General features: G+C 63.0%; 61 protein-coding genes and 1 tRNA gene (2 of these 62 cut by a window edge). 30 read left to right on the top strand and 32 right to left on the bottom strand.

What is annotated here, in order from left to right:
• The 3 genes in view from ACEPP2_RS09385 to ACEPP2_RS09375 are tightly spaced (at most 56 nt apart) and all read right to left on the bottom strand, a layout consistent with a single transcriptional unit that may run on beyond the window.
• Nucleotides 1–218, bottom strand: the beginning of a protein-coding gene (locus tag ACEPP2_RS09385; RefSeq protein ID WP_077548702.1) for a carbon-nitrogen hydrolase family protein. Its footprint begins 637 nt before the window's first position; 218 of the gene's 855 nt are visible here — the first part of the coding sequence; it begins with the start codon at nt 216–218; the stop codon falls past the left edge of the window.
• 12 nt (nt 219–230) lie between these two features.
• A complete protein-coding gene (gene grxC, locus ACEPP2_RS09380; RefSeq protein ID WP_077548703.1) occupies nt 231–485 on the bottom strand; it encodes a glutaredoxin 3 in 255 nt (84 codons plus the stop codon).
• A gap of 56 nt (nt 486–541) precedes the next feature.
• A complete protein-coding gene (locus ACEPP2_RS09375; protein WP_395516408.1) occupies nt 542–1,258 on the bottom strand; it encodes a ComF family protein in 717 nt (238 codons plus the stop codon).
• 118 nt (nt 1,259–1,376) lie between these two features.
• Here ACEPP2_RS09375 and ACEPP2_RS09370 point away from each other — a divergent pair, with 118 nt between their 5' ends.
• Nucleotides 1,377–2,270 (top strand): methyltransferase domain-containing protein, encoded by an 894-nt coding sequence (locus ACEPP2_RS09370; RefSeq protein ID WP_395516407.1) that lies wholly within the window; start codon nt 1,377–1,379, stop codon nt 2,268–2,270.
• Here ACEPP2_RS09370 and ACEPP2_RS09365 read toward each other — a convergent pair.
• From ACEPP2_RS09365 to ACEPP2_RS09340, 6 genes are all read right to left on the bottom strand, one after another.
• Nucleotides 2,263–2,436 (bottom strand): Flp family type IVb pilin, encoded by a 174-nt coding sequence (locus ACEPP2_RS09365; protein ID WP_395516406.1) that lies wholly within the window; start codon nt 2,434–2,436, stop codon nt 2,263–2,265. The two genes, ACEPP2_RS09370 and ACEPP2_RS09365, sit on opposite strands and share 8 nt — an antisense overlap.
• A gap of 30 nt (nt 2,437–2,466) precedes the next feature.
• Nucleotides 2,467–2,787: a hypothetical protein gene (locus ACEPP2_RS09360; RefSeq protein WP_077548706.1), complete on the bottom strand. Its 321-nt coding sequence runs from the start codon at nt 2,785–2,787 to the stop codon at nt 2,467–2,469.
• A gap of 110 nt (nt 2,788–2,897) precedes the next feature.
• Nucleotides 2,898–3,290 (bottom strand): 8-oxo-dGTP diphosphatase MutT, encoded by a 393-nt coding sequence (mutT, locus tag ACEPP2_RS09355; protein WP_077548707.1) that lies wholly within the window; start codon nt 3,288–3,290, stop codon nt 2,898–2,900.
• A gap of 23 nt (nt 3,291–3,313) precedes the next feature.
• Nucleotides 3,314–4,084, bottom strand: a complete 771-nt coding sequence (locus tag ACEPP2_RS09350; protein ID WP_077548988.1) for a GNAT family N-acetyltransferase — start codon at nt 4,082–4,084, stop codon at nt 3,314–3,316.
• 8 nt (nt 4,085–4,092) lie between these two features.
• Nucleotides 4,093–5,334 (bottom strand): bifunctional glutamate N-acetyltransferase/amino-acid acetyltransferase ArgJ, encoded by a 1,242-nt coding sequence (gene argJ, locus ACEPP2_RS09345; RefSeq protein ID WP_395516405.1) that lies wholly within the window; start codon nt 5,332–5,334, stop codon nt 4,093–4,095.
• 57 nt (nt 5,335–5,391) lie between these two features.
• Nucleotides 5,392–6,279: a peptidylprolyl isomerase gene (locus tag ACEPP2_RS09340; RefSeq protein WP_395516404.1), complete on the bottom strand. Its 888-nt coding sequence runs from the start codon at nt 6,277–6,279 to the stop codon at nt 5,392–5,394.
• A 249-nt stretch (nt 6,280–6,528) separates the two neighbouring features.
• Between ACEPP2_RS09340 and secA the strand changes: the two genes are divergently transcribed.
• From secA to ACEPP2_RS09325, 3 genes are all read left to right on the top strand, one after another.
• Nucleotides 6,529–9,249: a preprotein translocase subunit SecA gene (gene secA / locus ACEPP2_RS09335; RefSeq protein ID WP_395516403.1), complete on the top strand. Its 2,721-nt coding sequence runs from the start codon at nt 6,529–6,531 to the stop codon at nt 9,247–9,249.
• A 142-nt stretch (nt 9,250–9,391) separates the two neighbouring features.
• Nucleotides 9,392–10,801 (top strand): lipopolysaccharide biosynthesis protein, encoded by a 1,410-nt coding sequence (locus ACEPP2_RS09330; RefSeq protein WP_395516402.1) that lies wholly within the window; start codon nt 9,392–9,394, stop codon nt 10,799–10,801.
• Nucleotides 10,802–10,833: 32 nt separating this feature from the next.
• Nucleotides 10,834–12,087 (top strand): GNAT family N-acetyltransferase, encoded by a 1,254-nt coding sequence (locus ACEPP2_RS09325; RefSeq protein WP_395516443.1) that lies wholly within the window; start codon nt 10,834–10,836, stop codon nt 12,085–12,087.
• 3 nt (nt 12,088–12,090) lie between these two features.
• Here the strand turns inward: ACEPP2_RS09325 and ACEPP2_RS09320 are convergent, their stop codons facing one another.
• A complete protein-coding gene (locus ACEPP2_RS09320; RefSeq protein WP_395516401.1) occupies nt 12,091–13,728 on the bottom strand; it encodes an AMP-binding protein in 1,638 nt (545 codons plus the stop codon).
• A 108-nt stretch (nt 13,729–13,836) separates the two neighbouring features.
• Nucleotides 13,837–14,439, bottom strand: a complete 603-nt coding sequence (locus tag ACEPP2_RS09315) for a hypothetical protein (protein WP_395516400.1) — start codon at nt 14,437–14,439, stop codon at nt 13,837–13,839.
• Between the two features lie 226 nt (nt 14,440–14,665).
• On the opposite strand from ACEPP2_RS09315, the gene ACEPP2_RS09310 reads away from it, so the two are divergent.
• Nucleotides 14,666–14,750 (top strand) — tRNA-Leu (locus tag ACEPP2_RS09310).
• 139 nt (nt 14,751–14,889) lie between these two features.
• Nucleotides 14,890–15,411: a disulfide bond formation protein B gene (locus tag ACEPP2_RS09305; protein WP_395516399.1), complete on the top strand. Its 522-nt coding sequence runs from the start codon at nt 14,890–14,892 to the stop codon at nt 15,409–15,411.
• Nucleotides 15,412–15,416: 5 nt separating this feature from the next.
• On the opposite strand, the gene ACEPP2_RS09300 is transcribed toward ACEPP2_RS09305, so the two are convergent.
• Together ACEPP2_RS09300 and ACEPP2_RS09295 are read right to left on the bottom strand one after the other, a co-directional pair.
• Nucleotides 15,417–15,974: an HNH endonuclease gene (locus ACEPP2_RS09300; RefSeq protein WP_142586371.1), complete on the bottom strand. Its 558-nt coding sequence runs from the start codon at nt 15,972–15,974 to the stop codon at nt 15,417–15,419.
• A 91-nt stretch (nt 15,975–16,065) separates the two neighbouring features.
• Nucleotides 16,066–16,758, bottom strand: coding sequence for a DNA-3-methyladenine glycosylase family protein (locus tag ACEPP2_RS09295; RefSeq protein ID WP_395516398.1), 693 nt, complete (start codon nt 16,756–16,758; stop codon nt 16,066–16,068).
• Here ACEPP2_RS09295 and gluQRS point away from each other — a divergent pair.
• Complete coding sequence (gene gluQRS / locus ACEPP2_RS09290; protein WP_395516397.1) at nt 16,757–17,638, top strand: tRNA glutamyl-Q(34) synthetase GluQRS; 882 nt, start codon at nt 16,757–16,759, stop codon at nt 17,636–17,638. The genes ACEPP2_RS09295 and gluQRS overlap by 2 nt on opposite strands.
• Here the strand turns inward: gluQRS and ACEPP2_RS09285 are convergent.
• Nucleotides 17,603–18,550: a YihY/virulence factor BrkB family protein gene (locus ACEPP2_RS09285; protein WP_077548717.1), complete on the bottom strand. Its 948-nt coding sequence runs from the start codon at nt 18,548–18,550 to the stop codon at nt 17,603–17,605. The genes gluQRS and ACEPP2_RS09285 overlap by 36 nt on opposite strands.
• Nucleotides 18,551–18,615: 65 nt before the next feature.
• Here ACEPP2_RS09285 and ACEPP2_RS09280 point away from each other — a divergent pair, with 65 nt between their 5' ends.
• The 7 genes from ACEPP2_RS09280 (at nt 18,616) to ACEPP2_RS09250 (ending at nt 23,875) form a co-directional block, all read left to right on the top strand.
• On the top strand, nt 18,616–19,449 hold the full coding sequence (locus ACEPP2_RS09280) for an SDR family oxidoreductase (RefSeq protein ID WP_395516396.1): 834 nt from the start codon (nt 18,616–18,618) through the stop codon (nt 19,447–19,449).
• Nucleotides 19,450–19,472: 23 nt separating this feature from the next.
• Nucleotides 19,473–19,670 carry a twin transmembrane helix small protein gene (locus ACEPP2_RS09275; RefSeq protein ID WP_052640291.1) on the top strand — a complete coding sequence of 66 codons (198 nt, stop codon included), beginning with the start codon at nt 19,473–19,475 and terminating at the stop codon, nt 19,668–19,670.
• Nucleotides 19,671–19,672: 2 nt separating this feature from the next.
• Nucleotides 19,673–20,245: a cob(I)yrinic acid a,c-diamide adenosyltransferase gene (locus ACEPP2_RS09270; protein WP_077548718.1), complete on the top strand. Its 573-nt coding sequence runs from the start codon at nt 19,673–19,675 to the stop codon at nt 20,243–20,245.
• Nucleotides 20,246–20,264: 19 nt separating this feature from the next.
• Entirely contained in the window at nt 20,265–21,011 is a 747-nt protein-coding gene (locus ACEPP2_RS09265) for a rhomboid family intramembrane serine protease (protein WP_077548719.1), read from the top strand.
• A gap of 153 nt (nt 21,012–21,164) precedes the next feature.
• Nucleotides 21,165–21,914 (top strand): electron transfer flavoprotein subunit beta/FixA family protein, encoded by a 750-nt coding sequence (locus tag ACEPP2_RS09260; RefSeq protein ID WP_077548720.1) that lies wholly within the window; start codon nt 21,165–21,167, stop codon nt 21,912–21,914.
• A 25-nt stretch (nt 21,915–21,939) separates the two neighbouring features.
• Nucleotides 21,940–22,869, top strand: coding sequence for an electron transfer flavoprotein subunit alpha/FixB family protein (locus ACEPP2_RS09255; protein ID WP_142586376.1), 930 nt, complete (start codon nt 21,940–21,942; stop codon nt 22,867–22,869).
• Nucleotides 22,870–22,990: 121 nt separating this feature from the next.
• Nucleotides 22,991–23,875, top strand: a complete 885-nt coding sequence (locus ACEPP2_RS09250; protein WP_395516395.1) for a 3-hydroxybutyryl-CoA dehydrogenase — start codon at nt 22,991–22,993, stop codon at nt 23,873–23,875.
• 4 nt (nt 23,876–23,879) lie between these two features.
• Here the strand turns inward: ACEPP2_RS09250 and tlpA are convergent, their stop codons facing one another.
• Nucleotides 23,880–24,539: a thiol:disulfide interchange protein TlpA gene (tlpA, locus tag ACEPP2_RS09245; RefSeq protein WP_152341833.1), complete on the bottom strand. Its 660-nt coding sequence runs from the start codon at nt 24,537–24,539 to the stop codon at nt 23,880–23,882.
• A gap of 24 nt (nt 24,540–24,563) precedes the next feature.
• On the opposite strand from tlpA, the gene argH reads away from it, so the two are divergent.
• From argH to ACEPP2_RS09225, 4 genes are all read left to right on the top strand, one after another.
• Nucleotides 24,564–25,967, top strand: a complete 1,404-nt coding sequence (argH, locus tag ACEPP2_RS09240) for an argininosuccinate lyase (protein ID WP_077549412.1) — start codon at nt 24,564–24,566, stop codon at nt 25,965–25,967.
• 85 nt (nt 25,968–26,052) lie between these two features.
• The gene (gene lptM, locus ACEPP2_RS09235; protein ID WP_052640307.1) at nt 26,053–26,253 is read left to right on the top strand and encodes an LPS translocon maturation chaperone LptM; all 201 of its coding nucleotides are present in this window, start codon (nt 26,053–26,055) and stop codon (nt 26,251–26,253) included.
• A 12-nt stretch (nt 26,254–26,265) separates the two neighbouring features.
• Nucleotides 26,266–27,534 (top strand): diaminopimelate decarboxylase, encoded by a 1,269-nt coding sequence (gene lysA, locus ACEPP2_RS09230; protein ID WP_395516394.1) that lies wholly within the window; start codon nt 26,266–26,268, stop codon nt 27,532–27,534.
• A gap of 159 nt (nt 27,535–27,693) precedes the next feature.
• The gene (locus ACEPP2_RS09225) at nt 27,694–30,375 is read left to right on the top strand and encodes a TIGR02302 family protein (protein WP_395516393.1); all 2,682 of its coding nucleotides are present in this window, start codon (nt 27,694–27,696) and stop codon (nt 30,373–30,375) included.
• A 4-nt stretch (nt 30,376–30,379) separates the two neighbouring features.
• Here the strand turns inward: ACEPP2_RS09225 and ACEPP2_RS09220 are convergent, their stop codons facing one another.
• The 3 genes from ACEPP2_RS09220 to ACEPP2_RS09210 form a co-directional block, all read right to left on the bottom strand.
• Nucleotides 30,380–30,754 (bottom strand): response regulator, encoded by a 375-nt coding sequence (locus ACEPP2_RS09220; RefSeq protein ID WP_052640310.1) that lies wholly within the window; start codon nt 30,752–30,754, stop codon nt 30,380–30,382.
• A gap of 122 nt (nt 30,755–30,876) precedes the next feature.
• Entirely contained in the window at nt 30,877–31,431 is a 555-nt protein-coding gene (gene hpt / locus ACEPP2_RS09215) for a hypoxanthine phosphoribosyltransferase (protein ID WP_077549409.1), read from the bottom strand.
• A 41-nt stretch (nt 31,432–31,472) separates the two neighbouring features.
• A complete protein-coding gene (locus ACEPP2_RS09210; RefSeq protein ID WP_077549408.1) occupies nt 31,473–32,114 on the bottom strand; it encodes a hypothetical protein in 642 nt (213 codons plus the stop codon).
• 213 nt (nt 32,115–32,327) lie between these two features.
• Between ACEPP2_RS09210 and ftsE the strand changes: the two genes are divergently transcribed.
• The 4 genes from ftsE (at nt 32,328) to ACEPP2_RS09190 (ending at nt 35,682) form a co-directional block, all read left to right on the top strand.
• Nucleotides 32,328–32,987: a cell division ATP-binding protein FtsE gene (gene ftsE / locus ACEPP2_RS09205; protein WP_077549407.1), complete on the top strand. Its 660-nt coding sequence runs from the start codon at nt 32,328–32,330 to the stop codon at nt 32,985–32,987.
• Nucleotides 32,980–33,987, top strand: a complete 1,008-nt coding sequence (locus ACEPP2_RS09200; protein WP_395516392.1) for a cell division protein FtsX — start codon at nt 32,980–32,982, stop codon at nt 33,985–33,987. Before ftsE ends, ACEPP2_RS09200 begins: the two co-directional genes overlap by 8 nt.
• 65 nt (nt 33,988–34,052) lie before the next feature.
• Nucleotides 34,053–34,790, top strand: a complete 738-nt coding sequence (locus ACEPP2_RS09195; protein WP_395516391.1) for a YdcF family protein — start codon at nt 34,053–34,055, stop codon at nt 34,788–34,790.
• Nucleotides 34,791–34,878: 88 nt separating this feature from the next.
• Nucleotides 34,879–35,682 carry a lysophospholipid acyltransferase family protein gene (locus tag ACEPP2_RS09190; protein ID WP_077549404.1) on the top strand — a complete coding sequence of 268 codons (804 nt, stop codon included), beginning with the start codon at nt 34,879–34,881 and terminating at the stop codon, nt 35,680–35,682.
• Nucleotides 35,683–35,697: 15 nt separating this feature from the next.
• Here ACEPP2_RS09190 and ACEPP2_RS09185 read toward each other — a convergent pair whose 3' ends face one another.
• Nucleotides 35,698–36,231, bottom strand: coding sequence for a gamma-glutamylcyclotransferase (locus ACEPP2_RS09185; RefSeq protein ID WP_395516390.1), 534 nt, complete (start codon nt 36,229–36,231; stop codon nt 35,698–35,700).
• Between the two features lie 53 nt (nt 36,232–36,284).
• Between ACEPP2_RS09185 and ACEPP2_RS09180 the strand changes: the two genes are divergently transcribed.
• On the top strand, nt 36,285–37,295 hold the full coding sequence (locus tag ACEPP2_RS09180; RefSeq protein WP_395516389.1) for a DUF2125 domain-containing protein: 1,011 nt from the start codon (nt 36,285–36,287) through the stop codon (nt 37,293–37,295).
• Between the two features lie 2 nt (nt 37,296–37,297).
• Here ACEPP2_RS09180 and ACEPP2_RS09175 read toward each other — a convergent pair whose 3' ends face one another.
• The 3 genes from ACEPP2_RS09175 to ACEPP2_RS09165 all read right to left on the bottom strand — a co-directional run bounded on the left by ACEPP2_RS09175 (nt 37,298) and on the right by ACEPP2_RS09165 (nt 40,176).
• Nucleotides 37,298–38,227: a prephenate/arogenate dehydrogenase family protein gene (locus tag ACEPP2_RS09175; RefSeq protein WP_395516388.1), complete on the bottom strand. Its 930-nt coding sequence runs from the start codon at nt 38,225–38,227 to the stop codon at nt 37,298–37,300.
• The gene (hisC, locus tag ACEPP2_RS09170; RefSeq protein WP_395516387.1) at nt 38,224–39,333 is read right to left on the bottom strand and encodes a histidinol-phosphate transaminase; all 1,110 of its coding nucleotides are present in this window, start codon (nt 39,331–39,333) and stop codon (nt 38,224–38,226) included. Before hisC ends, ACEPP2_RS09175 begins: the two co-directional genes overlap by 4 nt.
• A 78-nt stretch (nt 39,334–39,411) precedes the next feature.
• Nucleotides 39,412–40,176 carry a class I SAM-dependent methyltransferase gene (locus ACEPP2_RS09165; protein WP_395516386.1) on the bottom strand — a complete coding sequence of 255 codons (765 nt, stop codon included), beginning with the start codon at nt 40,174–40,176 and terminating at the stop codon, nt 39,412–39,414.
• Nucleotides 40,177–40,265: 89 nt separating this feature from the next.
• On the opposite strand from ACEPP2_RS09165, the gene gloB reads away from it, so the two are divergent.
• Together gloB and ACEPP2_RS09155 are read left to right on the top strand one after the other, a co-directional pair.
• Nucleotides 40,266–41,036 (top strand): hydroxyacylglutathione hydrolase, encoded by a 771-nt coding sequence (gloB, locus tag ACEPP2_RS09160; protein WP_077549398.1) that lies wholly within the window; start codon nt 40,266–40,268, stop codon nt 41,034–41,036.
• Between the two features lie 26 nt (nt 41,037–41,062).
• On the top strand, nt 41,063–41,488 hold the full coding sequence (locus tag ACEPP2_RS09155) for a cupin domain-containing protein (RefSeq protein ID WP_395516385.1): 426 nt from the start codon (nt 41,063–41,065) through the stop codon (nt 41,486–41,488).
• Here ACEPP2_RS09155 and ACEPP2_RS09150 read toward each other — a convergent pair.
• The 3 genes from ACEPP2_RS09150 to ACEPP2_RS09140 are packed head-to-tail and all read right to left on the bottom strand — an operon-like array spanning nt 41,480 to nt 43,833.
• The gene (locus ACEPP2_RS09150) at nt 41,480–42,127 is read right to left on the bottom strand and encodes a lysoplasmalogenase (protein ID WP_077549396.1); all 648 of its coding nucleotides are present in this window, start codon (nt 42,125–42,127) and stop codon (nt 41,480–41,482) included. The genes ACEPP2_RS09155 and ACEPP2_RS09150 overlap by 9 nt on opposite strands.
• A gap of 10 nt (nt 42,128–42,137) precedes the next feature.
• On the bottom strand, nt 42,138–43,028 hold the full coding sequence (yddG, locus tag ACEPP2_RS09145; protein WP_395516442.1) for an aromatic amino acid exporter YddG: 891 nt from the start codon (nt 43,026–43,028) through the stop codon (nt 42,138–42,140).
• A 31-nt stretch (nt 43,029–43,059) separates the two neighbouring features.
• A complete protein-coding gene (locus ACEPP2_RS09140; protein ID WP_281977222.1) occupies nt 43,060–43,833 on the bottom strand; it encodes a DUF3108 domain-containing protein in 774 nt (257 codons plus the stop codon).
• A gap of 255 nt (nt 43,834–44,088) precedes the next feature.
• On the opposite strand from ACEPP2_RS09140, the gene rpmB reads away from it, so the two are divergent.
• Nucleotides 44,089–44,388: a 50S ribosomal protein L28 gene (gene rpmB / locus ACEPP2_RS09135; protein ID WP_052640325.1), complete on the top strand. Its 300-nt coding sequence runs from the start codon at nt 44,089–44,091 to the stop codon at nt 44,386–44,388.
• 107 nt (nt 44,389–44,495) lie between these two features.
• Nucleotides 44,496–45,134 carry a VUT family protein gene (locus ACEPP2_RS09130; protein ID WP_077549394.1) on the top strand — a complete coding sequence of 213 codons (639 nt, stop codon included), beginning with the start codon at nt 44,496–44,498 and terminating at the stop codon, nt 45,132–45,134.
• A 19-nt stretch (nt 45,135–45,153) separates the two neighbouring features.
• Here the strand turns inward: ACEPP2_RS09130 and ACEPP2_RS09125 are convergent, their stop codons facing one another.
• The 4 genes from ACEPP2_RS09125 to ACEPP2_RS09110 all read right to left on the bottom strand — a co-directional run bounded on the left by ACEPP2_RS09125 (nt 45,154) and on the right by ACEPP2_RS09110 (nt 49,734).
• Nucleotides 45,154–46,134 (bottom strand): esterase-like activity of phytase family protein, encoded by a 981-nt coding sequence (locus ACEPP2_RS09125; RefSeq protein WP_395516441.1) that lies wholly within the window; start codon nt 46,132–46,134, stop codon nt 45,154–45,156.
• 14 nt (nt 46,135–46,148) lie between these two features.
• Nucleotides 46,149–48,047 carry a cobaltochelatase subunit CobT gene (gene cobT / locus ACEPP2_RS09120; RefSeq protein ID WP_281977220.1) on the bottom strand — a complete coding sequence of 633 codons (1,899 nt, stop codon included), beginning with the start codon at nt 48,045–48,047 and terminating at the stop codon, nt 46,149–46,151.
• Between the two features lie 12 nt (nt 48,048–48,059).
• Nucleotides 48,060–49,052, bottom strand: coding sequence for a cobaltochelatase subunit CobS (cobS, locus tag ACEPP2_RS09115; protein ID WP_077549392.1), 993 nt, complete (start codon nt 49,050–49,052; stop codon nt 48,060–48,062).
• A 61-nt stretch (nt 49,053–49,113) separates the two neighbouring features.
• Nucleotides 49,114–49,734, bottom strand: a complete 621-nt coding sequence (locus ACEPP2_RS09110) for a J domain-containing protein (protein WP_077549391.1) — start codon at nt 49,732–49,734, stop codon at nt 49,114–49,116.
• A gap of 100 nt (nt 49,735–49,834) precedes the next feature.
• Here ACEPP2_RS09110 and ACEPP2_RS09105 point away from each other — a divergent pair, with 100 nt between their 5' ends.
• Nucleotides 49,835–50,116, top strand: coding sequence for a BolA family protein (locus ACEPP2_RS09105; protein ID WP_152341814.1), 282 nt, complete (start codon nt 49,835–49,837; stop codon nt 50,114–50,116).
• Nucleotides 50,117–50,119: 3 nt separating this feature from the next.
• Here ACEPP2_RS09105 and ACEPP2_RS09100 read toward each other — a convergent pair whose 3' ends face one another.
• From ACEPP2_RS09100 to ACEPP2_RS09090, 3 genes are read right to left on the bottom strand one after another with little or no spacing between them, the layout of a single operon-like run.
• Nucleotides 50,120–51,424 carry an HlyC/CorC family transporter gene (locus ACEPP2_RS09100; RefSeq protein ID WP_052640331.1) on the bottom strand — a complete coding sequence of 435 codons (1,305 nt, stop codon included), beginning with the start codon at nt 51,422–51,424 and terminating at the stop codon, nt 50,120–50,122.
• Nucleotides 51,424–52,557: a 3-dehydroquinate synthase gene (gene aroB / locus ACEPP2_RS09095; RefSeq protein WP_077549388.1), complete on the bottom strand. Its 1,134-nt coding sequence runs from the start codon at nt 52,555–52,557 to the stop codon at nt 51,424–51,426. The genes ACEPP2_RS09100 and aroB overlap by 1 nt, the downstream gene beginning before the upstream one ends.
• Complete coding sequence (locus ACEPP2_RS09090; protein ID WP_052640333.1) at nt 52,554–53,147, bottom strand: shikimate kinase; 594 nt, start codon at nt 53,145–53,147, stop codon at nt 52,554–52,556. The genes aroB and ACEPP2_RS09090 overlap by 4 nt, the downstream gene beginning before the upstream one ends.
• Before the next feature lie 157 nt (nt 53,148–53,304).
• Here ACEPP2_RS09090 and ACEPP2_RS09085 point away from each other — a divergent pair, with 157 nt between their 5' ends.
• Nucleotides 53,305–53,460 carry a hypothetical protein gene (locus ACEPP2_RS09085; protein WP_172973680.1) on the top strand — a complete coding sequence of 52 codons (156 nt, stop codon included), beginning with the start codon at nt 53,305–53,307 and terminating at the stop codon, nt 53,458–53,460.
• 6 nt (nt 53,461–53,466) lie between these two features.
• Nucleotides 53,467–53,815, top strand: partial view of a site-specific tyrosine recombinase XerD gene (xerD, locus tag ACEPP2_RS09080; RefSeq protein WP_395516384.1) — the 5' portion only. It continues 596 nt past the right edge of the window; the window shows 349 of its 945 coding nt (coding positions 1–349); it begins with the start codon at nt 53,467–53,469; the stop codon falls past the right edge of the window.

Genomic DNA, 53,815 nt, shown 5'->3' with positions numbered 1-53,815 from the left:
AGCTCCTGGGCGGTGGAAACGATGACGTCGTTCGCCTCGTCCTTGAGCACCGCCATCAGCCCCGCGCGATCTTTTTGCACAGCACCGGTCATTTCCGGCGTCTGAACATAGATCGCGCCCTGGGAAGCGGCCTCGCGCACGAGCTTCGTCATGTCGGCGGCGTTCTTCTCCGGATCGACGCCGGAGCACATCTGGATGGCAGCAGCCTTGAACGTCATCGTTCCTCTCCCTCAGGCGGCGAGCATCGGATCGAGCTTGCCGGCACGATCGAGCGCATGAAGATCATCACAGCCACCGACATGCTCACCATTGATGAAGATCTGCGGGAAGGTGGAACGGCCAGCCTTGCCGATCATCTCCTGGCGCACGTCCGGCGAATAAGTCGCATCGTGCTCGGTGAAGTCTACGCCCTTGGACTGGAGCAGAGACTTGGCGCGGGAGCAGTAACCGCAGCCCTGGCGGGTGTAGATCGTAACATCTGCCATCGAGATTCTCCGGGAGCGACCAGGTGGGAAGAGCCGCGCAGTTGGTGTTTGAAGCTTCATATAGGCCCGGCGATAGCCATTGCAAAGGTCAAAACGGCGACTTCCGCCGCTCCCGCCTTCTTGAGCGCTCGGGTCGCGGAGGAGACCGTCGCGCCCGTGGTAAAGACGTCGTCGACCAGCACCAGATGCTTCCCCGCGACGTCCATCTCTCGGCCCGGCACCACTTTGAAGGCCGCACGGACATTCTCCTCGCGACGTCTGGCGGTCAGCCCGACCTGCCGCGCCGTTTTCTTCACCCTGACCAGCGTCGCCGGCAGGAACGGCCGGCCCGAAAGATGCGCGAGCTGCCGGGCAAGCTCCGCTGACTGGTTGAACTTCCGCCCGGCGAACCGCCAACGATGCAGGGGGACGGGCAGGATTCCGTCGCACTCGAGGGCATGCCGCTCGGACGCACGCAGCATCCAGGCGGCCATCATGGGGGCAAGGTCGGTGCGATCGCGATATTTCAGCCCGTGGACCAGATGACGCACGGGACCTTCGTGGATCGCGACGCTGCGCAGCCGATCGAAGACCGGCGGCGTAGCGATCGCCTCCGCCGATACCATGCCCTCACCCGGATCATATCCGAACGGGATGCCGAGGACTTCGCAATAGGGTCGTTCGATGAAACGGATCTCGCGCCAGCACGTTGCACAAAAGCTCGGCTGCCCGGCGAGGATCACGTCGCAGCCGGGGCAGGCAGGCGGGTAGACAAGGTCGGCGATCCAGCGCAACCAGGCCGATCTGCGCGGTGTTGGCATACCAAAAGCCGACTTGTGTCCGTCCTCCATGGATTGACATTTGCGCCCGCGACGCGCCATTCCGCAACTGGAAATGTAAGGACCGAGCTCAATGGAGATTCTTTTCGACGAGGCGCTGGTGGCGGCACGGCGGGAACGGGCATTCAGGAATGCCGATCCGGGAGCCTCCTTTCTGCTCGACCTGGTGGCGCGCGAAATGGCCGAACGGCTTGCTGTCGTGGAGCGACGGTTCGAGACCGCGGTTGAACTCCATGGCGGCACAGGCATCGCAGCACGCCTTGCGAAAGAAACCGGCAGGATCGCCAGCATCGAGCGGGTCGAGACCAGTTCCGTCTTCGCAGCGTCCGGTGAGCCCTTGACGGTCGCTGCGCTCGACGACCTCCCGCTGGAGCCGGCTTCGGCCAGCCTCGTGCTTTCGCCGCTCTCCCTCCACCTGGTCAATGATACACCGGGCATGCTTGTCCGCATCCGGCGGGCCCTGAAGCCCGATGGCCTGTTCATGGCGGCGATACCGGGAGCCGGAACGCTTGCCGAACTGCGCGATGTGCTGCTCGCGACCGAGATAGAACGAACCGGCGGCGCCAGCCCTCGCGTCATCCCCTTCGCCGACGTTCGGGATGTAGGGGCGCTGCTGCAAAGGGCTGGCTTCACCCTGCCGGTGGTGGATGTCGAGAACTACACGGTCCGCTACGACTCCATATTCCCGCTGATGCGCGATATCCGTGCGATGGGAATGGCCAATCCGCTGGTCGGGCGCAGCCGGCAGCCCGTCAGCCGGGGCTTCTTCGTGCGGGCGGCGGAGTTGTACGCGGAACGGTACGCGGATCCGGACGGACGCATCCGCGCAACCTTCTCCGTCATCTACATCTCGGGCTGGGCACCGCATGAAAGTCAGCAGAAGCCGCTGAAGCCTGGCTCCGCCAAGATGCGGTTCGCCGACGCCCTGCGTGTACCGCGGGATGAGGAGCCCGGAAGCGCTAGTTGACGGCGTTTGTGAAATAGCCTTCGATCGTCTCGAACACGCCCACCAGAGTATCGGCGAAGCCGCCGAAGGCCGCGACGAGGACGACAGCGATGAGAGCTGCGATCAGACCATATTCGACAGCGGTTGCTCCGTCCTTGCTGCCCGAGAACGCGTTCAGAAGACGCATGCGGTATTTCCTTTCTCAGGGAGACCTGGGCTAGCAGCGCGCGTCCGTGTCGTAGGGCTGGATGATGCAGACCGAGCCTGGCGTTTCCTGAAGGACACTGCGGCGAATGGTATATTGCTTCGACCCCTTTTCCGCCGGCTTGATCGAGCCGGTGGTGATGCGGTCAAACTCTTCCTGCACATGCGCAAGGCGGCGGGCATCGCCGCTATCGGCGACCATGGGTGTCACGATGAGGGAAAGAGCTATTGCCGCCGTGCCGAACAGGAGGGCGATATTCAGGGCGCCGGTCTTGCCCGACCTGTACGACGACCGGTTCCGGACCCGCACAGTCTTCCACAATTCCTCGTCCATGTCTCAAAGCCTCGACGCAGATACTGCCTTGGTAAGCCTCGAGACTAGGCGAATTGGTTAAACGATCTGTTAACGCCGATTTACGAATAGGCGCAACTGTTGCCCGGCCTCTACAGGAGATCCTGGAGAAAGGGGATGAGCGGCTCGTCGGCCGGTGGCATCGGAAAGTTGCGGAGGTCGCGGCTGCGAACCCATTTGATCGCCTGGCCCTCCATCCCCCGTGGAATGCCCTCGTAGCGCCGGCAGATGTAGAGCGGCATCAGCAGATGGAAGGTGTCGTAGGTGTGGCTGGCGAAAGTGAGCGGGGCCAGGCAGGGGATTTTCGTCGTCACCCCGAGCTCTTCCTGCAGTTCACGGATCAGCGTCTCCTCGGGCGTCTCACCCGGCTCCACCTTTCCGCCCGGGAATTCCCAAAGGCCCGCAAGCTCCTTTCCTTCCGGCCGCTGCGCCAGAAGGATACGATTGTCGGTGTCGACGAGGGCGCAGGCCGCCACCAGCAACATTCGCCGCGGTTGAGATTGCACGGTCAGGCCTCCCGCCAGTAATGATATTGGTAGGCTTCCTGGAAACCGAACTTTCGATACAGCGCGAGCGCCGGCAAGTTGTCCGCGACGACCTGAATCCAGGCGCTCCGGGCCCCGCTGATGCGGGCCCAGCGCAGGGCGGAGGACAGGATTTCCGTTCCGCGCCCCTGACCGCGTGCGCTGGCGGTGACGGCAAGTCCCATGACGCCGGCGAGGTCGTTGTCCTGGACGCAGAGGGCAACGGCGACCGGTCCGCCCGCGGAATTCTCGATCGTGAACAGTCCCTTCGCCGGCTTGATGGCGTTGAGAACTTCCGCAAGCGCGGGCTTGAGCGCCGGATCCTCCCCGGCGACCAGCAGGCTGGCGTCGATGAAGCGACTGACATCATGCGTGGGGAGGTGATCGATCGTATCCGGCAATGCTAGGCGAGCGAGATCCGCCGTCATCACGTTCACCGTCTCAAACCGCTTCCAGCCGGCCTCGGACAGGTGCTGGATAAGTTGCGGGGGCGCTAATGGCGTCTCGCGCAGGATGAGCGGCCGGCCGTAGGCCTGGAAGCGCTTGCCTGCCTTCTCGAGGCGCAGGTCCATGTCCCGGAAGTCCGAAGGATCGAGCGGCACGACGCAATTGAGGCGTTTTGAGGGGTGCCCGCCCGCAAGCCGGATCTGCCAGCTGCCGTCATAGATCACCGAGGCGGCCGGCCAGGCCCGGAAGCCGACGGCCTCCAGACGGCGGACGAGCGGCAGATTGCTCGCGGACGGTGTTGCCTGCATCGCCCGCATCAGCTCCGGTAATCGCCGTTGATGGCCACATATTCCTTCGTCAGGTCGCAGGTCCAGACGGTCGCCCGCCCCTCACCCAGCCCGAGATCCACCCGGACAGGAATGTCCTCTTCTTTCATGACCGCGCTGGCAGCCGCTTCGGAATAATCCGGATCGCGCTCGCCGTTGACTGCCACGCGGACATCGCCGAACCAGATCGCCAGCCGGTCGCGATCGGCCATCTCGCCGGCCTTGCCGACCGCCATGACGACGCGACCCCAGTTGGCGTCTTCGCCTGCCACCGCCGTCTTGACGAGGGGCGAGTTGGCAATGGAAAGCGCAATCCGCTTTGCCGCGGCATCGGTCTCGGCGCCGGTCACGGTCACCTCCACCATCTTGCGGGCACCCTCGCCATCGCGAACCACCTGGAGCGCCAAGTCCTTGAGAAGCGCGTTCAGCGCCGCGCGAAACTCAGCCAGTGCCTGGTCCTCGACAGAGGTCACCCTCGCCTGTCCGTCGGCCGCTGCGGCTCCCGTGGCAAACAGCATCAGCGTGTCCGAGGTGGAGGTGTCGCTATCGACGGTCACGGAGTTGAAGGTGGGGCCGACGCCGGCGGACAGCAGCTGCTGCAGTACGTCCGGCGCGATGTCCGCGTCGGTCGCGACGAAGGACAGCATGGTCGCCATGTCGGGCGCGATCATGCCCGCCCCCTTGGCGATGCCGTTGATCGTCACCGTTACACCACCCAGGGAAGCCGAGCGTGTCGCGACCTTCGGATAGGTGTCGGTGGTCATGATGGCCTTGGCGGCGTCGAGCCAGAAATCCGGTTTCGCGCCAATATTCATATCGCCGAGCACGCCTGCGAACTTGCCGGCATCCAGCGGCTCGCCGATCACGCCCGTCGACGCCAGATACACCTCGTTCTCAGCGCATCCCACGGCCGAGGCCGCAGACTTCGCCGTCAGTTCCGTCGCAGCCCTGCCCTTGAGGCCGGTGAAGGCGTTCGCATTGCCCGAATTGACGACGACCGCCCTCGCCTTGCCGTGAGGCAGATTCGCCCGGCAGAAATCGACAGGCGCCGAGGGGCATTTGGAGCGCGTGAACACACCGGCCACCGCTGCCGGCTGGTCAAACACCATCAGCAGAACGTCGGTACGGTTCTTGTACTTGATCCCGGCGGCAGCGGTTGCCATGCGTAGGCCGCGGATCGGCGGCATGTGCGGATAGGATTTTGGAGCAAGCGGGGAGACGGAAGCGGACATCGGAGGCATCCAAACTGAATATGGAAAGGCCCGGAAGACCGGGCCCTTATAAAACACTTACTGCTGAGGCGCGGGCGCTTCGCCGGCGGCGGGATCGGCATCCGGCGCCTTGTTGACGTCCTCATAGCCCTTGCGCAGCGTCTCGTCCATGATCTCGACCGTCTGCTCCGCCTTGGCCTTCTCGATCAGCGCGAGATACTTGTCGCGCATGACCAGCTGGCGGACCTGCGGCTCAACCTGTTCCAGCGCCGGCGGCTGGACGTCACGACGGTCCTCGAGCTTGATGACATGGAAGCCGAACTGCGACTGCACCGGCGTCTTCGTGTAGGCACCCTTTTCCAGCGCGAATGCAGCCTCCTCGAATTCTGGGACCATGCGGCCCTTCGAGAACCAGCCGAGGTCGCCACCGTCGTCCTTGTTGGAATCTTCCGACTTCGCCTTGGCGAGCTCGGCGAAATCCTTGCCGGCGTCGAGGTCGGCGATGACCGCCTTGGCCTCTTCCTCGGTCTTCACCAGGATATGGCGGGCGTTGACCTCTTCCTGCTTCGGCAGGGCGGCGATTTCCTTCTCGTAGCGTGCCTTGACCTCTTCATCGGTGACGGCGTCGACCACGTGCTTGCGGAAGTACGAGTTATGCAGCTCGCGATCCTTGATGTACTCCATCCGCTTCTGGAAATCTTCCGTCTCGGCAAGCCCCTCCTCGGCAGCGCCTTGTGCGAGAAGCTTCACGTCGATCGCGCCCGACAGGGCCGCCACGCGCTTCTGCTCGTCCGGAAGCTGCTGGAGCTGCGGATCGAGGTTGGCCACGGCCAGGTCGAGCTCGGACTGAAGGATCTCCAGGTCGCCGACCTTGGCGACGACGGCATCTTCCTGCGCGAAGGCGGAGGCACCGAAGGAAAGCCCGACAGCAAGGGCAGCCGTGGCGAGAAGTTTATGGCGCAGCATCAAGTCACCTTTCAAGAATGATTGCCGGTCTCGATATAGCCCGAAGCCGGCCGGAACGCGTTCAGAAACATCGGAATGTGGCCTTTGTGTATCGGCCGTTACCGTTGACATCAAATCGACCCCCTCTTATCTGTCACGCAACTTTGCGTCCAGATGGGTTTCCGGGCGTAGCGGGCGATTTTGACGGTTCTGCAGAGCCGTCGGCCGGCCTGCGATCACAAGTACGTTTAACCAGAAAGGACCATTCGAATGGTCAGCTTCGGCGGATTGGCCCGCAAATTCTTCGGCTCGGCAAACGAGCGCCGCGTCCGCTCCTACAAGTCCCGCGTCGATGCTGTCAACGCCCTCGAGGAGAAGACGAAGGCTCTCTCTGATGCGGAACTGGCGGCCAAGACGGCCGAGTTCCGCGAACAGCTCGCGGCAGGCAAGAGCCTCCATGACCTCCTCACGCCGGCATTTGCGGTGGTTCGCGAAGCCTCTCGCCGGGTACTCGGCATGCGACCCTTCGACGTCCAGCTGACAGGGGCGATGATCCTTCACGACGGTGCGATCGCCGAGATGAAGACGGGTGAAGGCAAGACGCTGGTGGCGACGCTTGCCGTCTACCTGAACGCACTGGCCGGCAAGGGCGTGCATGTCGTGACCGTCAACGACTACCTCGCCCGCCGTGACGCCGCGACCATGGGCCGCCTCTACGGCTTTCTCGGTCTCACCACCGGCGTCATCGTCCACGGCCTCTCCGACGAGGAGCGCCGCGCGGCCTATGCCTGCGACATCACCTATGCGACGAACAACGAACTCGGCTTCGACTATCTGCGCGACAACATGAAGTATGACCGCGGCCAGATGGTTCAGCGCGGCCACAACTATGCCATCGTCGACGAAGTGGACTCAATCCTTGTCGACGAAGCGCGTACGCCGCTGATCATCTCCGGCCCGCTGGACGACCGCTCTGAACTCTACAACACGATCGACGCCTTCATTCCGATGCTGGACGAAAGCGACTACGAGATCGACGAGAAGCAGCGTTCGGCAAACTTCTCCGAGGCCGGGACGGAAAAGCTGGAGAACCTGCTGCGCGAAGCTGGTCTCCTGAAAGGCGAAAGCCTCTACGACGTCGAGAATGTCGCGATCGTCCACCACATCAACAACGCACTGAAGGCCCACAAGCTCTTCACGCGCGACAAGGACTACATCGTCCGCAACGGCGAGATCGTCATCATCGATGAATTCACCGGCCGCATGATGCCGGGCCGCCGCTATTCGGAAGGACAGCACCAAGCGCTCGAAGCCAAGGAAAAGGTGCAGATCCAGCCGGAGAACCAGACGCTCTCCTCGATCACCTTCCAGAACTACTTCCGCATGTACGAAAAGCTCGCCGGCATGACCGGTACGGCTGCGACGGAAGCGGAGGAGTTCAGCAACATTTACCGGCTTGAAGTCGTCGAGGTTCCCACCAACCTGCCGATCCAGCGCATCGACGAGGACGACGAGGTCTACCGGACCTTTGAGGAGAAGTTCAAGGCAATCATTGCCGAGATCAAGGCCGCCCACGAACGCGGCCAGCCGGTCTTGGTCGGCACGACCTCAATCGAGAAGTCTGAGCTTCTGGCCACGATGCTGAGCCAGTCCGGCTTCAAGGACTTCAAGGTCCTGAACGCCCGCTACCACGAGCAGGAAGCCTATATCGTTTCCCAGGCCGGCGTTCCCGGCGCCGTCACCATCGCCACCAACATGGCTGGCCGCGGTACGGACATCCAGCTTGGCGGCAACCTCGACATGCGTCTGGAGCACGAACTGGCCGAGATGGAGCCAGGTCCGGAGCGCGACGCCAAGGCCGACGCCATCAAGGCGGAAATCGCAGCGCTGAAGCAGAAGGCCCTCGAAGCCGGTGGCCTCTACGTCATCGCTACCGAGCGCCACGAAAGCCGCCGCATCGATAACCAGCTTCGTGGCCGGTCCGGGCGCCAGGGCGACCCCGGTCGCTCCAAGTTCTACCTGTCGCTACAGGACGACCTGATGCGCATCTTTGGCTCCGACCGCATGGACGGAATGCTGCAGAAGCTCGGACTGAAGGAAGGCGAGGCCATCGTCCACCCATGGATTAACAAGGCGCTGGAGCGAGCGCAGCGCAAGGTCGAGGCCCGCAACTTCGACATCCGCAAGAACCTCCTGAAGTACGACGACGTCACCAACGACCAGCGCAAGGTGATCTTCGAGCAGCGCATTGAACTGATGGATGCCAATGCCGACGACCTCAAGGAGATCGTTGCGGACATGCGCAACGAGGTGATCGAGGTGATGGTCGCCAAGCATATTCCGGAACGTGCCTATGCCGAGCAATGGGATGTCGCCGGGCTGAACAACGACGTCCAGCGTCTGCTGAACCTTGACCTCCCCATCGCCGACTGGGCGACGGAAGAAGGCATCGGCGAGGACGATATCCGTGAGAGGATCACAGAAGCTGCCGACAAGGCGGTTGCCGACCGTACCGAACGCTTCGGTGCCGACATCATGACCTATGTCGAGCGATCCATCGTGCTTCAAACCCTCGACAACTTGTGGCGCGAGCATATCGTCAACCTCGACCACCTGCGCTCCGTCGTCGGCTTCCGCGGCTATGCCCAGCGCGATCCGCTGCAGGAATACAAGTCGGAGGCGTTCGAACTCTTCCAGGCTCTGCTTGCCAACCTGCGCGAAGCCGTGACGGCGCAGATGATGCGCGTCGAGCTCGTGCGCGAGGCCCAGCCTTCGCCAGAGCCGCCCCCGGTCATGGAACCCCATCATATCGACGCTTCGACGGGCGACGACGACTTCGCAGGCGGCAACGACTCTGGCCTGCAGGTGCCACCCGACGCCCGCGATCCTGCCGACCCCGAGACCTGGGGCAAGGTGGGCCGCAACGAGGCATGCCCCTGCGGCTCCGGCAAGAAATACAAGCACTGCCACGGCGCCTTCGAGCAGGCCTGAGATTTCCTCCGCAACACATCAATATGCCGCCTCCGGGCGGCATTTTCTTGTGCGCTCCAGTCTGCTCCAAAGGATTGTTAACCGTGTCGTGGCAAGACTGGGCTACCCGGTATTGAGTTCTTGTGAGTAGTGCGTGCCGATCATGGCGGTTCTCGAGACAGCGGAGAGATATCTGCCCCGCGGCCTGCGCTCCAGGCTGAGGCCTGTGCTCGACCGGGCGATCGAGGCGAATGCCCTCGACGGCGAGACGGCCCGTGCCCAGCGGCAGGCTCTTGTCGCCTTCGCAATTCGCGTGGTCAGTGCCGCCATCGCCTTCGTTTCCCAGATCATCCTTGCCCGCCTGATGGGGGAGTTCGAATACGGCATCTTCGCCTTCGTCTGGGTGATCGTCATTCTGGCAGGAAACCTCTCCTGCCTCGGCTTCCATACATCCGTGATCCGCTTCCTGCCGCAGCACCAGGCGGACGGTGATTTCGCCTCTGCCCGCGGCCTTCATGTCACGGCGCGAATCTTTGCAATGCTTTCCGCAAGCGCGCTTGCGGCCTTGGGATTTCTCTTCCTGCGCCTCTTCGCTGGCTCTTTCGAAGCCTACTGGCTGGCACCTCTGTTCCTGGCGCTCTTCACGCTGCCGATGATCGCGCTCGGCGACGTCCTCGACGGCACCGCACGGGCAAGTGGCTGGACGGTGACCGCCCTGACGCCGACCTTCCTGATCCGTCCGACCCTGATCCTGCTCTTCATGGTCGGCGCCGTCTGGCTCGGCGCGCCCGACACGGCGGTGACTGCGATGGAAGCCGCTCTTGCCGCAACCTATGTCACGACTCTGATCCAGTACATGCGGCTGCGCCGACGGCTGCGGCGCGCCTTCGGCGATGGTCCGCTTCGTCTCAACGCCGGCGCCTGGTTCGCCTATTCCTTGCCGATCTTCCTGATTGACGGGATCGGCTTCCTCCTGACCAATGCTGATGTGGTGGTAGTCGGTCTCTACCTGCCCCCCGACCAGGTGGCGGTCTATTTTGCTGCGACGAAGACGATCGTGCTCGTCCAGTTCGTCGCCTTCGCCGTCAAGGCTGCGGCTGGCCCGAGGTTCTCCGCCATACTTGCGAGCGGCGAGACCTCGGAACTGGCGGCATTCGCCGGACAGGCCGCACGCTGGAGCTTTTGGCCCGCTCTCCTGCTGGGCTCGGCCATCCTGCTGGTCGGCGAACACCTCCTCGCCCTCTTCGGCCCGGCCTTCACGATTGGCTACTGGCTGCTCCCGATCCTCTTTGCGGGCATCCTCGCCAAGTCGCTGGTCGGCCCCGCGGAAGTGCTGCTCAGCATGGCCGGCCGTCAGAACCTCTGCGTGGTTCTATACGCGATCGTGCTGGGCGCAAACATCCTGATGAACACCATGCTCATCCCTCGTTTCGGGCTGAACGGCGCGGCGACCGCGACCGCCTGCGCGATGGCAATCGAAGCGATCCTGCTGCACGTCGCGCTTCGCCGAAGCCTCGGCATCGCCATGTTTGCCTTCGCCGACCCAATCCCAACTGCAGCAAAGGCCGAATGACCATGGCCCCCTCCCCCGACAGCCGCCGGCCAATGGATCCCGCAGCCTCTCTCTGGACACCGCCTCTGGTGCCGGAGCTGCAGGCAGAACGGCCCCGTGCAGACCAACAGACCGAAGTAGGACGCCCGGGACGGGAACTCTGCATCTACCCCGCCTCGCTAGGCTACGACCTCCAGCAGGAGCTCGAATTCCTTTCCAACCGGGTGATGGAACCCAACATCTTCTTCAGCGCCCGTCTGCTGGCGCCGGCAATGCCACGGATAGAGGACAAGCAGGTCCGGTTCGCCGTGATCCGCGACGAGAACGAGGGGCACAGCCGCATGCGGCTGCTGATGCCCTTCACGATCGAAAAACCCGGCTTCTCGATCGGCCCGGCGATCACCCGTGCATGGGCAAACCCGTTCGGGCCACTGGGAACGCCCCTTGTCGATGCGGAGGGCGCCGCCGAGACGCTCGACAACCTTTTGGACGGTCTTTCTCGACCGGACATGCAGCTTCCATCGGTACTCGTCCTGCCCCAGATCCGCGTCAACGGACGCTTCGCCCAGTTGGCGCGCGCCGTTGCGGTGGGTCGCGACCTGCCGGTGACGCTCGCCGAGCCGGGCACGCGTCCCATGCTGGAAAGCGTCGAGGCTCCGGAAACCTACCTCAAGCGGGCGGTCTCTCCTCACCACTACCGGGAAATGCAGCGCCAATGGCGACGGCTTGCCGAGCACGGGGCACTGGACTACGCAGTCGCCCGTCAACCGGAGGAGGTCCGGCTCCGCATGGAGGAATTCCTGGCGCTGGAGGCAGCGGGATGGAAGGGACGCAAGCGCTCCGCCCTCATCAACGACCGCTACCGCGCTGCCTTTGCCCGGGAAGCCATTACCAATCTCGCCGAGATTGATGCCGTCCGCATCCATACACTCAACCTCGACGGCCGCGCGATCGCCTCCCTTATCGTCTTCGTCATGGCCGGCGAAGCCTATACCTGGAAGACGACTTACGACGAGGAATTTGCCGCATGGTCCCCCGGAAAGCTGCTCATGATGAAGCTGACCGAATGGCACCTCGATGATGCCAATATCCTGCGTACCGATTCCTGCGCGACCGCCGACCACTCCATCATGAGCCGGATGTGGGAGGAGCGCGAGGAGATGGGGACGCTGGTGATCGGCCTCACGCACAATGCCGACAAGGATGTCCGGCAAGTGGCGACCCAGCTCCACATGTACCGGAGCACGCGAAACATGGCACGTCTGCTACGGCAGAAGATCCTGTCGATCGCCAGGCGACCTGAATAAGGTTCATTCCGCTGCCGCACGCAGGCGCAGCATCCGGCGGATCACCTTGCCGCTCGTCGTCAGCGGCAGATCGTCGACGAAGTCCACCTCCCGGGGATACTCATGCATCGACAGCCGGTGCTTGACCCAGTCGCGAAGCTCGGCCGCGAGGCGTTCACTACGCTCGTGCCCCTCGCGAAGGACGACATAGGCCTTGACGATCTCCGTGCGCAGCGGATCCGGTTTGCCGATCACGGCAGCGAGCCGGACGGCGGGGTGGCCGCTGAGACAATCCTCGATTTCCGCCGGGCCGATCCGGTAACCTGCCGACGTGATGACGTCGTCGTCCCGTCCGACGAACTCCACGAAGCCTTCTGCGTCCCGGCGCCCTATGTCGCCCGTCAGTAGCCAACCGTTCCTGACCTTTGCCTCCGTCGTAGCCGGATCGTCCCAGTAGCCGAGGAACATCACCGGGTCGGGCGCCCTGACGGCGATCTCGCCTTCGACACCATCGGCGACTTCCAAGCCCCGTTCATCGAGGACGGCCACGACATGCCCCGGCACGCTTCTCCCGATCGCACCGGCCTTGGTGATGCCCAGGGCAGCACAGGAACCGAGAACGAAGTTGCACTCGGTCTGGCCATAGAGCTCGTTGACGGTAACGCCGAGGACGTTACGGGCCCACTCATAGGTCTCTCGTCCGAGTGCCTCGCCCGCCGATGTGATCGTTCGCAGGCGCAGGTCGTAACGGGACCGCGGCTCGGCGACAGACTTCATCAGGCGCAGCGCGGTCGGCGGAATGAAGGCGTTGCGGACATCCATCTCGGCGATGATGCGGAAGGCCATGTCAGGGTCGAACTTCTGCGGCGGCGAGGAGACTACCGGAATGCCGAGCATCAGCGCCGGAAGGAGCACGTTCAACAGGCCGCCGGCCCAGGCCCAGTCTGCGGGCGTCCAGATCCGATCCCCCTCCTGAGGCGCAAACTCATGTCCCAGTTGGAAACCGGGAATGTGGCCGGCCAGCACCCGGTGGCCATGGAGCGCCGCCTTGGGGGGTCCGGTCGTGCCGGACGTGAAGATCATCAGTGCGGGGTCGTCAGGGCCGGTCGCCGCGGCCTCGAACCGCGATGGATGCTGATCCAGCAGATCATCGAACGCCAGCGCACCATCCCTGGCAACGGTCCCTCCCGCGACGACGAGATGCCGCAGAGCCGGCAGCTTCGCGCGGATCGCCTGCAAGCGCGGCAGGCCGAACGCGTTGGTCACGATTGCCACTGCTTTCGATGCACGCAGCCGATACTCCAGTGCCTCTTCGCCGAACAGCAGTGCCAATGGCAGTGCGATCGCGCCGAGCTTGTAGATCGCCACATGGGCAACGACCGTATCGAAGCCCTGCGGCAGCAGAAGCGCCACCCGGTCGCCGCGGCATATCCCGAGGGAATCTAATCCGTTTGCGAGCGCAGAGGACTTTTCGCGAAGCTCGCCATAGGCCATGGCGAGGTGCTGGCCATCGGGACTGAAGTGCTGCAGGCAGATGCGCGCCGGCTCCTTTTCCGCCCACGCATCGCAAACCATATGGCCAATGTTGAACCTGGTCGGGATGCGCCACTCAAAACTGCGGAGGATTTCGTCGTAGGAAGATCGAGCGTTTGGAAGCAGCATGGGGCCTGTGTCGCGTTTTCAGCGTTGCAATCTGCTAGCACCAGCAGGCCGCGGCCACAAGGAGCAGCCGTGGCTGCCCCCTTGGCCCATCATCATGCGTATCGTGGCCTAACGCTGCGCGGTCATCCGCAGCATCCGGCACAAGGCTGCCAGTTCGGCGTCGGTGCCGCTCGAGAGCAGGTCACCGCAACGGTTGAGCAGCCGGCGCTGCTCGTCTTCTGACATGGCGTTGAAGGCCTCGCGTTGCGCCGGGGTCAGATCGGCACCGGCACCTCCGGCGCCCGGCCCACCCGCACCCGGCCCGCCCGCACCCGGGCCGGCGCCACCGATCTCGATATCGAGATCGGCGCCGACGCCCGAACCTCCACCGGCCCGCACCCCGGCGCCGGCATTGACCCCGTTCGAGCCGCCGATCGAGGCGGTTGCATCCACATCGACACCATCGCTGATATCCGCATCGACACTCGCATTTACGCCATCGGCGCCGCCCACGGTAGCATCCACGTCGGCGAGGCTGCTACCTCCGACGTTCGCGCTTGCGTTCACGCCGTTGCTACCGCCGACCGAAGCCCCGACCCCGAGGCCGTTGCTGGTATCTACACCGACGCTGACGCCACCCACCGACACTCCCGTTTCCTGCGCACCCGCCGGCCCGAGAGCCGGCAAGATCAGGCAAGCGGAGACGAGAAGCATACTTCTCCTGACTTTCATGGTCATTCCTCCATACAAGACCCGCAACCATCACGGGCATGGAGGGAACCACCGTCGCGTGGAGAAGGTTTCGCCCGCGCCCTCCGCAGTGCCATGATCATTAACGCTTCGTCACTGTCGGATGGACTGCTGTGCCAGAAGCGCACTGAAGCGTCCGCGCTACCGGCTACCTCCTCACTTGCGCAGCAGCGCGAGCCCATGATAGAGGCCATTCCATACCTTCCGTGCCCCGTTGGCGGAACTGGTAGACGCGCCTGACTCAAAATCAGGTTCCGAAAGGAGTGCTGGTTCGATTCCGGCACGGGGCACCATCCTAACTGACCATCCAGAGCCCCGTCTCACGCAGATGTGTGAGGGTCACCCTCATGCGAAGCGCGGGAGAATTGCGCCGCTCGGTCCGATGTTCTAATGAGCGACGACCTTGATTGGCCCTTCGGCCTGGAGACGTGCATGACATCCGGAATCCGCTCCCCCACCTTTTCCCGCCCCTTGATCTACGCTTCCGCGGTGACCCTTGGCATGGTGGCGACCGTTGGCGGAGCGCTCGCCTTCGAGCACATCGGCGGCTACATCCCCTGCGCGCTCTGCCTGCTGCAACGCGACCCCTACTACTACGGAATCCCGGTCGGTATCGCTGCGATCATGGCCGCCAGCTTTCGTGCACCCGCATGGGTTACTCGCAGCCTGCTCGCGCTCATCGGTGTGATGATGATCGTGGGTGCTGGCATGGGTGTATATCACGCGGGCGTTGAGTGGGGGTTCTGGGAGGGTCCGGCCACCTGCGCCACCAGTTCGCCCGGCCTCACAACCAATGCCGGCAGCCTCCTGGACGATCTGAACGCCTTTCACGGCCCATCCTGCACGCAGGCATCGCTGCGGGTACTTGGTCTGTCGTTCGCCGGCTGGAACGTGATTGCGAGCGTGATGCTGGCTGCCGTCGCCTTCCTTGGCGCGTCGAAGAAGCCGGACTGACAGCTTCAAGGCTGCAACTCGGTATCCCAGTAGAGATAATCCATCCAGCTTTCGTGCAGGTAGTTCGGCGGGAAGAGCCGGCCATTGTTGTGGAGGTCCTGCACCGTCGGCGGATACGGCTTCTGGTGCGGAAACATGCCGGCCTGCTTCGGCAGCTTGCTGCCCTTGCGGAGATTGCAGGGAGAACAGGCAGCCACGACGTTCTCCCAGGTGGTCTGGCCGCCATGCGCCCGCGGGATCACGTGATCGAAGGTTAACTCGTCGCGGGAACCGCAGTACTGGCACTCGAAGCGATCGCGCAGAAAGACGTTGAAGCGGGTGAAGGCCGGGTGGCGGGTAGGCTGAACATAGGTCTTGAGGCTGACGACGCTCGGCAGGCGCATGGAAAAGCTGGGCGAAGAGACGGAATGTTCGTACTCGGCGATGATGTTCACACGGTCCAGGAATACGGCCTTGATCGCGTCCTGCCAGGACCACAGCGACAAGGGATAATAGCTCAGCGGCCGGTAGTCGGCGTTCAGGACGAGCGCCGGCAAGGCCTGGGGAGAGACTGCAATCGTCAAGGGGTACTCCTTACCGATTCGGCATCTGCAGTTTTATATTAGGTCCGTTGCCACAGAATTGTGAAGCAGAAATAACAGTGGTGGGCAGTAGTTAACCCGCAACTGGGGCCACATCTTTGCGAATGCTGGTGGAATAGTAGGCCCATAGAAGTCGGGCCGCGACCGAACGCCATGGCTGCCAAGCCTCCGCCATCTCCGCAAGCGCCCGGGAGGATGGCCTTTCCGGCAGGCCGAAAGCATGGGCGGCGGCGGCCTGCAAGGCGACATCGCCTGACGGAAATATATCCGGATGGCCGCCGCAGAACATCAGATAGACTTCGGCCGTCCATGGTCCCACCCCGTGAAGCGCCGTCAGCTTCGCCATCGCAGCGAAAGGCTCCATCCGCGCGACTTCTTCCAGGTTGACCTCACCGTTGGCCACTGCTCGGGCGACATGAGCGAGCGTGGCTGCCTTGGCGCGCGACAGGCCGAAGGAGGCAATCGTTTCGGGCTGGTGGCCAAGATAGGTTTCGGCCGTGATTGGTCCCGCCGCGCGGATGCGGTTCCAGATCGCCGCGGCGCTCGCTTTCGAGACCACCTGCGAGACGATGATGAAAGCTAGCCCGGCAAAGCCTGCCTCCGCCAACCTCAGCGGCACGGGACCGGCAGCCTCAATTACCGGCACCAGCCGCGGGTCGAGTGACGCCAGCGCCGCGAGGCCGACCTGAATGTCGATTTCGTTGCAGATGATGCGCATGTTTTGTCCCTGTGGTCCCGCCACGGATTTCATGCCAGAAGAAACCATGCTCGCACCACCCGGTCAAAGACCCGTCTTCCGTTTTGCGCCCAGTCCAAACGGCCCCCTGCATCTCGGGCATGCGCTCTCCGCCATTCTCAACCATGAGATGGCGCAGGCGGTCGGCGGGCGCTTTCTGCTACGCATCGAGAATATCGACCTCGCCCGTTGCACGCCGGATCATGAGGAAGCCATCTACAGGGATCTTACCTGGTTGGGACTTCGATGGGAGCAACCGGTCCGCCGCCAGTCGGAGCATTTTGGCGACTATGGCGCGGCGCTGGATCGGCTGAGGGAGATGGAGCTTGTCTACCCCGCCTTCATGACCCGCGGCGACGTGAAATCCGCCGTTGCCGCGCATGAGGCGGTCGGTGAGGTATGGCCTCGCGACCCGGACGGATCGCCGCTTTATCCGGACGCCGACCGTAAGAGGAGCGAGACGGAGCGTCGGCGCCTGCTGGCGGAAGGCAGCCGGCACGCATGGCGTCTCGACATGGCAGAGGCGCTGGCAAGGGTCGCCCGTCCGCTCACATGGCGGGAGACGGGAGAAGGCTGCGAAGAGGAAATGCAGGCGGGCCCTGCGGCCTGGGGTGACGTCATCCTGTCACGTTCGGATGCGCCGTCGAGCTATCATCTCTCGGTGGTGGTGGACGATGCACTGCAGGGGATCACTCACGTGGTCCGCGGCGTCGACCTCTACCATGCAACCTCGGTACATCGGCTGCTGCAGGAACTGCTGGGTCTTCCCGAGCCGGTCTATCACCACCACCGGCTGATCCTCGGGCCGGATGGCCGGAAGCTCTCGAAGAGCGAGCAGTCGACGGGGCTCGCGGCACTCAGGGCCGCCGGCGCCTCACCCGCCGACATTCGCCGACGGATCGGGCTCTGAGGCATCCTTGATCCGGCTGTCTCGGTTGTTGCGCCTGCGGCGCGCATGCACGACAACCGAGTAGACGCGATACTTCATGAGCGCCGCATTGATCTCTGCGCCCAGCATGAAGATCACGCCCACCATGTAGAGGAAGACGAGCACGATCATGACGGACGCCAGGCCCGCGTAGGTCGCCGCGTAGTTTGCGAACGTGGCCAGGTAGGACGCGAATATCAGAGCTCCGATCGTCCAAAGGACGAGCGTCACCACGACACCGGGCAGCACGTCGATGATCCGCCGGTGCCCGTCCGGCAACCATTTGTGCGACAGGATGAGCCCGCCCATCAGCACCAGAACCGTACCGTAAAGCCCCCAATCGGATGCGGCGCGAAGGAGATCCTGCAGCCAGGGAAAGAAGCGCTCCCCATAATGGAGAGCGACGGGCACCGCCACCAGCAGGGTGCTGATGACGGCGAAGATGATGACGGCCGCGATGACGTAGCCGAGACTTGCGAGACGCGTTATGTACCAGGCCCGCGTTTCGCTGACCCGGTAGGCGCGGTTCAGCGAAACCCGCAGGGCCTCCACGCCATTCGACGCGAAGTAGGCGGCCGCAAGCACCGACAGCGTGAGAAGCCCGCCACGCGGGATCGTCAGTACCTGCTCGATCTCCCGCGACAGGGGATCGGCAATGTCCTGGGGCCATGTGTCGAAAAGCAGATGCACTGCGGTTTCGGAAAACGTGTCTGCGCCGAGGAACCCCGCAAGCGCGGTACCGAAGATCAGGAAGGGAAACAGGGCAAGCAGGCCGGACAGTGCGACATGGCTCGCCATGGCCCAGCCATCGTCCTCGTTGAAGTGGCAATAGGCATCATAGGCGACCTTCCAGGCGAGCCCCAGCCCGCGGATCCTGCTCTTCTTCTCGGCCAAGATGGGCTCCGTTGTCACTGCCTCCGAAATATGGGATGCACGGGCACCTTGTACAGGACCCTTTCATGCCGCATCAGAGATCGATCATCATTACCGGCTGCTCTTCGGGCATCGGCGCCCATTGCGCCCGCGCCCTCAAGCGGGACGGCTGGCGGGTCTTTGCTACGGTCCGCAAGACAGCGGATCTTGCCTCCCTTGAGGCGGACGGCATCGAAGCCCTACTGATGGACTACACGAAGCCGGAGACAATCGCGGCGCTGGTAGAGGTCGTGCGGCAGCGCACCGGCGACCGGATCGACGCCCTCTTCAACAACGGCGCCTACGGACAGCCCGGCGCCGTAGAGGATCTCGCGACCCATGTCCTTCGCGAGCAATTCGAGACCAACCTGTTCGGCTGGCACGAGCTGACCCGCCAGGTCATTCCGCTCATGCGCCGACAGGGCCATGGGCGGATCGTCAATTGCTCCTCCATTCTCGGGCTTCTGCCCTATCGCTACCGCGGCGCCTATACCGCCTCGAAGTATGCGCTTGAGGGCCTGACAGTGACCCTGCGGATGGAACTCGAAGGCAGTGGCATCCACGTCAGCCTGATCGAACCCGGACCGATCGCATCGCGCTTCACGGCCAATGCGCTGGCGAAGATCGAGGAACATGTCGACCTGGAGAACTCGGCGCATTCGGCCGAATACAAGCGCCAGCTTGCCCGCCTGAGCGGCACAGGCCCCAAAAACCGACACAGGCTCGGTCCCGAAGCGGTCTACGACGTCTTGACGCATGCCTTGACCGCATCCCGCCCCAAACCACATTATCTGGTCACGACACCCGCCAAGCAGGGAGCCTTGCTCAAGCGGCTCCTCCCGGCCGATCTCTTCTACCGCCTGATGCGCCGGCTGGACTGACAACGAAAAGGTCAACATCTCGAATGTCCACATTCACCACCATCCTCACCGTCATCGTGATGGGCCTTGTTGTCCTCGTCCTGATCCGCGGGCTGTTCAACATGATGAAGGGAACCGATGCCAACAAGTCGAACAAGCTGATGCAGTTGCGGCTTATGCTCCAGGCGGTTGCCATCGTGCTCATCATGCTCACCCTCTGGATCACCGGCGGCGGGCGATAGATATGGTCAGGATCAACAGGATCTACACCCGCACCGGCGACAAGGGTATGACTTCGCTGGTCAGCGGCCCGCGGCGGGACAAGCACGACCTTCGCGTCGAAGCCTATGGCACGGTGGACGAAACGAATTCGGTCATCGGCATGGCGCGTCTCCATACGTCCGGCATGCAGAAGCTCGATCCTATGCTGGCGCGCATCCAAAACGACCTCTTCGACCTGGGCGCGGACCTCGCCAACCCGGAGGTCGAGGAGAACCCTGAGTACGAGCCTCTGCGCGTCGTACCAGCCCAGGTGACTCGAATCGAAAACGAAATCGATGAACTGAACGCGGTGATCGAGCCGCTACGCTCCTTTGTCCTGCCGGGCGGATCTTCGGCTGCGGCCGCCCTGCATTTGGCCCGAACCGTGTCCCGGCGTGCCGAAAGGCTGATGGTGGAGCTGTCGCGGCGAGAAACTGTCGCCGAACCGGCGCTGCAATACATCAACCGGCTCTCCGACTTCCTGTTCGTCGCCGCCCGCCACGCCAATGACGACGGCAAGGCCGATGTGCTGTGGGTACCGGGGAAGAATCGGTAACGAGAGGCAAGCGGCATCCATGTTCATCCCGATCCATGATGCCAACACGCTGAAGCACATCCGCGCCCAGTATGTGACGATCGCGCTGATCCTCGCCAATTTGGCAGTCTGGGCTTTCACGGCGATAACGCCGGAGATGACAGGTGAATTGGCGGCGCTCGGCCTCGGCTTCATCCCCGCCATCGCCTCCGACCAAGCCTACCTCGATCCCGAGCTTGTCCTGGTTCCGGCGAGCCTGACCTACGTCACCTATGCTTTCATCCACCTGGACTTCTGGCACCTGGCCTCGAACATGGTCTTCCTGTGGGTCTTCGGCGACAATGTCGAGGATGCGCTCGGACATGTCCGGTTCCTGGTCTTCTATCTCCTCTGTGCTGCGGCAGGCGCAACGCTGCATGCGGTGATCGCTCCGGCATCGGAGGGTCCGCTAATCGGCGCGTCCGGGGCCATATCCGGCGTCGTCGCCGCCTATTTCATCCTGCATCCGCGCGTTCGGCTCTGGGTGCTGGTACTGTTCCGCATACCGCTGCCGTTGCCAGCTTTCATTCCGCTGACGCTCTGGCTGCTGCAGCAGTTCGCCATGCTGGCGATCGACCTGGACGGCATGGTGTCCTGGGGCGCCCATGTCGGCGGGATCCTGGCAGGAGCAATCCTCGTCCTCTTCATGCGACGGAAGGGCGTGCCGCTGTTCGATCGCCAGATTGTTATTCCCAAGGCGGTCGAAACCCGCGCCACCGTACCCCTCGTCGGTTCGCGCCAACCATAGACGGCAGTCATAGCGGTATGATCAAAGCGCACGCGTTGCGGCCCAAAACCACGTTGTAATCGCGCAAAAAATGGGTATCCATGTCGCCCACTGACTAGAGGACGAACGGGAGAGGCTGCATTCGTGCGGCTCCATAAGTCAAGGAAGGACCCCATGAAGATCCTGGTACCTGTGAAGCGAGTGGTCGACTATAACGTCAAGATCCGCGTCAAGCCCGATGGCACCGGCGTCGAACTTGCCAACGTCAAGATGTCGATGAACCCGTTCGACGAGATCGCGGTCGAGGAAGCCCTGCGGCTGAAGGAAGCTGGCAAGGCCGAGGAAGTGGTGGTCGTCTCCATCGGTCCCGCCAAGGCCGAAGAAACCCTGCGCACCGGGCTCGCCATGGGTGCCGATCGGGCAGTCCTGGTGGAGACCGATGAAACGGTCGAGCCGCTGGCTGTTGCCAAGATCCTCAAGGGTGTCGCCGAAGCGGAAGCTCCTGGCCTCGTCATCATGGGTAAGCAGGCAATCGACGACGACAGCAACCAGACTGGCCAGATGCTCGCCGCCCTCCTGAAGTGGGGCCAGGCGACCTTCGCATCCAAGGTCGAGCTTGCCGACGGATCCGCCAAGGTAACGCGCGAAGTCGACGGCGGCCTGCAGACGATCGACGTGAAGCTGCCGGCAATCGTCACCACCGACCTTCGTCTCAACGAGCCGCGCTATGCATCGCTGCCGAACATCATGAAGGCAAAGAAGAAGCCGCTCGACAAGAAGACGCCGGCCGATTTCGGCGTCGACACGGCGCAGCGCCTCAAGGTGCTGAAGACCGAGGAGCCGGGCGGCCGCAAGGCCGGCATTAAGGTGAAGACCGTTGCCGAGCTCGTCGAGAAGCTCAAGACCGAAGCCGGCGTGCTTTAAGTCGGAAGAACAGGGAGACAAAGATATGGCCATTCTTCTTCTGGCAGAACACGACAACAGCAGCGTTTCCGATCAGACCGCCAAGGCATTGACCGCGGCGAATTCGATCGGTGGGGACATCCACGTCCTCGTCGCCGGCTCCGGCGCAAAGGCTGCCGCCGATGCGGTCGCCAAGCTCGACGGCGTCTCTAAAGTCCTGCTCGCCGACAGCGGAGACCTTGCCAACAGTCTCGCCGAGCCGCTGGCCGACCTGATCGTGTCGCTGGCGGACAGCTACGACACCATCATCGCTCCGGCGACAGCGTCCGCGAAGAACGTCATGCCGCGGGTAGCAGCACTGCTGGACGTCATGCAGGTTTCCGAGATCATCGAAGTGGTCTCTGCCGACACCTTCAAGCGGCCGATCTATGCCGGCAATGCCATCCAGACGGTGCAGTCGACCGATGCCAAGAAGGTCATCACCGTGCGCACCGCAGCCTTCCCGGCTGTCGGCGAAGGCGGTTCGGCTTCGGTCGAGACGGTTTCGGCAGCCGCCAATCCTGGCCTTTCCAGCTTCGTCTCCGATGCCATCGCGTCCTCCGAACGTCCGGAACTGACCTCAGCTAAGATCATTGTTTCGGGCGGCCGCGCCCTCGGCTCCGCCGACAAGTTCAACGAAGTGATCCTTCCGCTTGCCGACAAGCTGGGTGCCGCAGTCGGCGCTTCGCGTGCGGCAGTCGATGCGGGCTACGCGCCGAACGACTGGCAGGTTGGCCAGACGGGCAAGGTCGTGGCACCGGACCTCTACATCGCCGCCGGCATTTCCGGAGCGATCCAGCACCTCGCCGGCATGAAGGATTCCAAGGTCATCGTCGCCATCAACAAGGACGAGGAGGCGCCGATCTTCCAGGTCGCCGACTACGGTCTCGTCGGTGATCTGTTCGAACTTCTGCCGGAACTCCAGAAGTCGCTTTAGTCGTTGCTTCGCACCTGCGAAAAACGCTAGAACTGACATCAGTCGGCCAAGATAAGACAGGCCGGCCCGTCCAAGGGCCGGCATCAGAGCAGGCGCCGCCGGACGCCTCGGGAGCAGGTCCATGGGTTTGGCTAGTATTCAGAACGTCGGTGTGATCGGGGCAGGGCAGATGGGATGCGGCATCGCCCATGTCGCTGCCATTGCGGGCTACAAGGTGCACATCTACGACCTCTCGCAGGACCGCATCGAGGCAGGCTTGGCAACCATCAACGGCAACCTTGCCCGGCAGGTCACGAACGGCAAGCTGTCCGACGAGGATCGCAAGGCGGCGCTGTCACGCATCAGCGGCTCGGCCGATCTCAACGACCTGGCGCCAATGGACCTCGTGATCGAGGCGGCCACCGAGGATGAGAGCGTCAAGCGCAAGATCTACGCGCAGATTTGCCCGATCCTGAAGCCGGAGGCGCTGCTCGCCACCAACACATCGTCCCTGTCCATCACCCGCCTCGCTTCTGCGACCGACCGCCCGGAACGCTTTATGGGCATCCATTTCATGAACCCGGTGCCGGTCATGAAACTGGCGGAACTGGTCCGCGGCATCGCGACCGAAGAAACGACCTTCGCCACCGCGAGGGAATTCGTCTCGACGCTCGACAAGACGATCACAGTTGCCGAGGATTTTCCGGCCTTCATCGTCAACCGCATCCTGCTGCCGATGATCAACGAGGCGATCTACACCCTCTATGAAGGCGTCGGCTCGGTCGAGGCCATCGACACCGCCATGAAGCTCGGTGCCAACCACCCGATGGGACCGCTGCAGCTGGCAGACTTCATCGGGCTCGACACTTGCCTGTCGATCATGCAGGTGCTGCACGACGGTCTCGCGGATTCCAAGTACCGCCCTTGCCCGCTGCTGGTGAAATATGTGGAAGCCGGCTGGCTTGGCCGCAAATCCGGCCGCGGCTTCTATGACTACCGCGGCGAAACGCCGGTCCCGACGCGCTGAGGCGTCAGGAACCCTTTGCGGCCGTGATCAATGCCTTGGCGTCTGTGCTGTCCCAGACTGCAGGGCCGTTCATGGCGGAGACGAGGCAGCCCTTCCGGTCGAGGATCAGCGTGACCGGGAGACCGAAGGCAAGCCCTTCCTTCTTCATCGTATTGAAGACGCCCATCGTACTGTCGCGGTAATAGCCGAGTGCATCCACGCCGGTCTCCGCCAGGAAGGCCTTCGGCTTCTCGTCCGAGCCAGTGTCGATGTTGACGGCGACGACCTCGAAGTCTTCCCCACCCATCTCCTTCTGTAGATTGTTCAGCGCCGGCATCTCCTCCCTGCACGGGCCGCACCACGTCGCCCAGAGATTGAGCAGCACGGTCTTGCCTGCAAAATCGGTCGTCTTCAGGTCCTGCCCCTCAGGCCCCTTGAACGAAAGGTCGATCAGCCGCGGCGATGTGGCGGCGGCCATGGCGGCAACCTCACCCCGCGCGAACTCGTCGACCGTCCGGGCAAGTTCCACCGTGCCCTCGCACTCGCCAGCGTCGGCGGCGACCTCGCCATTGCCAGACCCGGTGTTCCTCACGTATACCGCCACGGCGCCGGCAACCAGCCCGGCAACGGCGGCAATCACGATCAATCTGGCGGAGGGAAGGCCAAGCGGTCTCTTGTTCGTCATCTAGCACTCCAGGACGTATGCATCATGGCTGACGGCACGAAGGACGCTGTATCCTCCAACCAGATGTGGGGCGGTCGCTTCGCCTCCGGCCCGGATGCGATCATGGAGGAGATAAATGCCTCCATCGGCTTCGACAAGAAGCTCTACGCCCAGGACATCCGCGGCTCAATGGCGCATGCGACCATGCTTGCTGCAAAAGGCATCATTTCCGGCGAAGATAAAGACAAGATTGTCGAGGGGCTGAACACGATCCTGTCAGAGATCGAGAGCGGCCAGTTCGAGTTCTCGCGCAAGCTCGAAGACATCCACATGAACGTGGAGGCACGGCTTGCCGCGCTGATCGGCTCAGCCGCCGGACGGCTCCACACGGCGCGCTCCCGTAACGACCAGGTCGCGCTCGACTTTCGTCTCTGGGTGAAGGAAGAACTGAGCAAGACCGAACGCATGCTGACCGGCCTGATCGCAGCCTTTCTCGACCGCGCCGAAGAACACGCCGATACCGTTATGCCCGGCTTCACCCACCTGCAGACGGCGCAGCCGGTGACCTTCGGCCATCATTGCATGGCCTATGTCGAAATGTTCGGCCGCGACCGGCAGCGGGTACGCCACGCCATCGAACACCTGGACGAAAGCCCGATCGGCGCCGCCGCACTCGCCGGCACGGGTTTCCCGATCGACCGGCACATGACGGCTGAAGCGCTTGGCTTCCGCGAGCCCACCCGCAACTCCATCGACACCGTGTCCGACCGCGATTTTGCGCTGGAATTCCTGTCGGTTGCCGCAATCTGCGCCATGCACCTGTCGCGGCTTGCGGAAGAGATCGTCATCTGGTCGACGCCGCAGTTCGGCTTCATCCGCCTGTCGGACGCCTTTTCGACCGGCTCCTCCATCATGCCGCAGAAGAAGAACCCGGATGCGGCCGAATTGGTCCGCGCCAAGACGGGGCGCATCAACGGTTCGCTCGTCGCACTGCTGACCGTCATGAAGGGCCTGCCGCTCGCCTACTCCAAGGACATGCAGGAAGACAAGGAACAGGTCTTCGATGCCGCGGAAAACCTGGAACTCGCGATTGCCGCGATGACCGGGATGGTGCGCGACATGACCATCCGCGCCGACCGCATGCGCGCTGCAGCCGGATCGGGCTACTCGACCGCCACCGACCTCGCCGACTGGCTGGTGCGCGAGGCGGGCCTGCCGTTCCGCGACGCCCACCACGTGACCGGCCGGGCCGTTGCGCTTGCCGAGCAGAAGGGCTGCGATCTCGCGGAACTTTCGCTGGCGGAACTCCAGGGCATCCATGATGCCATCACCGACAAGGTCTTTGATGTCCTGTCGGTCGATGCGTCAGTCGCAAGCCGCACCAGTTTCGGTGGCACCGCCCCGTCGGAAGTGCGCAAGCAGATTGCCTGGTGGCGCGCCCGCAACTAGCCATCGAAATGACCGCGGAGTGACTGCACAAGCGGCAGGAACTCCGCTATGACACCAGCGCAGGCTGGTTGATGAAGGAAACGGAATGTCGAAGCTCGTGCAAAAATTCGGCGGCATCGCCCTGACGCTGGCGGTGGCCGGCATCGTCCTTTCCGGATGCGGCCGCAAAGGTGATCTCGACCGGCCCAGCACTCCTGTCGAGCAGCAGAACATCCGCAAGACGGGAGACGACCGCAAGCCGGAGCCGGTTCCCGAGAAGCGCTTCCTGCTTGATCCCTTGCTCTGAGCGAAACAAGCCGTGAACCATTTTCACTACATCGATGGCGTGTTGCACGCCGAGAATGTGCCGATTCCCGAGATTGCCAAAGCGGTCGGTACCCCCTTCTACGTGTACTCCACCGCAACCCTGGAGCGCCACTACACCGTCTTCGCCAAGGCCTTCGCCGATGTCGACGCGATGGTCTGCTACGCGATGAAGGCGAATTCTAACCAGGCGGTGCTGAAGACGCTCGCGCGCCTCGGAGCCGGGGTTGACGTCGTGTCCGGAGGTGAACTGCGCCGGGCGCTGGGGGCCGGCATCCCCGCAAGCCGCATCATGTTCTCCGGCGTCGGCAAGACCGCGGCGGAAATGGATCTGGCACTCGAGGCAGGCATCTACTGCTTCAACGTCGAATCCGAGCCGGAACTCGAAGTCCTGAACCAGCGGGCGCAGCGTAAAGGTACCCGCGCCCATGTCTCCTTCCGCATCAACCCTGATGTCGACGCGCGCACCCATGCGAAGATTTCCACGGGCAAGAAGGAAAACAAGTTCGGGATTTCCTATGAGCGCGCCCGCGCCGTGTATGCGCATGCCGCCCAGTTGCCCGGCATAGAGGTCACTGGCATCGACATGCATATCGGCAGCCAGATCACCGATCTGCAGCCCTTCGAGGATGCCTTCCGGCTGCTGCGCGAACTTGTGGATACACTACGCGCCGACGGCCACAGGATCGACCATGTCGATATCGGCGGCGGCCTGGGCATCCCCTACAAGGATGACAATGATCCACCGCCGCTTCCCGACGCCTATGCCGAGACGGTGAAGCGACAGCTGCGTTCGCTGGACTGCAAGATCGTCACCGAGCCCGGCCGGCTCATTGTCGGCAATGCCGGCATCCTCGTGACCGAGGTCATCTACATCAAGGACGGCGGCGAAAAGGCCTTCGTCATCGTCGACGGCGCCATGAACGATCTCATCCGCCCGACGCTTTACGACGCCTATCACGAGATACGCCCGGTGATTTCGGCCGCGGCCAGCGCGCCACGGATCCGCGGCGATATTGTCGGACCCGTCTGCGAGACGGGTGACTATCTTGCGCTTGATCGGGAGATGGCGGCGCCGAAGCCCGGGGACTTGATTGCCGTAGGCTCCGCCGGGGCCTATGGCGCCGTGCAAGCGGGCACCTATAATTCACGGCTTCTGGTTCCGGAGGTGCTGGTCAGGGGCAGCGACTTCCACGTGATACGTCCGCGCGGAAGCTACGAAGACCTGATCGGCTTGGACTCGGTACCCGGCTGGCTCGCCTGAGCCTTATCTCGTCCTGTTCACAATTGCAGGAAGCGGACGGATTTCTGCCGCTCGCCGCAGGACCGCTCTCGTCTTCGCCATAAAGATCGCTATCTTGGTTCGAAGGCAGCGTCGCTCTCGGCACGCCCGCATCTTGCGCCGCCACAGGAGACGGATGACATGAGCAATATCCGCAAAGGTGCCTTCGACGCCCTTCCCGGACTTGCCCGGCGAGTGGCCTGGAAGCGCTCCCTCGCTCGCTCCGTGCTCTTCGTCGAGCGCCTGATGCCGCGCCTCCTGCCCATGCTGGGTGTCGCAGCGCTCTTCCTCGCCTTCGCATGGTTCGGCCTTTTCCGCCTCATGCCGGATATGGTCCGCTGGGCGCTGCTGATCGCCTTCGGCGTCGGGTTTGCGGCTACGCTGCTGCCGATCGCTCGGCTTCGCTGGCCCGCATCCGCGGATGCCGACCGCCTGCTCGAGGAGCGAAACCACCTGCCCCACCAGCCGGTCGCCGTTCAGGATGATGCGCTGTCCCACGACACCCCCTTCGCGCGCGCGCTGTGGAAGGAGCACCAGATTCGCATGGCGGAACGGATCGCAGCTCTCGATGCGGGCCTGCCACAGCCCGACATCGCGCGTCACGACCGCCATGCCTTGCGCGCCGTCCCCGCCCTCCTGCTGGTCGCCGCATTCGGCTTCTCCTTCTCTAACGGAGCAGGAACGATCGGGGACGCCTTTCGGCCAGCCTCTGCGCCAGCCGACTCTGCTCCCGACCTGCGGATCGATGCGTGGTTGACTCCACCCTCCTATACTGGACGTGCGCCAATCTTCCTGACGGGCGGGGCTGACGGCTCAACGACCGGCCTGTCGCTGCCACAGCACTCGCAACTGACCGTCCGCCTGACCGGTGGAGACGGCCAGGAAGTCGTGACCTACACACCTACCTCACAAGCGGAACCCGTCGCTCTGGTGAGCGAAGAGATCGCCGCCGCGAGGGAGAAGGCAACGGACGAGGCACAGCAGCAGCAAGACGCTCGAGCCGCCGGCCAACCGAGCAGCCAGCTTCCGCAAAGGCGCACCTATCTGATGACGCTCGATGGCAGCGGTGAACTCGCTATCAATGGGCAGACCTGGACCTTTGACGTCATCCCCGACCAGCCACCGGAGATCGCTTTCGACAAGCAGCCGCGTCGCGCCGTGAACGGCGCGCTGGAGATATCCTTCAAGGGCAAGGACGATTACGGCATTCGCGAAGCGCAGGCACTGATCGAGCCGGTGGACGCACCGGAAGCGGACGCCACTCCCCTTTACCCACTCCCGACCTTCCCGCTCGACCTGCCGCGACGTAGCTCGGACGAGGTTAAGGGTTTGACAAGCCGTGACCTGACCGAGCACCCGCTTTCCGGAAAGCGGGTGAGGATCACATTGCTGGCTACGGACGGGGCAGGTCAGACGGGACGGAGCCAGCCTTACGAAATGGTGCTGCCCGCCCGGCCGTTCTCGGAGCCGCTGGCGGCGGCGGTCGTCGAACAGCGGCAGGTTTTCTCCCTGGACAGCAGGCAGGTGCCGCGGGCGCTCGAACTCAACGAGGCGCTGACGCTGCGACCGGATGAGACCATCCCGAACCTGTCGCACTTCCTGCTTCTGCGTTCGGCGCATGGACGCATGGAGCTTGCGCGCGACGAGGAACAGTTGAAGGAGACGGCCGACTACCTCTGGGACATCGCACTCGGTATCGAGGACGGCGATCTTTCCGCGGCTGAGCGACGCCTTCGCGATGCCCAGAATGCCCTGAACGAGGCCTTGAAGAACGGCGCCAGCGACGAAGAGATCGCCAGGCTCATGGACGAGCTCCGCCAAGCCATGCAGGAATTCATGTCAGAGCTCGCCCAGCGCCTGCAGAACAGCCCGCGCGCGCCCCAGGACATGCAAGCCCAGAACATGCTGCGCCAGCGCGACCTGCAGAACATGCTGGACCAGATCGAGAATCTGGCCCGTTCTGGCAACCGTGATGCGGCCCAACAAATGCTCTCGCAATTGCAGCAGATGATGAACAACCTGCAGGCCGGTCGCATGCAGCAAGGCCAGCAGGGGCAACAGCAGAACAGCCAGATGCGCCAGCAGATCGACAAGCTCGGCGAGATCATGCAGGAACAGCAGCGGTTGATGGACCAGACCTTTCAGCTAGAGCAGGCCTTGCGGGACCGCATGCAGCGCGGCGATCCCGAGCAGCAGGGAGAACAGCCCTACGAGCAGCAGCAGGGACAACAGGGCCAGCCCGGCCAGCAGGGACAACAAGGATCGCCCACCGACCAGATGACCGCTGAACAGCTGCGGGAAGCGCTGAGGAATCTGCAAGCCCAGCAGGAAGGCCTCGGCAAGCAGCTCCAGGAACTGCAGCAGGGTCTCAAGGAGCTCGGCATGCAGCCGGGCCAGGGCTTCGGAGAGGCGGAGCGCGAAATGGGCAATGCCGGCGAGGCCCTCGGCCAGGGCGAAGGCGAGCAGGCCGTTCAGGGCCAGGGCAATGCCCTCAACGCCCTGCGTCAGGGCGCCCAGGACATGATGCAGCAGATGATGCAGGCGATGCAGCAGGGACAGGGCCAAGGTAAGGGTGAAGGCCCCGGCGAGGTCTCGCAGGGCAACCAGAACGGCCGGGATCCGCTGGGACGCCCACGCGCCACCCAGGGTCCCGACTTCGGCGATCAGGTGAAGGTGCCAAACGAGATCGACGTGCAGCAGGCGCGGCGGATCCTGGAGGCCATTCGCGAAAAACTGGGCACCGCGATCCAGGAACAGTTCCCGGCACCGTCAGCGGGTGAGATCGAGCGCCGTTACCTGGAGCGTTTGCTGGAAATACGCTAGCCCGTCAGGCCGCCTGTGGCTGCTCGGATAGTGCGCGCGCCACGGCCCGCCGGATTTCCGGAAGGGCGAAGGGCTTCTGGACAACATCGATTATCTTCTCGGCGAGATCGTCGGCGCGCTCCCGCTGTTCTGCATAACCGGTCATGAGAAGGATCTTGAGACCAGGGTGACGCGACGCCGCCTGATGGACAAGTTCGATACCATCCATCACGGGCATGCGGATGTCGGACAGCAAGAGGTCGAATTCGGTCTCCCCGAGCTTTTCCAGCCCTTCTGCGCCGTCGCCCGCCTCATGGGTTTCGTGCCCGTCGAGACGAAGGGCTCGCGCAACGAACATGCGCAGGGAATCCTCATCCTCGGTTATCAGGATCTTGGCCATGGCGCTCGACGTCTCCCATTCTGTGTCATTACGGGAGCAAATCACCAGACTTTCCTTTTCGAGGAGTAAACAGCCTCCTCCAGCACTCCCGAGATGGTTAACGATATGCGGATCGCTGACGGCTAACTCTCGCCGAGGGCGTCTCCGGTAACCACGCCCACGAAGGGAAGTTCGCGGAAGGCGTAGGCGACGTCCATGCCGTAGCCCACCACGAAATAATCCGGGCATTCGAAGCCGACGTAATCCGCCTCCAGCTCTTCCTTGCGCTTTACGCTCTTGTCCAGGAGCACCGCGATCGAGACATTCCTGGCGCCGCGCTCGTACAGCATCTGCTTGGCAAACAGCAGCGTGCGCCCGGACTCGAGGATATCGTCGATCAGCAGGACGTCGCGGTCCTTCACGTCGCTGTCGATGTCCTTCACGATGCGCACGCCCTGCGAGACCGTACCCGCTCCATAGCTCGAGAGCGTGATGAACTCCACTTCCGGCGCCAGACCGACATCGTGCAGCGCACGGATCAGATCGGCGGCGAAGATGAAGGAGCCCTTCAGGATCGCGATGACGAGCAGGTCCTTGGTAGGACCCTTGGCGATCTCCGCGGCAATCGAACGATTGCGTTCGGCGATGGCTTCCGCGGTGTAGAGCGGCTCAATGATCTTGCCGCGAACGACGGGCATGGGGCTCTCCTGACTGGTTCAGAAGGCCGCCGATAGCATAATCATGGCGCCGAGGCACCCGCCGATGCAAAGGAAAGCCGCAGTTCCGGCATTTTTCCACCAGGATGCGGAATGCGTGCAGAGAAGCCGTGGCTCTCGCCGCCCTCGATCGCTGCGACGGGTGGCTGGATGACGGTGCTGGCAACCGTGGCATCACCCGAGACCAGGTCTGCGCGGATCGGCAGCGCCTCGAGCGGCACGTCACTGTTGTTCTTGACGATCCCTGTAATCAGGAGAAGCGACATGCCGTTCGCATCCTGGGGCGTGAGGTTCACGTGCGTCAGGTCAAGGCCTGGCGGCTCTGCTGGCGCGGACTCGCTCACGAACAGGGCAAATCCACCAGCCAAACCGAACACTGCAACGCATAGAGCCGCAACGATCGCTGCGAACACATCGGCAGAGAGATTCATGAGCCCACGCTCTACCCACGCCAGGACGGCTCCGGCAGACGGCTTCTCCTGGGCGGCGACGTGACGGGTGGAACGAGGACGAGGCGGGGTCGGACGTTCGGCTACGGGACCGGATCGGCTCGATGCCGCAGGAACCGTTACAAAGCTCGCATCCGCTACATTGCCGGTGGCGCCATGGCTGAACCGTCTGCGGGCCGATCTCGGTTCGGGGGGCAGGATATCGATGACCGTCATCGCTCGCCTTTCCGGACTCCGGCCTGCCGGGGCCCTGAGTGCCGCGTTCACCCACATGGGAAAACTTGGCATTGAATCGAATCCTACCCAGTCGTAAATTCAAATGGTTAATGCTTCGCAAAAGCGGCCCTCAAAACGACCTAATCCGGTGGCGATAGAAGATCGCATGACCTTGGTTGCAAGGGCGGCGCAACACGGGACCTGGGTTTCCTTTTGATTCATTTCGAGAACGTCGGCCTCCGTTACGGGATGGGCCCGGAGATTCTTCGGGACATGACCTTCGATATCCCGAAGAGGTCGTTCCAGTTCCTCACCGGGCCGTCGGGCGCCGGGAAGACGACACTTCTGCGACTGCTCTTCATGTCGCTGCAGCCGACCCGCGGCCTGATCCGCATGTTCGGCCGCGACCTGTCGCAGATACCCCGCAACGAGTTGCCGATGCTGCGCCGGCGCGTCGGCATCGTGTTCCAGGATTTCCGCCTGCTCGACCACCTGACCACCTACGAGAACGTCGCACTTCCGTTGCGCGTGCGGGGCAAGCAGGAAGCCAGCTATCGCAACGACGTCATCGAACTCCTCAAATGGGTGGGTCTAGGGGAGCGTATCAACGTCCTGCCACCCGTCCTGTCCGGGGGAGAGAAGCAGCGCGCGGCGATCGCCCGCGCCCTGATCGATCGTCCTGAAATCCTGCTGGCCGACGAGCCGACGGGCAACGTCGATCCGCCCATGGCCAAGCGGCTTCTCTCGCTCTTCCTCGAACTCAACCGGCTGGGCACCGCTGTCGTGATCGCAACCCATGACCTCGCGCTGATGGATCAGGTTGATGCGCGTCGCATGATCCTGACGGAAGGGCAGCTCGACATCTATGAATGAGATGACGCGATCCCATCCGGCACAAAGACCGACGCAGCAGCGTGCGACGATGCGTGTCCGCCCGACGGCCCCCATCCTGCCCCCCTCCAATATTCAGGGCAATGCGCTAATTGTCGTCATCGCGATCATGGCCTTCCTCGCCTGCCTGACCTTCGGCGCCGTCAGCATGGTTCGGGCGACCGCCGCAGGCTGGCAAAGCCAGATCTCCCGCGAGATCACCATCCAGATCAAGCCCACGGAAGGGCTGGACATGGATGCGGCCCTGCAGAAAGCCAAGGATCTTGCGCTCGGCTTTGTCGGCACCCAGGCGGGAACAATACTGGACGATGGCGCAACGGCGCGACTTCTGGAGCCTTGGCTCGGTGCCGGGCTCGATCTCAAGGAACTGCCGGTTCCGCGATTGGTCGTCATCACCATCGACGAAGAGAACCCGCCCGATTTTGGAGAGATGCGGGAATTGCTGGCGCAGGAACTCCCTGAGGCCTTTCTCGACGATCACCGCACATGGGTCGACCGACTCGTCTCCATGGCGAGCACTACGGTGATGATTGGAACCGGCGTCCTGGTCCTTGTCTTCACGGCAATGGTCCTGACCGTGATCTTTGCCACCCGCGGCGTGATCGCGGGCAATCGCCACATCGTCGAGGTCCTTCATTTCGTCGGAGCCGAAGGCGGCTTCGTGGCGCGGGAATTCCAGAAGCATTTCCTCAAGATCAGCCTGAAGGGATCGGCCGCCGGGAGCGCACTGGCAGCAGTCCTGTTTGCCACCTTGGGGATCTGGCAGACCAATGCCCGCGCGACCCCCGAAAGCGACCAGACGATGGCCCTGTTCGGAACGTTCTCGCTTGGATGGAGCGGCTATCTGGGCATCCTTGCGACAATGGTCGTCATCGCCCTCCTGACGACACTGACAGCACGCCTGACGGTGATGCGCACGATCGACGAAATCGACCTCATACGCTCGGATCCGGCGAGATCCGACGGCCTTCCCGCGTCGTGACGGATGGGCAGAGGCTGGAGACAAAACCCTGTTCATGACGTGGGACTCGGTCTATTCACTGTCGCATGAGCACGACTCGTCCATCAAAGGGGGAACGCCTGCCTGACAATCCGCGCAGACGTGTTGCCACGCAGCTCTTTTCCCGGAGCAGCAGGCTGAGGCGGGTTGCGCGCTGGATCATCACGGGTTCTCTGATGGTGATCGCAACGATCCTGGGCGGCTTCCTCTGGTTCGCTGACTCGGTCGCTTCGTTACAGCCACCGGAGGGAGTGAAGGCCGACGCGATAGTGGTGCTGACGGGTGGCTATCAGCGCATCGACCAGGCCATGGGCCTGTTGCGTGACGGAGCGGGAAAACGGCTGCTGATCTCGGGCGCGCACCCTTCCACCAGCCCGGCACAGATCCAGAAGATGACGCAGACCCCACCCGACCTCTTCTCGTGCTGCGTCGACATCGGCTATGACGCGATCGACACGATCGGCAATGCCAACGAGATATCACGCTGGATTAATGACAACGGCTTCGCCACCGTACTGGTGGTCACCCAGAACTATCACATGCCCCGTAGCCTTCACGAACTGCGCCGGGCCGATCCGGTAACTGATTTTATCCCTTATCCGGTGGTGAATTCCGACCTGACCCGCAAGGCCTGGTTCGCTGAGCCGGACGTGGTCCGCACCATGATGCAGGAATATGTGAAGGTCCTCGCGGCGAACGTGCGGGACTGGGTCGGGCTCGGCCACCGCACCGGCCTGCGTACCGGAGAGAAATCGGAAGCGTCAGGTTTCAAGGCAACGCTCTGAGCCCAGCCCGCCTTCCATACTTGCATCTGGCCGCTTTTGCTGCTGGCCGTTCTCGTGTAGGCAGCCTTGGTCCACGAGGAAATCCTGCATGCTGATGGTTCGCTCCATCCTGTTCAACATGGCATTCTATGCCAACCTCATCCTTCAGATGATCGTCCTGACGCCGGTCTACTTCGCCCTGCCGCGCAAGAAGGCGTTCCGGATCCCCAAGAACTGGGCACTCTCCAATCACTGGCTGATGGAGAAGATCGTCGGCACAACCTTCGAGATCGAGGGGCTGGAGAATATTCCGGAAGGCGGTTGCATTTTCGCGCCCAAGCACCAGTCTTTCTGGGACACCTTCGCGCTCCTCCCCTGGCAGAAGGACCCGGTCTACATCCTCAAGCGCGAACTGCTGTGGATCCCGCTCTTCGGCTGGTACGTGATGAAGCAGCGGATGATCCCGGTCAACCGCGGCGCCCGTGGCAAGGTGATGGTGGGCGTGATGGAGCGCACGAAACAGGAGATGAACAACGGGCGCCAACTCATCATCTACCCCGAGGGAACGCGCCGTCCGCCGGGCGCCGAGCCGCAATATCGATACGGAATCGCGCGCATCTATCGCGACATTCAGGTTCCGGTGGTGCCGATCGCCATGCATCCGGGGTTATTCTGGCCGCGCCGCCGATCGGTCCGCTTTCCAGGTCATTTCAAGGTGCGCATTCTTCCGGCAATCGAGCCCGGTCTCGACCCCGACACATTCTACCAGACGCTGATCGACCGGCTGGAGAAGGCAAGCGACGAACTCCTCGTGGAAACAGTGGAAGCCAATCCGCACCTCAAGCTACCGCCGACCGCCGCGAAGCGCCTCGCGGAACTGCGGCAGGAGCAGGCGAACGCGACCCCGGCTTAGAGCCGGCGGCTGCCGCTAGTCCAGATCGACCAGCCTGCTCACGCCTTCCAGCCAGTGGTCGCGAATTCCCATCTCGCGGAGGTGGGAGACCGTGTTGAGGACATAGGCGGGGTTGGGGCCGGACTTGCCGACGGCGCTGCGGACGATCTCGGCAGCCTCCCGCGCGTCCAATACCCCCGCATATTGAGCATGCTGCCGGTCGACCACATATCCCAGCGCCCTGACCTGTCGCCGGTCCCCCAGCACCGCAGGCAGAAAACGCTCCTTGTAGACATGCGTGACCAGTTCCCGGGCGCGCAGGTAGGCGAGCACCTCGGCGCGTTCCTCGCTCCGGACACGGAATGCCATGCCGCGGCAGGACCCGCCACGGTCCAGCCCCAGGACCAGACCCGGTCGCTCCGGCGTGCCCCGATGAACATGGGAGCGGACGCAAAGCGAGCGGCGGTAACCGAAGATATGCGCCTCCGCCTTCTCCTCGAACGGGAAGCCCGGGTTCCACATGAGCGACCCGTAGCCAAACACCCAAAATTCGTCCATATCCGGCGCCATGCGTTCCCGTCAGCGTCGTTCGCGCTACATCCGGCCACCTTTGGGAGAACATAATGGCAGCGTCAAGCCGATCCGCTATCGCCAGGAAAGTTTGGCTTCTCGCGCTCGCGATCGTTCTGGTCATCGCCATCTACACCGGCGGCTGGTTCTATGCGGCATCGGCCCTGAAGGAGCGAACGCTTGCGCTGTTGGGCAGCAAACAGGCTGATGGAGTAACCGTCGAATGCCTGGATGCGTCCTATCGGGGCTATCCGTTCCGGATTGGACTGTTCTGCTCCCGCGTCAACCTCGACGATCGCACCCACGGCATTTCGGCGACGCTCGGCGCGCTTCGTTCCGCTGCGCAGGTCTACGACCCGGGCCATATCGTCTGGGAAGTCGATGGACCCGCGGAAGTAAGGACAAGCCACGGTCTGTCCGTGTCATCGAACTGGGAAAACCTGCAATCGAGCCTGGTGGCGAATGATGGCCGGTTAGAGCGCAGCTCGACGGTGATACAGCAGGTGGCCACGAGCCTCGTCTCCACTGCCGCCGGAGAAGCGCTGAACGTTGCCGCAGACAGGACGGAGGTCCATCTGCGCCAGAATGGCAACGATCTGGACGCGGCACTCAGTCTCCAGAATGTCAAAGCAACGGGAGAGGGATTGGCAGCCGTATCATTGCCGACGGGATCGGCCGTGGTCGACGTGACGCTTGTCGGACGTGCCGGCATGGTAGACGGCACGGACCCTAACGGCCTTGCCCTTTATGGCACGGAAGGCGAGATGCGCAGGCTGGCCGTTGATCTTGGCGAAGGACGGCTCGTCACCGTGACAGGCCCCTTCTCCATTGATGGAGACGGCTATCTGTCGGGTCGATTGAAAGTGCAGGTGGAGCAGATCGACGCGTGGCGCGACAGTGTTGCAGCGGCGTTTCCGGATATCGAGCCTGTCCTGAGGACCGTTTCCGGCATGCTCTCGGCCTTGACCGGAGGTGGCCAGAACGCATCGATCGATCTGACGATCGAGCGCGGCAAGGTGCTGGCGGGCGGCTTCATTCCGATCGGCGAGATCCCGCCGATCTGACGCTATTTCTTGGCATCCAGCGCATGGCGCCCGAAGTCCGGAGCATCCACGTCTTGGCCGGCTTCGATGATCGAGCGGCGTACGGCGCGCGTCCGGGTGAAGAGGTCGAACAGTTTGTCGCCCTCGCCCCAGCGGATCGCCCGCTGCAGATAGGCAAGGTCTTCCGAAAACCGCGCCAGCATTTCCAGGATCGCATCCTTGTTGTGAAGGCAGACGTCGCGCCACATGGTGGGGTCGGAGGCCGCAAGACGCGTGAAATCGCGAAAACCGGACGCTGAATACTTGATGACTTCCGATTCTGTAACCGTTTCGAGGTCATCCGCCGTACCGACAATATTGTAAGCGATGATATGCGGCAGGTGCGAGACGATGGCGAGCACCTTGTCATGGTGCTGGGGATCCATCTCGTCGATCCGCGACCCGAGCGCGGTCCAGAAGGCCTTGAGCTTCTCCAATGCCTGCGGGTCGGTGTCCGGCAAGGGCGTGAAGATGCACCAGCGGCCGCGAAAGAGGCCCGCAAAGCCGGCATCCGGACCGGACTTCTCCGTTCCTGCCAACGGGTGGCCCGGAATGAAGTGAACGCCTTGCGGCATGTGCGGGGCCATCTGAGCAATGACCGAAGCCTTGGTCGAGCCGACATCAGTGACGATCGCTCCAGCCTTCAGGTTGGGGGAGATCTGCCTCGCCACCTCTTCCGAGGCACCCACCGGAACGGACACGACTACCAGATCGGCGCCACGCACCGCCTCTGCCGCTGAAGCGACGTAGGCTGTTCCAAGCCCTAGTTCCTCGGCCCGCCGCAGCGTCTCCGGGCTGCGTGTCGAGATGACGACCTCCTTCGCCAGCCCTAGCTCCTTGACGTCGCGGGCGATCGAAGAGCCGATAAGGCCGATGCCGATCAGCGCGATCCGGTCGAAGCGCCCGTCCGTCATGCGCTGCGACCCATGAATTCGCCAAGGGTCTCGATGACGCCGCGGTTCGCCTCTTCCGATCCGACCGTCATGCGCAGCGCGTTCGGGAATCCGTAGCCCTTTACCGCCCGCAGGATATAGCCACGGCTGGTGAGAAAGGCGTCGGCATCCTCAGCCCGCTTGCCGTCGATATCGGGGAAATGGATAAGAAGAAAGTTGGTGACCGAAGGCGTGACCGTGAGGCCGATCGCCTCGAAAGCGTGCGCCAGCTTGCCGAGCCAGAGGTTGTTGTGCTCGACCGCCTTTTCGATGAAGCCCTGGTCACGGATGGCGGCGGCACCGGCGGCAATCGCCGGAGCGTTCATGTTGAATGGGCCACGCACCCGGTTCAGCGCGTCGATGATGGCCGCGGGAGCATACATCCAGCCGATACGGAGAGCAGCCAGGCCATAGGCCTTGGAGAAGGTGCGCGTCATCACCACGTTGCGGCTGCCGGAGACGAGTTCAAGCCCGGCCTCGTAATCGTTGCGGCGGACATATTCCGCATAGGCCGCGTCGAGCACCAGAACGACGTTCTTCGGCAGCCCGGCCTGGAGGCGTCGGATTTCCGACACCGGCACATAGGTTCCGGTCGGATTGCCGGGATTGGCGATGAAGACGATCTTCGTCCTCTCCGTGACGGCGGCCAGGATCGCATCGACATCGACGCGGCACTCCTTCTCCTTGACGACGACCGGCGTGGCACCCGCCGCCATGATCTGGATCTTGTAGACGAGGAAGCCGTGCTCGGTGATGATGCCTTCGTCGCCGGCCCCCAAGTAGACGTGACAAAGGAGGCCAAGCAGTTCGTCCGAACCGTTGCCGCAGAGGATGTTGGCCGCGTTGAGTCCGTGCACGGCGGCGATGGCCTGCCGGAGTTCGGTTGCCTGGCCGTCAGGGTAAATTTCCAGATGGTCCGCCGCACCCTTGAACGCTTCAATCGCCTTTGGGCTGGCCCCAAGAGGAGTTTCGTTCGAGGAAAGCTTGAAGACGCGTGCGACGCCCGGAGCATGTTCCTTGCCCGGCACATAGGCGGCAATGTCCAGGATGCCAGGACGGGGAACAGGCTCGTTGACGACGATGCTCATGAGAACGACCTTCTGAAGGGTACCGGAACCGGCGGATAATGCTGTCGCATTAAAGCCGAAACCGGCCTTTGTCGAGGGTCAGGCCACCGCCCCGCAGCCATCTGCGGCATCCCGTGTGGTCGGCACGCCCTGCGGCGCGAGTACCGGAACGAAGACGCGCCGGGAGGCCCGCGCAGCCACTGGCAGCCCTTGGTATAGGCGCTTCTGCGCCTCGACGATGATGACGCCGGAAAAGACCGGCCAGAAGCGACGGCCCATCCGCTCGATCACGTTCCGGAACCGCAGCACTGTTCGTATTCGCGACGGGGGAAAGAACAGTGCCTCGGCGCTCGCGGCAGGCGTGAAGTTCGTTTCCCGAAGCAGCAGGCTCAACTGCCGGCGCGAATAGGGCCGGCCCGAACCGAAAGGCGTGTGCTCCATTCGGGCCCAGACGCCACGCCGATTGGGCACAACGATGATGAGCCGCCCGCCGGGGGCGAGAACGCGCCACGATTCCTTCAATGTCTCGCGCGGATTCTCGGCGAATTCGAGAGAGTGCACCATCAGAACGCGATCGATCGAAGCGTCTGGCAGCGGCAGTTCTTCATCGAAGACGAGCGCCGTTGCCGAGAGTTCGCCGGATGGCCAGTTAACGGCACCTTGCCCGGCAGGCATGAAGGCGAAGGTGCGCTCGGTATCGGCCCGGAAGCGGTCGAGATAGGGAACCGCATAGCCCAGACCCACCAGCCGCTCCTCTGGAAGCCGCGCCCAGAGAGAGGAGAGCGCGAAGCTGATGGACTGCTCCGCAAGGCGGCCCAGCTGGGAATGGTAGAACTCACGGAGATCGACGATATCTGTATGCATCACAAAAATGCTAGCAGAGAGCGGTTGGACATCATAGCCGGAGCGTCTACATTCACCGGCGGCGCCATCTTTGCAACGGGGACAGCATCATGAAGCCGCTGGAGATCGAAGTCTTTCAATGCCGCAGCGACAATTACGGCGTGCTGGTGCACGACCCCGAAACAGGTCTGACGGCATCGATCGATGCTCCGGAGGAACAGCCGATCCTCGATGCACTTTCAAGGCGCGGCTGGACTTTGACCCATATCCTGACCACCCATCATCATACTGATCATGTCGAAGGCAATCTCGGGCTTAAGGGGCGTTTCGAGCTGGAGATCATCGGCCCTATCAACGAGGCCGTTGCCATACCAGGGTTAGACCGGTCGGTGGAGGATGGTGACGAATTCGAATTCGGTGGCCATACCGTCTGCGTGATCGAGACGCCCGGGCATACTGCCGGCCATGTCTGCTACTATTTCCCGGACGATAAGGTTCTCTTCGCCGCCGACACGCTGTTTGCCCTCGGTTGCGGCCGCCTGTTCGAACGGACTGCCGCCGACATGTGGCACTCCCTCCAGAAACTCTCCGCGCTCCCCGACGAGACAGCAGTCTATTTCGGGCACGAGTACACCCTGTCGAATGCACGCTTCGCGCTGACGATTGATCCGGACAATGCGCGGCTTCAGGAGCGGGTTCGGGAGATCGAAGCAACCCGCGCGGCAAACCGCTTCACCATCCCAACGACGATCGGCCTGGAGAAGGAGACCAACCCTTTCCTGCGCGCCACCGATCCGGCCGTCCGCCGCAACCTCCTGATGGAATCCAGGTCGAACGAGGAAGTGTTTGCGGAGATCCGCAAGCGCAAGGACAGCTTCTAGTCCTCCTCGAATAAGGCGAGACCCACATGGATCCGCAGGACATCATCCGCATCCTCGGCATGCAGCCTCATCCCGAAGGCGGCTGGTACAAAGAGACCTTCCGCGACCCCGCCGGCGGCGGGCGCGGCCATTCCACCGCCATCTACTACCTGCTCCAGGCAGGCGAGCGCTCCCACTGGCACCGGGTACGCGATGCCGCCGAGGTCTGGCACTACCACGCTGGCGACCCGCTGCGCCTGCGGATATCCCTTGATGGCGTCGAGCTGGACACGGTGATGCTCGGTCCGGACATCTTGAAGGGCGAGCGGCCACAGGCGATCGTCCCGGCAGGTGCGTGGCAGGCGGCAGAGACCCTTGGCGCCTATACCCTTGTCGGCTGCACGGTCGCTCCGGGCTTCGACTTCGCCGCCTTTGAGATGGCACCACCCGGCTGGGAGCCGGGATCAGGCTGACGGCAGGCCGGCGACCGCGAGGGTGAATACCAGCTGTGCGGAATAGTAGGTCGCCCACACGAAGTTGCGCAGCAGCCGGCCGAGCGGCGCGGCGGCGCCGACCAGGAATTTCTCCGCTGCAAGAGCCGTGTCGGAGGAAATAAAAAGGGCCGCTCCGAGAAATACAGCGGCATCCGCGACGGACAGCGCGGTAAAGCCCATGGCGCCGATCACGAGCCCATAGATGGCGACGGGCATGGCCAATGGACCCGCCGGCCGCCACAGGACGAGGATCAGCGCCGGAACCAGGATCGCCAGCGCAGCGGCACTGCCGATCCGCCACGCCTCGCCTAGGATGAGGCTCGGCTCCGCCATTGGCCAGAACAGCGCGACATAGGCAAGGTGCGACAGAAGAAAGGAGACGAGCCCAGCGATGAATGCGCGCTCACCATCATAGGCCAGGCAAAGATCGCCGAGCGCTCCAAGGAAAAGCGCCATCACCAGCCAGGTGGCCCCGCCGGCAATCACCGCATAAACTGCAAGAAGGAGCACCGGCGCAGCCTTCAAGGCCGCCCGGCCATGGCCTGCTGGCTTTCCCAGAAAGCGGAAATAGAGAAGCGCAAGCAGAAGCGAAAGAACAAGAACCGGCACTTCCAGCATCGCGGCGCGGCTATTCCGCCAGCGACGGCTGCCGCGATCGCTGCGGCATCAGCATGTCCCGCGCCGCCAGCACCGCGCCGCCAGTAATCAGCAGACAGGCAAGCCCGATGCGCCAGTCCGGCTCGGCAAAACCGCTCGCCACCAAGATCAGTGTCGAAAGCAGCGGCGCAGCATAGCTTGCCGCACCGATGATCTGGATATCGCCGGTCTTGACCCCGTAGTCCCAGGCATAGAAAGCGGCTCCAACCGGAAGCAGGCCGAGCCCCACCACCGCCAGCCACTCGCTCCCACCGGCGGGCCATACCGTCGTCTCTAGAAAAAGATGGCAGAGGAGCGACAGAAACGAGGTAGCGAGGCAGAAGCCGGTGACGACGTCGGTAGAGACGCGGTCGAAGCTGCGCGTCAGCAGGGAGTATCCGGACCAGGTGAAGGCGCAGAGAAACGCCGCGCCATAGCCTAGCGCATACTGGTCATCGAAGGAGATGCCGTTTCTCGAAACGATTGCCACCGTCCCGGCAAGCCCCGCCACCGCACCGGCGACGTGATGCCATCTCAGCCGCTCTCCCGGCAGCAGCGCGGAACCGACGACGATGAAAAGCGGCCACAGATAGGCGATCAGACCTGCCTCGACCGCTGGCGCATTGCGCAGGGCGGTGAAGTAGAGGAAATGGTAGCCAAAAAGGCCTGCGATGCCGATGATCCACACCTTGGGTGGCTGCCGCAGAAGTCTCAGCCGATGCGGCCTCGCAGCAAAAAGAAGAAGGCCTGGAAGACTGCCAATCGCGAAGCTGATCGCGGAAAGCTGGAAGGGCGGCATCTTTCCGGACGCCGCTGTCATTAGTGCCAGCAATGACCACATGAGGATGGCCGTGAAGCCGATAAGCGTCCCGCGTGCCTTCACCATGCCCCCCTCCAGGGCCGATCCAGCCCCGTCAGCCGCCGTACTTCGCGGCCTTCACGTAAACCTGTCCCATGCTCGTCGGAATGCGGGCATAGACGGGAGCATATACATTTACCGATTGCGCCTTGGCAAACCAGATCTCCATCGGGGTCTTCTTCAGGTGCTCGATATCTGAACGCCCGCGACGGAAGCCCGATCTCGGGACGTAGCGGACCTCGCAGACCATCACCTCTCCCGTGAAGCCCTCGGTGGAGAATGTCTCCGTCCCCTTCGGCGTGAGGATCAGGTCCATCCGCGACTCCCCGTCGTAGATCGGAACGCGACTGGGGCAGCTTTTCGCATCGCCGGAGAACACCAGACCGGTCAGTGGATCGAGCACCGAACGCAAATCCTCTGGCGCAACCGGCACCCAGTTGTCGGGCCGCCGCTTCGGCTCCGGCTTCATCACCGAACGCGTCACGTCACCGTTGCGATAGGTCACCTCGTAGACCCGCGTCCGCTTGCCGGTTTTGTAGACGAGGTCATACTGCTCTGCCTGCAGCTTATCACCGCGCTTGCGGCCCGTGACGCTGGTTTCAGCGGAGATCTTGCTGATGATATCCGCAAGTCCCCAGGAGCGAAAACTCCCGGCAATTCGGTAGTCATAGCTGCCGAACTCGCTTGCGAAGGCGGCCTTGGCGATCGGCAGTATGCCAAGCGAGATATCGTATTCGCTGACGTGGCGTATGCCCGCCGTTCCCGCAGGTCCGGCGAACAGCGAGAAGGCGAATGCACTGGCGAGGATGGCCCCACGGCGCCCGGTCATGATCGTGCCTCTATTGATGCGAAAGCGGGGTTCTCATCCCCGTCGCAAAGATATAAACCCGCCACTATGGCAAGAAAATAGCCGGACCCGCTCGGGCGCTCTGGATTCTGTACCCGCAGGTCCGAGGTTTTGGCTTGACTGGACAGACCTCACTGACTATAGAACCGCAACTTTCCAATCAGGCCAGTTGGATCGGCGCGCTGGGCATTGCCCGGAAGTACCATCCGATTGCAGAAGAACAACAAAGGTGTACCCATGTCTCGTATGTGCGAACTGACCGGCAAGGGCGTTCAGACCGGCAACAACGTCAGCCACGCAAACAACAAGACGCGCCGCCGGTTCCTGCCGAACCTGTGCCACGTCACACTGATCTCCGACGCACTCGGCCAGCGCTTCCGTCTGCGCGTCTCGGCGCATGCCCTGCGCTCCGTCGAGCACCGTGGCGGCCTTGACGCCTTCCTTCTGAAGGCTGACGAGAACGAACTGTCGATGCGCGCACGCCTGCTGCGCCGCCAGATCGCCAAGAAGACCGCCGAAGCAGCGGTTGCTGCCTAAGCGCGAATAACATCATCGGTTGCGGGAAGGGCTTGACGGGAAACCGGACAAGCCCTTTCTCTTGAACCCATCGAACTCCAACTGGTGGCATCACCCAGGATAAAAAAATGCGGTACCTTCGCCATACCTCCATCTATGCACTGCTGATGGCAGCTATCGTCGTCGCCTCGAACTTCTTCGTCCAGTTCCCGCTCTCCGGGACGCTGTTTGGCGTCCAGCTCGGCGACCTGCTGACCTGGGGTGCGTTCACCTATCCCGTCGCCTTCCTCGTCACCGACCTCACCAACCGCCAGTTCGGTCCGTCGATTGCGCGACGTGTCGTGCTGGCAGGCTTCGTTGTCGGGGTAGCCGTTTCTTTCTGGACCTCCGTCCCGCGGATTGCCATTGCGTCGGGTACCGCGTTCCTGGTCGGCCAGCTTCTCGATATCTCGATCTTCAACCAATTGCGGCGGCAGACCTGGTGGCATGCGCCGCTGGCTGGCTCGCTGGCTGGCTCGGCGCTCGATACAGCCCTGTTCTTCTCGCTGGCTTTCGCGTCCTCGCTCGCGGTCCTCGGCCCCAATGACGCGTTTGCCATCGAATGGGCGCCGATCCTCGGCATTATGACAACCGAAGCGCCGCGCTGGGTCTCGTGGGCCCTGGGCGATCTCGGCGTCAAGATCCTGGTCGGCTTCGTAATGCTCCTGCCCTATGGCGCGCTGATGAGCGTCTTGAAGCCCATGCCACCCGCCAAGGCCGCAGGCTGACGATGTCCCCACTGGTGGATTAATCCACCAGGCGGAACTCCAGCATGACGTTCCTCTGGAGGAAGGACCGGTTGTCATCGGAGACCAGGATGATGCGGGTTTCGCCATTCTCGATGAGTACGTCGACGCCTTCCATATTGTCGATCTCGGCACCCATGTCGGCCTCGATCAATACCTCCCCGTCCACCAGTGCGCCTGGCTTGATCGAACTGGTTTCGATGCGCCGCAGACGCATGCCAACACCCTTGAGATAACTGAACCGACGCTCCAGCAGAAGCAGGTCGCCATCCGGCAGAAATGCGCCGTCGGTAACCGCCCAAGGGTCCTGCCTCGCCACCTTGAAGACGCCCTTGCGGGCCCCGCTGAGGACGGCTGCAAACAGGTTTCCATCGCCGTCGATACTTCTCTCCGCCACCGCCACCAGCGCGCCTTCAAGGGGTCCATCTTTCGGCGAACTCACCAGCGTTTCGATGCCGCCATTGGCACGAAGCTCCCCGCGCGAAATTACCATCTCTACGGATTGTGGCCTCGCCTTTGCATAACCCGGATCAGGATAGGCGTCGATCCGGTGCCGGCGCTCATAGCTGACGATCAACCGTCCCGGCTGCAGCGCGAGCCCTTCAGCGTCGATGTCGGACTTCGAAGGCTTCCGGCCCCTGGTATCTTGCATGGCACTGATCGACAGGGAAGAGAAACGGGACAGTCGGCCCCCTGCATCGCGCTCTATGGATCCGGTGAGCCACTCGCCGGTATCCTGTACGGCCACAAAATCGCGCCCGTTCGGCCGGAAGCGGATGGCGGAGACGCCGCCGAGTCGGCTGTCGGATGACGAGAACTGGAAGCCGCCAACGAATTCAAGCGACCCGAAGCGGCTCTCGGCAGATCCGGGCTGGAACTGCCTGATAGGCGAGGTTTGGAGAGGCAATAGATCCGTCGCCGGAGCCACTGGCACTACGGCGGCCAAACTCATGATCGCCGCCAGAAGCAAGCTTCGGCGCATCGTGTACAGCTTCGTCACCCGGCGCGCCGCATCCTGCCTGCGCTGCGGCCGCCATTCTCCTCGAACAGCGCGGCAAGCTGCTCCGTCATCGCGCCGGCAAGTTCGTCAGCATCGACGATGGTCACGGCCTTGCGATAGTAGCGGGTGACGTCATGACCGATGCCGATCGCCAGGAGTTCGACGGGCGAGCGCGTCTCGATCTGCTCGATGACCGCGCGAAGGTGCCGCTCCAGATAGTTGCCCGGATTGACGGAGAGCGTGGAGTCGTCGACGGGCGCGCCATCTGAGATCATCATCAGGATCTTGCGTTGCTCCGGCCGGCCGATCAGGCGATTATGCGCCCACATCAGCGCCTCGCCGTCGATATTCTCCTTGAGCAGGCCCTCGCGCATCATCAGCCCGAGGTTGCGGCGCGAGCGACGCCAAGGCGCATCGGCAGACTTGTAGACGATATGACGAAGATCATTGAGGCGGCCCGGATTGGCCGGTTTCCCGCTCGCCAGCCAGCTTTCGCGCGATTGCCCGCCCTTCCAGGCCTTGGTGGTGAAGCCGAGGATTTCGACCTTGACGCCGCAGCGCTCCAGCGTGCGGGCAAGGATATCGGCACAGGTGGCGGCGACCGTGATCGGGCGCCCACGCATCGAGCCGGAATTGTCCAGCACAAGAGACACGACCGTGTCCCTGAACTGCGTGTCCCGCTCCTTCTTGAAGGAAAGGGGCTGCATCGGATCGATGACCAGGCGCACCAGCCGGGCGGAGTCGAGATAGCCTTCTTCGAGGTCGAAATCCCATGAACGGTTCTGCTGCGCCATCAGGCGGCGCTGCAATCGGTTCGCCAGTCGCCCCACGGCCCCCTGGAGATGCGACAGTTGCTTGTCGAGGAAGGCGCGCAGGCGGTCCAGCTCAGCCTCGTCGCACAGCTCCTCTGCGAGGACCTCCTCGTCAAATTCCTGCGTGAAGATACGATAATCGACCTTCTCGTTGAAGTCGTCGAACGGGCTGTGTGGCCGCTTGGTCTCGCCGGGCGTCTCCGAATGATCGTCCGCCTCATCCGACATGTCGTCGTCGGACATTTCGGCGCCATCCATCTCGCCTTCGTCCATCTCATCGTCGGCAGCTTCGCTCTGCTCCGCCGGCGCGGCATCGGAACCAGCCTCCTCCTCGACCTCCTCGTTCTCGGTCTCGTTGCTGCGGGGCTGCTCGTCGTCGTTCGGGTTCTCCATCTCCTCGGGCTCGGACTCCTCGTCCCCGAGGTCTTCGGCCACCTGCATCGACGAGAGCATGTGGCGCACGAGCTTCCCGAAGGCCTGCTGGTCTTCGATGGCTCCCTTCAGGCTGTCGAGATTGGTACCCGCCTTTTCCTCGATAAACGGGCGCCAGAGTTCGAGGACCTTGCCGGCACTTTCCGGTGCCTTGGTGCCGGCGAGCTTCTCGCGCACCAGCATGGCCATGGCTTCAGCCAGCGGCGCGTCTTCCTGGCGCTCGATCCCGGAAAAATTCGCCTTGGCGTATTTCTCGGCATTCATGGAGTTGAGGTTCGCGGCAACGCCCGTCATGCGCAATGCACCGAGCGATTCGACCCGGGCCTGCTCCACGGCATCGAATACGCTACGAGCATCAGAGCCCTGGGGAGAGAGGCTCGCATGCGTGCCGGTATCGTGACACGCGATTCGTAACGCCATGGAGTCGCCAAGCCCGCGGGTTACCGCAAGTTCATGCGCCGTCGGACGTTTCGATATCTCCGGCAGCCGGATACGCTCTCCCGCCATTCCGGGACGTTCATTGGCAAAGCTGACCTCCACCTCCGAGTCTCCGGCGATGGAGCGGACACAACCGGTTATCGCCCGGCGCATCGGCTCGGTGTCTACCGGGCCGCCCGACCTGCTCTTCTGGTTGTCTCCGGGGCCTGCCATTCTGATCCTGCCTCAGGCTCCGAGCACGATATTCGCCGCGCTCTCCTTCAGCTCGACACCGAAAGCACGCTGGTACTGCTCCGCGACTAGCGTCCGCTCAAGTTCGTCACACTTGTTGAGGAAGGTGATCCGGAAGGCGAAGGCCACGTCACCGAAGATCTCGGCATTCTCCGCCCAGGTGATGACCGTACGCGGACTCATGACCGTCGAAAGATCGCCGTTTATGAAGGCGGAGCGGGTGAGATCTGCGACGCGCACCATCTTGGAGACCGTCTCACGGCCCTCGGCCGTCTTGCCGAAGCTCTTCACCTTGGCGGCAACGATGTCCACTTCCTTGTCGTGCGGCAGGTAGTTCAGCGTCGTGACGATCGACCAGCGGTCCATCTGCGCCTGGTTGATCTGCTGCGTGCCGTGATAGAGGCCGGTCGTGTCGCCAAGGCCGACCGTGTTGGCGGTGGCGAACAGGCGGAAGGCTGGATGAGGGCGAATGACCCGGCTCTGGTCGAGAAGCGTCAGGCGGCCCGAGGATTCCAGAACGCGCTGGATGACGAACATGACGTCCGGGCGGCCCGCATCATATTCGTCGAAGACGAGCGCGACATTGTGCTGGTACGCCCAGGGCAGGATGCCGTCCTTGAACTCGGTGACCTGCTTGCCATCCTTGAGGACGATCGCGTCCTTGCCGACGAGATCGATACGGCTGACATGACTGTCCAGGTTGACGCGCACGCACGGCCAGTTGAGGCGCGCTGCGACCTGCTCGATATGCGTGGACTTGCCGGTACCGTGATAGCCGGAGACCATGACGCGTCGGTTGTGCGCAAAACCGGCGAGGATGGCGAGCGTCGTGTCGCGATCGAAGAGGTAGTCGGGGTCTAGGTCGGGAACATAGGGGTCGCCGCTGCTATAGGCCGGCACCCTGATGTCGGTGTCGATGCCGAAGACCTCCCGGACCGAGACTGACGTGTCGGGAAGGTTCGAAATATCCAGATCGATCTTGCTCATTATCTCTCCAAGGCGCGAGCCACCGCCCGGCCGCCATAGCCTCTGCCATTCGTTGTATCGCTTAGCAGAAACCGGCTTGCTTCAACAACTGATATGCTTGGATTACGGCGCGAAAACGTTCCTCGGAACCTCGGTCGCCGCCATTGGCGTCCGGGTGGTGCTTCTTGACCAATTGCTTGTAGCGGCTCTTGATCTCGTCGGACGTGGCGCTTGCTGTGAGGTCCAGCGTATCGAAGGCCTTCGCCTCTAACGTCTTCAGCTTGCGGGCCTGCGGGCGGGGCCGCGAGCTCTCTCCCTGGGCCACGAAGCCGAAGGGATCCTTAATCCTGTTGTGTGAGGCGGCTGAGCCGGAACGCATGGTCGAGTGAAGCGGCGCAGTCTTCGATGCCTTGTTCACCCCCATCGTCCAGGTCGGTCGGTGGCCCGTTATCGCTTCCTTCTGGTAGCGGGCGATCTCGCTATCGGAGAGGCCCGAGAAATAGTTGTAGCCCTTGTTGTAGTCCTTCACATGCTCGAAGCAGAACAGGAAGAACTGCCCCTCGGCATTGCGCCCGACCGGCGCCCGGTGAACGCCGGGCTTGTCGCATCCATCCCACTGACACACCGGCGCCTCCACGGCAGTTTCCTGCTGCGGCTTCCGGCGCGTGCGAATGCGATCGAAGTATTTGGAGTCGAGTTTCATACGGGGTCATTATGGGGTTCGGGCAGAGGCGCTACAAGAATTGACAAAGCGGTTTCTTGCTGGTTTCTGGGTAGCCCCCTTTCCCTGTCTCGGAGGCGATATGTCCATCAAAGCCCAGATCGAATCACTCCTCCAGGACGGGCTGCATCCGGAGCAGATCGAGGTCATCAACGAAAGCCATCAGCATGCGGGCCATCAGCCGGGTTTCGACGGCGCCGGAGAAACGCACATGCGGGTCAGGATCGTCGCCACGCAGTTCGGCGGCATGAGCCGGCTGCAGCGCCACCGGGCCGTCAACGACCTCTTGAAGCCCGTGCTGGATGCCGGACTGCACGCCCTGGCGATCGAGGCCGCAGCACCGGGAGAGCCCCGACGGTGGTAAGCCTCATTCGGCGGGAAGGTTCACTTCCGCCGGTCGGATCCTCAGGCGGGTAATCCGGTTTTTCTCGCGCTTCATGATGATGAAGCGCTTGCCGTAGAAGGTGAAGGCCTGCCGCTCCCGCGGGATCAGCTTCGATTCGTGGATCACCAGGCCCGCGATCGTGGTTGCCTCGTCGTCGGGCAGGTTCCAGTCGAGCGCCCGGTTCAGGTCGCGGATCGGGACCGATCCGTCGACGATGATAGAGCCATCGGCCTCCTGCCGCACGCCTTCGATCTCCAGGTCGTGCTCATCGGATATGTCTCCGACGATTTCTTCCAGGATGTCCTCGAGCGTGACGATTCCCTGCACTTCCCCATACTCGTCCACGACAACGGCGAAGTGGACCTTGCGGCGAAGAAATGCGTTGAGCTGGTCCTTCAGCGTCGTGCTGTCCGGGACGAACCACGGCTTCTGGGCGATCTTGACGATATCCAGGTTCTCCGGCTCGACATTCGGCTCCGCCAGCGCCCGCAGGAGATCCTTGGCATGGACGACGCCGATGATGTTCTCCGTCGAGTTCCGCCAGACCGGCATGCGGGTAAACGGACTCTCCAGAACCGTCCTAACCGCCACCTCAGGCGGATCGTCGGCATTGACGGCCCTCATGACGGTACGATGCTTCATGACGTCGGAGACTTCGAGCTCCTCCAGATCGAGCAGCCCGCCGACACGGTCGCGATCCGCCTTCTTGAAGCCGCCCTCGCGGTGAAGATGGTCGAGAGCACTCCGGAGCTCCTCGTGGGCGGAGAGCATGGAGCCTTCGCTCGAGAGGTTGATCCCCACCAGGGAGAGTAGCCCGCGGACGAGGGCGTTGACCCCGCTGGAGAGGGGACCGACCACGACCACGAAGAGACGCACCACCGGAGCCACCACCATCGCGAAGCGGTCGGGTGAGGAGATTGCCCAGCTCTTGGGAAGCACTTCCGAGAAGATCACCAGCAGGACCGTCATCAGAAGCGTGGCGAACGCCACACCCGAATCTCCGAAGAGGCCGAGGAAGAGACTGGTGGCGAGCGACGATGCCAGGATGTTTACCAGGTTGTTGCCGATCAGAAGTGCACCGATCAGGCGGTCGCGACGCCGGATCAGGGAGGCGACCACACCGGCCCGTTGATCGCCGTTCGCCTCGAGCGTGTGCATTCTCGCCGGAGAGGCTGCCGTAAGCGCCGTCTCGGAACCGGAGAAGAAGGCCGAGGCGCCGATCAGAACGAGGATCGAGACGACCGTCAGCCAGTATTCCGAGAGCACGGAGACAAAGGTTTCCATCATCAGGATCGCATGTCCTCCAGAAAGCTAGCGACCTCCGATGGCGGCACATCATCGGCGACGAACGAATGCCCCACGCCGCGGGTGAGGATGAAGGTGAGCTTGCCGCCCTTGACCTTCTTGTCCTGGGCGATCGCATCCAGGAGAACATCGGTCGGCGGCAGTTCGCCCTCGATGTCGGTGATCCGCGTCGGCAGGCCGACCTCGGACAGATGCGCGGCAACACGCTGCGCGTCATCCGGGCTTGCAAGATTCAGCCGGGCGGAGAACTGATGCGCGAGCACCATGCCGATCGCGACGCCCTCTCCGTGGACGAGGCGGCTGCTGTCGTAGGCCGTTGCCGCCTCGAGAGCGTGGCCAAAAGTGTGCCCGAGATTGAGCAGGGCGCGACGACCCGTCTCCCGCTCGTCCTCGACGACCACGTCTGCCTTGGCCTGGCAACTTATGGCGATCGCCTCGTTCCGTTCCGGGCCACCCTCGAAGACCTGCTTCCAGTGCTTCTCGAGCCAGTGGAAGAAGTAGGGCTTGTCGATCAGCCCGTACTTCACGACCTCGGCATAGCCGGCCCGAAATTCCCGCGGCGACAGGCTATCGAGAACGGCTGTGTCGGCAAGCACCAGGTCGGGCTGGTGGAAGGCGCCCAGAAGGTTCTTGCCATGGCGCGTGTTGATGCCCGTCTTGCCGCCCACGGAGGAATCCACCTGGGCAAGAAGCGAGGTCGGGATTTGCACGAAGCGCACTCCCCGACGCACGATGCCCGCTGCAAAGCCGGCCAGATCGCCGATGACGCCGCCGCCGAGAGCGATCACGGCATCGTTGCGCTCGATCTTCGCCGACAGCACCATATCCGCAACCGCCGCCAGATTATCGAAGCTCTTGGTCTTCTCGCCTGCCGGCAATGTCAGCGAGACGGCCTCGATACCGTCCGTCTGCAGGCTGTCCATGAGCGGTGCCAGGTAATGCGACGCGACGTTCTCGTCGGTGATGATCGCCGCCCGCCTGCCCTTCAGGCGTGCCGTGAATTCTCCGCCCGCACGACCGATGAGCCCAGGGCCGATCAGGATGTCGTAGGCACGCTCCCCGAGGGGGACGTGGACGATACGCTCCTCCGCAGGCCTGAGCATTGCAGCACTCATTTCCCCTGACCTTTCTCTGCGAGTTCGACAACTGCAGACAAAACGTTCGTCACCATGGTCTCCTTGCGGACATTGCCGGAATACACGGTGAGGTCCGCCTCTGCATAAATCGGGTAGCGATGATTCATGAGGTTCTCGAGGGTCGCCTTCGGGTTTTCCGTCTTCAGGAGCGGCCGATGGTCACGTTTGTTGACCCGCTCCCACAGTACATCGAGGTCCGCTTTCAGCCAGACGGATATGCCGCCCTGCTTGATAAGCCTGCGGGTATTGTCGTTGATGAACGCCCCTCCGCCCGTCGAGATGACGCGCGGTCCGCCCTTCAGCAGCCTGTCGATCACCCTTGCCTCCAGCGCCCGGAATTCGGGCTCACCATAGCTGGCGAACAGTTCGGCGATCGTCATCCGGGAGACCTTCTCGATCTCTCCGTCGGTATCCACGAAGGGAATGGAGAGAGCCTGCGCCACCATCTTGCCGATCACCGACTTGCCCGCCCCCATTAGGCCGACGAAGACGAGGTTGCGCTTGCCAAGGGCAGCGCGAGCCTGTTCCGCAAGCGAGGACGCCGCGACGGGTGCTAAGAGGTCTGTCATAGGCCTTTATCCATTTCGTCAACGGTATCGACAAATGGACCGGCAGCGTCAAGTCGTGCTTCCGCGAAAGAGGTTGCTCGCGGCGGGCTTGCCTGACTGCAAGGGTTTACGCATATAGTGCGCGCTCGCACCGGAGTGCGTACGGAGCCGTCCATCTATGCCCACCCTCTTTCGCTTCCTCTTCATCCTGACGGCCATCGCCGGCGTGATCTATGGGAGCATGGTGGCCCTCGTCCTCCTCGTGGAACCACGCGAGCGGGAAGTCTCCGTGCGGGTTCCGTCGGAGCGCCTGAACCCCGCCCCCAAGGAATAGTCGGCCATGGCCGACCTCTCTCACGCCCACATCGAGGCCTTTCTCGAGATGATGAGCGCAGAGCGCGGCGCCGCCAGCAACACACTTGCATCCTATCAGCGGGACCTCGACGACCTCCATTCCTTTCTGGCGGCAAAGAAGGTCTCCCCCGTCACCGCCGGCAGCAGGGATCTCAGCGCCTACCTCTCGGACCTCGGGAGAAAGGGATTTGCCCCCAGCTCCCAGGCACGCAGGCTGTCGGCGATGCGGCAGTTTTACAAGTTCCTCTATGCCGAGGGACTGAGGGGCGACGACCCGACATCCACCCTGGACAGCCCAAAGAAACGCAGGACGCTGCCGAAAACCATGAGCGAGG

Source organism: Pseudorhizobium flavum (assembly GCF_044142885.1).
GTDB classification, from domain to species: domain Bacteria; phylum Pseudomonadota; class Alphaproteobacteria; order Rhizobiales; family Rhizobiaceae; genus Neorhizobium; species Neorhizobium flavum.
Note: the sequence above shows the minus strand (reverse complement) of the source record. Positions and strands in the feature narration are given on the sequence as shown.

Bases quoted from the DNA above. Each gene is read 5' to 3' on its own strand.
- gluQRS (WP_395516397.1), top strand. From the start codon at position 16,757: ATGCTCGCACCACCCGGTCAAAGACCCGTCTTCCGTTTTGCGCCCAGT.
- ACEPP2_RS09210 (WP_077549408.1), bottom strand. From the start codon at position 32,114: ATGACGGTCATCGATATCCTGCCCCCCGAACCGAGATCGGCCCGCAGA.
- ACEPP2_RS09140 (WP_281977222.1), bottom strand. From the start codon at position 43,833: ATGACCGGGCGCCGTGGGGCCATCCTCGCCAGTGCATTCGCCTTCTCG.
- ACEPP2_RS09090 (WP_052640333.1), bottom strand. From the start codon at position 53,147: ATGACAGACCTCTTAGCACCCGTCGCGGCGTCCTCGCTTGCGGAACAG.
- ACEPP2_RS09325 (WP_395516443.1), top strand. From the start codon at position 10,834: ATGGATCCCGCAGCCTCTCTCTGGACACCGCCTCTGGTGCCGGAGCTG.
- ACEPP2_RS09165 (WP_395516386.1), bottom strand. From the start codon at position 40,176: ATGCATACAGATATCGTCGATCTCCGTGAGTTCTACCATTCCCAGCTG.
- ACEPP2_RS09350 (WP_077548988.1), bottom strand. From the start codon at position 4,084: ATGCAGGCAACACCGTCCGCGAGCAATCTGCCGCTCGTCCGCCGTCTG.
- ACEPP2_RS09085 (WP_172973680.1), top strand. From the start codon at position 53,305: ATGCCCACCCTCTTTCGCTTCCTCTTCATCCTGACGGCCATCGCCGGC.
- aroB (WP_077549388.1), bottom strand. From the start codon at position 52,557: ATGAGTGCTGCAATGCTCAGGCCTGCGGAGGAGCGTATCGTCCACGTC.
- ACEPP2_RS09195 (WP_395516391.1), top strand. From the start codon at position 34,053: ATGAGCACGACTCGTCCATCAAAGGGGGAACGCCTGCCTGACAATCCG.
- ACEPP2_RS09250 (WP_395516395.1), top strand. From the start codon at position 22,991: ATGGGTTTGGCTAGTATTCAGAACGTCGGTGTGATCGGGGCAGGGCAG.
- ACEPP2_RS09330 (WP_395516402.1), top strand. From the start codon at position 9,392: ATGGCGGTTCTCGAGACAGCGGAGAGATATCTGCCCCGCGGCCTGCGC.
- ACEPP2_RS09305 (WP_395516399.1), top strand. From the start codon at position 14,890: ATGACATCCGGAATCCGCTCCCCCACCTTTTCCCGCCCCTTGATCTAC.
- ACEPP2_RS09150 (WP_077549396.1), bottom strand. From the start codon at position 42,127: ATGCTGGAAGTGCCGGTTCTTGTTCTTTCGCTTCTGCTTGCGCTTCTC.
- ACEPP2_RS09255 (WP_142586376.1), top strand. From the start codon at position 21,940: ATGGCCATTCTTCTTCTGGCAGAACACGACAACAGCAGCGTTTCCGAT.
- ACEPP2_RS09340 (WP_395516404.1), bottom strand. From the start codon at position 6,279: ATGCTGCGCCATAAACTTCTCGCCACGGCTGCCCTTGCTGTCGGGCTT.
- rpmB (WP_052640325.1), top strand. From the start codon at position 44,089: ATGTCTCGTATGTGCGAACTGACCGGCAAGGGCGTTCAGACCGGCAAC.
- ACEPP2_RS09180 (WP_395516389.1), top strand. From the start codon at position 36,285: ATGGCAGCGTCAAGCCGATCCGCTATCGCCAGGAAAGTTTGGCTTCTC.
- tlpA (WP_152341833.1), bottom strand. From the start codon at position 24,539: ATGACGAACAAGAGACCGCTTGGCCTTCCCTCCGCCAGATTGATCGTG.
- hpt (WP_077549409.1), bottom strand. From the start codon at position 31,431: ATGCCCGTCGTTCGCGGCAAGATCATTGAGCCGCTCTACACCGCGGAA.
- grxC (WP_077548703.1), bottom strand. From the start codon at position 485: ATGGCAGATGTTACGATCTACACCCGCCAGGGCTGCGGTTACTGCTCC.
- ACEPP2_RS09360 (WP_077548706.1), bottom strand. From the start codon at position 2,787: ATGGACGAGGAATTGTGGAAGACTGTGCGGGTCCGGAACCGGTCGTCG.
- ACEPP2_RS09280 (WP_395516396.1), top strand. From the start codon at position 18,616: ATGCCGCATCAGAGATCGATCATCATTACCGGCTGCTCTTCGGGCATC.
- ACEPP2_RS09125 (WP_395516441.1), bottom strand. From the start codon at position 46,134: ATGCGCCGAAGCTTGCTTCTGGCGGCGATCATGAGTTTGGCCGCCGTA.
- lptM (WP_052640307.1), top strand. From the start codon at position 26,053: ATGTCGAAGCTCGTGCAAAAATTCGGCGGCATCGCCCTGACGCTGGCG.
- ACEPP2_RS09110 (WP_077549391.1), bottom strand. From the start codon at position 49,734: ATGAAACTCGACTCCAAATACTTCGATCGCATTCGCACGCGCCGGAAG.
- ACEPP2_RS09130 (WP_077549394.1), top strand. From the start codon at position 44,496: ATGCGGTACCTTCGCCATACCTCCATCTATGCACTGCTGATGGCAGCT.
- ACEPP2_RS09320 (WP_395516401.1), bottom strand. From the start codon at position 13,728: ATGCTGCTTCCAAACGCTCGATCTTCCTACGACGAAATCCTCCGCAGT.
- secA (WP_395516403.1), top strand. From the start codon at position 6,529: ATGGTCAGCTTCGGCGGATTGGCCCGCAAATTCTTCGGCTCGGCAAAC.
- ACEPP2_RS09220 (WP_052640310.1), bottom strand. From the start codon at position 30,754: ATGGCCAAGATCCTGATAACCGAGGATGAGGATTCCCTGCGCATGTTC.
- ACEPP2_RS09265 (WP_077548719.1), top strand. From the start codon at position 20,265: ATGTTCATCCCGATCCATGATGCCAACACGCTGAAGCACATCCGCGCC.
- ACEPP2_RS09175 (WP_395516388.1), bottom strand. From the start codon at position 38,227: ATGACGGACGGGCGCTTCGACCGGATCGCGCTGATCGGCATCGGCCTT.
- ACEPP2_RS09100 (WP_052640331.1), bottom strand. From the start codon at position 51,424: ATGATGGAAACCTTTGTCTCCGTGCTCTCGGAATACTGGCTGACGGTC.
- ACEPP2_RS09200 (WP_395516392.1), top strand. From the start codon at position 32,980: ATGAATGAGATGACGCGATCCCATCCGGCACAAAGACCGACGCAGCAG.
- ACEPP2_RS09275 (WP_052640291.1), top strand. From the start codon at position 19,473: ATGTCCACATTCACCACCATCCTCACCGTCATCGTGATGGGCCTTGTT.
- ACEPP2_RS09315 (WP_395516400.1), bottom strand. From the start codon at position 14,439: ATGAAAGTCAGGAGAAGTATGCTTCTCGTCTCCGCTTGCCTGATCTTG.
- argH (WP_077549412.1), top strand. From the start codon at position 24,564: ATGGCTGACGGCACGAAGGACGCTGTATCCTCCAACCAGATGTGGGGC.
- ACEPP2_RS09270 (WP_077548718.1), top strand. From the start codon at position 19,673: ATGGTCAGGATCAACAGGATCTACACCCGCACCGGCGACAAGGGTATG.
- ACEPP2_RS09370 (WP_395516407.1), top strand. From the start codon at position 1,377: ATGGAGATTCTTTTCGACGAGGCGCTGGTGGCGGCACGGCGGGAACGG.
- ACEPP2_RS09295 (WP_395516398.1), bottom strand. From the start codon at position 16,758: ATGGTTTCTTCTGGCATGAAATCCGTGGCGGGACCACAGGGACAAAAC.
- gloB (WP_077549398.1), top strand. From the start codon at position 40,266: ATGAAGCCGCTGGAGATCGAAGTCTTTCAATGCCGCAGCGACAATTAC.
- hisC (WP_395516387.1), bottom strand. From the start codon at position 39,333: ATGAGCATCGTCGTCAACGAGCCTGTTCCCCGTCCTGGCATCCTGGAC.
- cobT (WP_281977220.1), bottom strand. From the start codon at position 48,047: ATGGCAGGCCCCGGAGACAACCAGAAGAGCAGGTCGGGCGGCCCGGTA.
- ACEPP2_RS09105 (WP_152341814.1), top strand. From the start codon at position 49,835: ATGTCCATCAAAGCCCAGATCGAATCACTCCTCCAGGACGGGCTGCAT.
- ACEPP2_RS09185 (WP_395516390.1), bottom strand. From the start codon at position 36,231: ATGGCGCCGGATATGGACGAATTTTGGGTGTTTGGCTACGGGTCGCTC.
- cobS (WP_077549392.1), bottom strand. From the start codon at position 49,052: ATGAGCAAGATCGATCTGGATATTTCGAACCTTCCCGACACGTCAGTC.
- ACEPP2_RS09190 (WP_077549404.1), top strand. From the start codon at position 34,879: ATGCTGATGGTTCGCTCCATCCTGTTCAACATGGCATTCTATGCCAAC.
- ACEPP2_RS09260 (WP_077548720.1), top strand. From the start codon at position 21,165: ATGAAGATCCTGGTACCTGTGAAGCGAGTGGTCGACTATAACGTCAAG.
- ACEPP2_RS09155 (WP_395516385.1), top strand. From the start codon at position 41,063: ATGGATCCGCAGGACATCATCCGCATCCTCGGCATGCAGCCTCATCCC.
- ACEPP2_RS09365 (WP_395516406.1), bottom strand. From the start codon at position 2,436: ATGCGTCTTCTGAACGCGTTCTCGGGCAGCAAGGACGGAGCAACCGCT.
- mutT (WP_077548707.1), bottom strand. From the start codon at position 3,290: ATGTTGCTGGTGGCGGCCTGCGCCCTCGTCGACACCGACAATCGTATC.
- argJ (WP_395516405.1), bottom strand. From the start codon at position 5,334: ATGTCCGCTTCCGTCTCCCCGCTTGCTCCAAAATCCTATCCGCACATG.
- ACEPP2_RS09225 (WP_395516393.1), top strand. From the start codon at position 27,694: ATGAGCAATATCCGCAAAGGTGCCTTCGACGCCCTTCCCGGACTTGCC.